Source organism: Streptomyces sp. NPDC058092, from assembly GCF_042884935.1.
Taxonomy (GTDB): Bacteria; Actinomycetota; Actinomycetes; order Streptomycetales; family Streptomycetaceae; genus Streptomyces.
On record NZ_JBHVSY010000004.1, the window covers coordinates 346,029 to 401,332 of the forward strand.

General features: G+C 71.2%; 53 protein-coding genes and 4 pseudogenes (1 of these 57 only partly in view). 34 read left to right on the top strand and 23 right to left on the bottom strand.

Annotated elements, in window-relative coordinates:
* Positions 1–17: 17 nt before the first annotated feature.
* The gene (locus ACFVV1_RS09770; protein WP_024488613.1) at positions 18–680 is read right to left on the bottom strand and encodes a response regulator transcription factor; all 663 of its coding nucleotides are present in this window, start codon (positions 678–680) and stop codon (positions 18–20) included.
* Between the two features lie 256 nt (positions 681–936).
* Positions 937–1,596 (bottom strand): DUF3000 domain-containing protein, encoded by a 660-nt coding sequence (locus ACFVV1_RS09775; RefSeq protein ID WP_389987126.1) that lies wholly within the window; start codon positions 1,594–1,596, stop codon positions 937–939.
* Between the two features lie 91 nt (positions 1,597–1,687).
* Between ACFVV1_RS09775 and hemE the strand changes: the two genes are divergently transcribed.
* On the top strand, positions 1,688–2,761 hold the full coding sequence (hemE, locus tag ACFVV1_RS09780; protein ID WP_389987129.1) for a uroporphyrinogen decarboxylase: 1,074 nt from the start codon (positions 1,688–1,690) through the stop codon (positions 2,759–2,761).
* Between the two features lie 26 nt (positions 2,762–2,787).
* Here hemE and ACFVV1_RS09785 read toward each other — a convergent pair whose 3' ends face one another.
* Positions 2,788–4,176: an FAD-dependent oxidoreductase gene (locus ACFVV1_RS09785; protein WP_389987132.1), complete on the bottom strand. Its 1,389-nt coding sequence runs from the start codon at positions 4,174–4,176 to the stop codon at positions 2,788–2,790.
* Between the two features lie 37 nt (positions 4,177–4,213).
* Complete coding sequence (locus tag ACFVV1_RS09790) at positions 4,214–5,215, bottom strand: DUF4349 domain-containing protein (protein WP_389987135.1); 1,002 nt, start codon at positions 5,213–5,215, stop codon at positions 4,214–4,216.
* A 127-nt stretch (positions 5,216–5,342) separates the two neighbouring features.
* Between ACFVV1_RS09790 and hemG the strand changes: the two genes are divergently transcribed.
* Entirely contained in the window at positions 5,343–6,830 is a 1,488-nt protein-coding gene (hemG, locus tag ACFVV1_RS09795; protein WP_389987137.1) for a protoporphyrinogen oxidase, read from the top strand.
* A 4-nt stretch (positions 6,831–6,834) separates the two neighbouring features.
* Positions 6,835–7,563 carry a hydrogen peroxide-dependent heme synthase gene (gene hemQ / locus ACFVV1_RS09800; RefSeq protein ID WP_389987140.1) on the top strand — a complete coding sequence of 243 codons (729 nt, stop codon included), beginning with the start codon at positions 6,835–6,837 and terminating at the stop codon, positions 7,561–7,563.
* A 177-nt stretch (positions 7,564–7,740) separates the two neighbouring features.
* Here hemQ and ACFVV1_RS09805 read toward each other — a convergent pair whose 3' ends face one another.
* The 4 genes from ACFVV1_RS09805 to ACFVV1_RS09820 form a co-directional block, all read right to left on the bottom strand.
* Entirely contained in the window at positions 7,741–8,544 is an 804-nt protein-coding gene (locus tag ACFVV1_RS09805) for a TIGR04222 domain-containing membrane protein (protein WP_389987143.1), read from the bottom strand.
* Positions 8,545–8,642: 98 nt separating this feature from the next.
* Complete coding sequence (locus ACFVV1_RS09810) at positions 8,643–9,704, bottom strand: TIGR04222 domain-containing membrane protein (protein ID WP_389987146.1); 1,062 nt, start codon at positions 9,702–9,704, stop codon at positions 8,643–8,645.
* A gap of 16 nt (positions 9,705–9,720) precedes the next feature.
* Entirely contained in the window at positions 9,721–11,070 is a 1,350-nt protein-coding gene (locus tag ACFVV1_RS09815) for a DUF692 domain-containing protein (protein WP_389987149.1), read from the bottom strand.
* Positions 11,071–11,229: 159 nt separating this feature from the next.
* Complete coding sequence (locus ACFVV1_RS09820; protein ID WP_389987152.1) at positions 11,230–11,988, bottom strand: peptidyl-tRNA hydrolase; 759 nt, start codon at positions 11,986–11,988, stop codon at positions 11,230–11,232.
* 72 nt (positions 11,989–12,060) lie between these two features.
* Between ACFVV1_RS09820 and ACFVV1_RS09825 the strand changes: the two genes are divergently transcribed.
* From ACFVV1_RS09825 to ACFVV1_RS09840, 4 genes and pseudogenes are all read left to right on the top strand, one after another.
* Positions 12,061–12,738: an AIM24 family protein gene (locus ACFVV1_RS09825; protein WP_389987155.1), complete on the top strand. Its 678-nt coding sequence runs from the start codon at positions 12,061–12,063 to the stop codon at positions 12,736–12,738.
* Entirely contained in the window at positions 12,735–13,706 is a 972-nt protein-coding gene (locus ACFVV1_RS09830) for an ATP-binding cassette domain-containing protein (protein WP_389987335.1), read from the top strand. Before ACFVV1_RS09825 ends, ACFVV1_RS09830 begins: the two co-directional genes overlap by 4 nt.
* Positions 13,703–14,371, top strand: coding sequence for an ABC transporter (locus ACFVV1_RS09835; protein WP_389987158.1), 669 nt, complete (start codon positions 13,703–13,705; stop codon positions 14,369–14,371). Before ACFVV1_RS09830 ends, ACFVV1_RS09835 begins: the two co-directional genes overlap by 4 nt.
* Positions 14,372–14,397: 26 nt before the next feature.
* Positions 14,398–14,598, top strand: a pseudogene (locus tag ACFVV1_RS09840) (hypothetical protein); the annotation flags it as partial.
* 52 nt (positions 14,599–14,650) lie between these two features.
* On the opposite strand, the gene ACFVV1_RS09845 reads toward ACFVV1_RS09840, so the two are convergent.
* The 4 genes from ACFVV1_RS09845 to zapE form a co-directional block, all read right to left on the bottom strand.
* Positions 14,651–15,478 (bottom strand): polysaccharide deacetylase family protein, encoded by an 828-nt coding sequence (locus ACFVV1_RS09845; protein WP_389987161.1) that lies wholly within the window; start codon positions 15,476–15,478, stop codon positions 14,651–14,653.
* Positions 15,479–15,677: 199 nt separating this feature from the next.
* Complete coding sequence (locus ACFVV1_RS09850) at positions 15,678–17,057, bottom strand: alkaline phosphatase PhoX (protein ID WP_389987164.1); 1,380 nt, start codon at positions 17,055–17,057, stop codon at positions 15,678–15,680.
* 136 nt (positions 17,058–17,193) lie between these two features.
* On the bottom strand, positions 17,194–17,619 hold the full coding sequence (locus ACFVV1_RS09855; RefSeq protein WP_389987167.1) for an OsmC family protein: 426 nt from the start codon (positions 17,617–17,619) through the stop codon (positions 17,194–17,196).
* A gap of 102 nt (positions 17,620–17,721) precedes the next feature.
* Complete coding sequence (gene zapE / locus ACFVV1_RS09860) at positions 17,722–18,861, bottom strand: cell division protein ZapE (protein ID WP_389987170.1); 1,140 nt, start codon at positions 18,859–18,861, stop codon at positions 17,722–17,724.
* Between the two features lie 37 nt (positions 18,862–18,898).
* Here zapE and ACFVV1_RS09865 point away from each other — a divergent pair, with 37 nt between their 5' ends.
* From ACFVV1_RS09865 to msrB, 4 genes are all read left to right on the top strand, one after another.
* On the top strand, positions 18,899–19,663 hold the full coding sequence (locus ACFVV1_RS09865) for a pyrimidine reductase family protein (protein ID WP_389987173.1): 765 nt from the start codon (positions 18,899–18,901) through the stop codon (positions 19,661–19,663).
* Between the two features lie 149 nt (positions 19,664–19,812).
* On the top strand, positions 19,813–20,265 hold the full coding sequence (locus tag ACFVV1_RS09870; RefSeq protein ID WP_389987176.1) for an indole-3-glycerol phosphate synthase: 453 nt from the start codon (positions 19,813–19,815) through the stop codon (positions 20,263–20,265).
* A gap of 40 nt (positions 20,266–20,305) precedes the next feature.
* A complete protein-coding gene (gene murC, locus ACFVV1_RS09875; protein WP_389987179.1) occupies positions 20,306–21,700 on the top strand; it encodes a UDP-N-acetylmuramate--L-alanine ligase in 1,395 nt (464 codons plus the stop codon).
* A 9-nt stretch (positions 21,701–21,709) separates the two neighbouring features.
* Positions 21,710–22,117 (top strand): peptide-methionine (R)-S-oxide reductase MsrB, encoded by a 408-nt coding sequence (gene msrB, locus ACFVV1_RS09880; protein WP_389987182.1) that lies wholly within the window; start codon positions 21,710–21,712, stop codon positions 22,115–22,117.
* A gap of 34 nt (positions 22,118–22,151) precedes the next feature.
* Here msrB and ACFVV1_RS09885 read toward each other — a convergent pair whose 3' ends face one another.
* On the bottom strand, positions 22,152–22,622 hold the full coding sequence (locus ACFVV1_RS09885) for a hypothetical protein (protein ID WP_389987185.1): 471 nt from the start codon (positions 22,620–22,622) through the stop codon (positions 22,152–22,154).
* A gap of 93 nt (positions 22,623–22,715) precedes the next feature.
* Positions 22,716–23,042, bottom strand: a pseudogene (locus ACFVV1_RS09890) (MMPL family transporter); the annotation flags it as partial.
* A gap of 304 nt (positions 23,043–23,346) precedes the next feature.
* Between ACFVV1_RS09890 and ACFVV1_RS09895 the strand changes: the two are divergent.
* The 4 genes from ACFVV1_RS09895 (at position 23,347) to ACFVV1_RS09910 (ending at position 26,723) form a co-directional block, all read left to right on the top strand.
* Complete coding sequence (locus ACFVV1_RS09895; RefSeq protein WP_389987188.1) at positions 23,347–23,877, top strand: toxin-antitoxin system HicB family antitoxin; 531 nt, start codon at positions 23,347–23,349, stop codon at positions 23,875–23,877.
* Between the two features lie 111 nt (positions 23,878–23,988).
* A complete protein-coding gene (locus ACFVV1_RS09900; RefSeq protein WP_389987191.1) occupies positions 23,989–24,879 on the top strand; it encodes a DUF4097 domain-containing protein in 891 nt (296 codons plus the stop codon).
* Positions 24,880–24,921: 42 nt separating this feature from the next.
* A complete protein-coding gene (locus ACFVV1_RS09905) occupies positions 24,922–25,935 on the top strand; it encodes an ATP-binding cassette domain-containing protein (RefSeq protein ID WP_389987194.1) in 1,014 nt (337 codons plus the stop codon).
* The gene (locus ACFVV1_RS09910; RefSeq protein ID WP_389987197.1) at positions 25,932–26,723 is read left to right on the top strand and encodes an ABC transporter permease; all 792 of its coding nucleotides are present in this window, start codon (positions 25,932–25,934) and stop codon (positions 26,721–26,723) included. The genes ACFVV1_RS09905 and ACFVV1_RS09910 overlap by 4 nt, the downstream gene beginning before the upstream one ends.
* A 217-nt stretch (positions 26,724–26,940) precedes the next feature.
* On the opposite strand, the gene ACFVV1_RS09915 is transcribed toward ACFVV1_RS09910, so the two are convergent.
* Positions 26,941–29,400, bottom strand: coding sequence for a GTPase-associated protein 1-related protein (locus ACFVV1_RS09915; protein WP_389987200.1), 2,460 nt, complete (start codon positions 29,398–29,400; stop codon positions 26,941–26,943).
* A 376-nt stretch (positions 29,401–29,776) separates the two neighbouring features.
* Between ACFVV1_RS09915 and ACFVV1_RS09920 the strand changes: the two genes are divergently transcribed.
* Complete coding sequence (locus ACFVV1_RS09920; RefSeq protein WP_389987203.1) at positions 29,777–30,661, top strand: peptidase S1; 885 nt, start codon at positions 29,777–29,779, stop codon at positions 30,659–30,661.
* 88 nt (positions 30,662–30,749) lie between these two features.
* On the opposite strand, the gene ACFVV1_RS09925 is transcribed toward ACFVV1_RS09920, so the two are convergent.
* Together ACFVV1_RS09925 and ACFVV1_RS09930 are read right to left on the bottom strand one after the other, a co-directional pair.
* The gene (locus tag ACFVV1_RS09925) at positions 30,750–30,995 is read right to left on the bottom strand and encodes a DUF397 domain-containing protein (RefSeq protein ID WP_389987206.1); all 246 of its coding nucleotides are present in this window, start codon (positions 30,993–30,995) and stop codon (positions 30,750–30,752) included.
* Positions 30,992–31,846: a Scr1 family TA system antitoxin-like transcriptional regulator gene (locus ACFVV1_RS09930; protein ID WP_389987209.1), complete on the bottom strand. Its 855-nt coding sequence runs from the start codon at positions 31,844–31,846 to the stop codon at positions 30,992–30,994. Before ACFVV1_RS09930 ends, ACFVV1_RS09925 begins: the two co-directional genes overlap by 4 nt.
* 159 nt (positions 31,847–32,005) lie before the next feature.
* On the opposite strand from ACFVV1_RS09930, the gene ACFVV1_RS09935 reads away from it, so the two are divergent.
* Together ACFVV1_RS09935 and ACFVV1_RS09940 are read left to right on the top strand one after the other, a co-directional pair.
* Positions 32,006–32,470 carry an ATP-binding protein gene (locus ACFVV1_RS09935; protein WP_389987212.1) on the top strand — a complete coding sequence of 155 codons (465 nt, stop codon included), beginning with the start codon at positions 32,006–32,008 and terminating at the stop codon, positions 32,468–32,470.
* Positions 32,471–32,844: 374 nt separating this feature from the next.
* The gene (locus tag ACFVV1_RS09940; protein ID WP_024757633.1) at positions 32,845–33,222 is read left to right on the top strand and encodes a nuclear transport factor 2 family protein; all 378 of its coding nucleotides are present in this window, start codon (positions 32,845–32,847) and stop codon (positions 33,220–33,222) included.
* Positions 33,223–33,375: 153 nt separating this feature from the next.
* Here ACFVV1_RS09940 and ACFVV1_RS09945 read toward each other — a convergent pair.
* Positions 33,376–34,484 (bottom strand): annotated as a pseudogene (locus tag ACFVV1_RS09945) (IS630 family transposase).
* Between the two features lie 143 nt (positions 34,485–34,627).
* Between ACFVV1_RS09945 and ACFVV1_RS09950 the strand changes: the two are divergent.
* The gene (locus ACFVV1_RS09950; protein ID WP_389987215.1) at positions 34,628–35,371 is read left to right on the top strand and encodes an SDR family NAD(P)-dependent oxidoreductase; all 744 of its coding nucleotides are present in this window, start codon (positions 34,628–34,630) and stop codon (positions 35,369–35,371) included.
* Positions 35,372–35,584: 213 nt separating this feature from the next.
* Here the strand turns inward: ACFVV1_RS09950 and ACFVV1_RS09955 are convergent, their stop codons facing one another.
* Positions 35,585–36,571, bottom strand: a complete 987-nt coding sequence (locus ACFVV1_RS09955; protein WP_389987218.1) for an LLM class flavin-dependent oxidoreductase — start codon at positions 36,569–36,571, stop codon at positions 35,585–35,587.
* Positions 36,572–37,041: 470 nt separating this feature from the next.
* Between ACFVV1_RS09955 and ACFVV1_RS09960 the strand changes: the two genes are divergently transcribed.
* Positions 37,042–37,488: a Tn3 family transposase gene (locus ACFVV1_RS09960; protein WP_389987221.1), complete on the top strand. Its 447-nt coding sequence runs from the start codon at positions 37,042–37,044 to the stop codon at positions 37,486–37,488.
* A gap of 15 nt (positions 37,489–37,503) precedes the next feature.
* Here ACFVV1_RS09960 and ACFVV1_RS09965 read toward each other — a convergent pair whose 3' ends face one another.
* On the bottom strand, positions 37,504–38,760 hold the full coding sequence (locus ACFVV1_RS09965) for an MFS transporter (RefSeq protein ID WP_389987224.1): 1,257 nt from the start codon (positions 38,758–38,760) through the stop codon (positions 37,504–37,506).
* Positions 38,757–39,371 (bottom strand): transcriptional regulator, encoded by a 615-nt coding sequence (locus ACFVV1_RS09970; RefSeq protein ID WP_189544990.1) that lies wholly within the window; start codon positions 39,369–39,371, stop codon positions 38,757–38,759. The genes ACFVV1_RS09965 and ACFVV1_RS09970 overlap by 4 nt, the downstream gene beginning before the upstream one ends.
* Positions 39,372–39,592: 221 nt before the next feature.
* Here ACFVV1_RS09970 and ACFVV1_RS09975 point away from each other — a divergent pair, with 221 nt between their 5' ends.
* The 12 genes and pseudogenes from ACFVV1_RS09975 (at position 39,593) to ACFVV1_RS10030 (ending at position 50,087) form a co-directional block, all read left to right on the top strand.
* On the top strand, positions 39,593–39,724 hold the full coding sequence (locus ACFVV1_RS09975) for a hypothetical protein (protein ID WP_389987227.1): 132 nt from the start codon (positions 39,593–39,595) through the stop codon (positions 39,722–39,724).
* Positions 39,725–40,302: 578 nt separating this feature from the next.
* Complete coding sequence (locus ACFVV1_RS09980) at positions 40,303–41,127, top strand: LLM class F420-dependent oxidoreductase (protein ID WP_389987230.1); 825 nt, start codon at positions 40,303–40,305, stop codon at positions 41,125–41,127.
* Positions 41,128–41,209: 82 nt separating this feature from the next.
* Positions 41,210–41,638, top strand: coding sequence for a TIGR03668 family PPOX class F420-dependent oxidoreductase (locus ACFVV1_RS09985; RefSeq protein ID WP_389987233.1), 429 nt, complete (start codon positions 41,210–41,212; stop codon positions 41,636–41,638).
* 159 nt (positions 41,639–41,797) lie between these two features.
* Positions 41,798–42,069, top strand: a pseudogene (locus tag ACFVV1_RS09990) (alcohol dehydrogenase); the annotation flags it as partial.
* 175 nt (positions 42,070–42,244) lie between these two features.
* Entirely contained in the window at positions 42,245–43,171 is a 927-nt protein-coding gene (locus ACFVV1_RS09995) for an ABC transporter ATP-binding protein (RefSeq protein ID WP_389987236.1), read from the top strand.
* The gene (locus ACFVV1_RS10000) at positions 43,168–43,977 is read left to right on the top strand and encodes an ABC transporter permease (RefSeq protein WP_389987239.1); all 810 of its coding nucleotides are present in this window, start codon (positions 43,168–43,170) and stop codon (positions 43,975–43,977) included. Before ACFVV1_RS09995 ends, ACFVV1_RS10000 begins: the two co-directional genes overlap by 4 nt.
* Positions 43,978–43,995: 18 nt before the next feature.
* Positions 43,996–45,309 (top strand): sensor histidine kinase, encoded by a 1,314-nt coding sequence (locus ACFVV1_RS10005; protein WP_389987242.1) that lies wholly within the window; start codon positions 43,996–43,998, stop codon positions 45,307–45,309.
* Positions 45,306–45,971, top strand: coding sequence for a response regulator (locus tag ACFVV1_RS10010; protein ID WP_389987245.1), 666 nt, complete (start codon positions 45,306–45,308; stop codon positions 45,969–45,971). Before ACFVV1_RS10005 ends, ACFVV1_RS10010 begins: the two co-directional genes overlap by 4 nt.
* Positions 45,972–46,164: 193 nt before the next feature.
* On the top strand, positions 46,165–46,611 hold the full coding sequence (locus ACFVV1_RS10015; RefSeq protein WP_389987248.1) for a hypothetical protein: 447 nt from the start codon (positions 46,165–46,167) through the stop codon (positions 46,609–46,611).
* Between the two features lie 210 nt (positions 46,612–46,821).
* On the top strand, positions 46,822–47,850 hold the full coding sequence (gene tdh, locus ACFVV1_RS10020; protein ID WP_389987251.1) for an L-threonine 3-dehydrogenase: 1,029 nt from the start codon (positions 46,822–46,824) through the stop codon (positions 47,848–47,850).
* A gap of 51 nt (positions 47,851–47,901) precedes the next feature.
* Complete coding sequence (locus ACFVV1_RS10025) at positions 47,902–49,095, top strand: glycine C-acetyltransferase (RefSeq protein WP_389987253.1); 1,194 nt, start codon at positions 47,902–47,904, stop codon at positions 49,093–49,095.
* 59 nt (positions 49,096–49,154) lie between these two features.
* Positions 49,155–50,087: a LysR family transcriptional regulator gene (locus ACFVV1_RS10030; protein WP_389987256.1), complete on the top strand. Its 933-nt coding sequence runs from the start codon at positions 49,155–49,157 to the stop codon at positions 50,085–50,087.
* Positions 50,088–50,420: 333 nt separating this feature from the next.
* Here the strand turns inward: ACFVV1_RS10030 and ACFVV1_RS10035 are convergent, their stop codons facing one another.
* A complete protein-coding gene (locus ACFVV1_RS10035) occupies positions 50,421–53,135 on the bottom strand; it encodes an ABC transporter permease (protein WP_389987259.1) in 2,715 nt (904 codons plus the stop codon).
* A complete protein-coding gene (locus ACFVV1_RS10040; protein WP_389987262.1) occupies positions 53,132–53,851 on the bottom strand; it encodes an ABC transporter ATP-binding protein in 720 nt (239 codons plus the stop codon). Before ACFVV1_RS10040 ends, ACFVV1_RS10035 begins: the two co-directional genes overlap by 4 nt.
* Before the next feature lie 164 nt (positions 53,852–54,015).
* Between ACFVV1_RS10040 and ACFVV1_RS10045 the strand changes: the two genes are divergently transcribed.
* Positions 54,016–55,245, top strand: a complete 1,230-nt coding sequence (locus tag ACFVV1_RS10045) for a sensor domain-containing protein (protein WP_389987265.1) — start codon at positions 54,016–54,018, stop codon at positions 55,243–55,245.
* A protein-coding gene (locus tag ACFVV1_RS10050) for a LuxR C-terminal-related transcriptional regulator (protein WP_389987268.1) crosses the window boundary here: on the top strand, positions 55,233–55,304 show its 5' portion. 588 nt of this gene lie beyond the right edge of the window; only the first 72 of its 660 coding nucleotides appear in the window; its start codon is at positions 55,233–55,235; its stop codon lies beyond the right edge, outside the window. Before ACFVV1_RS10045 ends, ACFVV1_RS10050 begins: the two co-directional genes overlap by 13 nt.

A 55,304-nucleotide genomic window follows, 5' to 3' on the forward strand; every position in this document is an offset into this window, starting at 1 on the left:
TGCCGGTGGTACGGGGGTCAGTGAATGATGCCCGTTCGCAGGGCGACGGCGACCATTCCCGCGCGGTCTCCGGTGCCGAGCTTGCGGGCGATTCGGGCGAGATGGCTCTTGACGGTCAGGGCGGACAGGCCCATCGAGACGCCGATGGCCTTGTTGGACTGGCCTTCGGCAACCAGCCGGAGGACCTCGACCTCGCGGCCGGACAGTTCGCGGTAGCCGCCCGGGTGGCTCGGGGTGCCGGGGGGCCGGCGGTGCATACGGGCGGCATTGGCGCCGATGGGAGCGACGCCGGGACGGGTGGGGTGGCCGATATTGGTTCGGGTGCCGGTGACGACGTAACCCTTCACGCCGCCCGCGAGGGCGTTGCGTACGGCGCCGATGTCATCGGCGGCGGAAAGGGCGAGGCCGTTCGGCCAGCCGGCGGCTCGGGTCTCGGACAACAGGGTCAGCCCGGAACCGTCGGGCAGGTGGACGTCGGCTACGCAGATGTCGCGTGGATTGCCGACGCGGGGACGGGCCTCCGCGATGGACGACGCCTCGATGACGTCACGTACTCCGAGTGCCCACAGATGGCGGGTGACGGTGGAACGGACGCGCGGGTCGGCCACGACGACCATGGCCGTCGGCTTGTTCGGGCGGTAGGCGACCAGGCTTGCGGGCTGCTCTAGGAGAACGGACACCAGGCCTCCTGGGAAGTGGCGGGACGGGCCGGCTCGGGGATGAAGCCGGGGCGAACCGTGCTTGAAGGGTCATTGACCTCTTCGGCAGCAGACCCGTCCTCCTTTAGAGGAAGATCACGATTTAGTGAGTAACAATTCGGGCAAATCGGACACGCGATCGATTGTACGAAAAAAATGCCGGTGATACTGCGACGTTTGTGACGCAGTGTTACCGGCATGGGGAAGGCTTCGTGCGGGAGGAGGCGTGCGAGGGGTTTCAGGGGGCCTGGGGGCCGCGCCGCTGGGGGAGCGTCACCACCGCCGCGTCGGCGGGGTCCGACGGCGGCAGACCGGCGATCTGGCACAGCAGATCGCCCCACGCCATCAGATGCGCCGCCGTGTCCGGTACCCCGCCACGGCCCTCGCGCGGCGTCCATGACGCCCGGATCTCGATCTGCGTCGCCGGGCGACGCGTGGCCAGCGCACCGAAGTAGTGCGAGCCCGCCCGCGTCACCGTGCCGCCCGCCTCCCCGTACGACAGACCGCGCGCCTCCAGCGCACCGGTCAGCCACGACCAGCACACCTCCGGCAACAGCGGATCGGAAGCCATCTCCGGCTCCAGCTCGGCCCGTACCAGCGTCACCAGGCGGAAGGTCCCCTGCCAGGCCTCGTGCCCGGCCGGATCATGGAGCAGCACCAGACGGCCGTCGGCGAGGTCCTCCTCGCCCTCGACGACCGCCGCTTCCAGGGCGTACGCGTACGGAGCGAGCCGCTTGGGCGGCCGCGTCGACTCCACCTCCAGTTCGGGGCGCAGCCGCGCCGAGTGCAACGCGTCCACCGCCGACCGGAACGCGGGCGGGACGGAACCACCCTCCGCGCTGTCCTTGCTGTCAGCGCCATCGGATTGATCGGAGAACTGTCCCTGAGCCGGAGCCATGCGGGGAAGAGTAGGCGGAACCGGAGCCTCGCGCAGGGAGGGACACCCGGGCGGGCCCGGCTGCTTGCGGCTTCGTGCGAAGATTCTGTGTGTGAGTGCCAACGACCGCCCCATGGGCCAGCAGATGAAGACCTCCGCCACCCATGAGTCGGCGTTCCTGAAAGCATGCCGCCGCGAGCCCGTGCCGCACACGCCGGTCTGGTTCATGCGCCAGGCGGGGCGTTCGCTGCCGGAGTACCTGAAGGTCCGCGAAGGCATCCCGATGCTCGACTCCTGCATGATGCCGGAGCTGGTCGCCGAGATCACGATGCAGCCCGTACGGCGCCACAAGGTGGACGCCGCGATCTACTTCAGCGACATCGTCGTCCCGCTCAAGGCCATCGGGATCGACCTCGACATCAAGCCCGGCGTCGGCCCCGTCATCGCCGACCCGATCCGCACCCGCGCCGATCTGGCCCGGCTGCGCGACCTCACGCCCGAGGACGTCCACTACGTCACCGAGGCCATCGGTCTGCTCACCGCCGAACTGGGCGCCACCCCTCTCATCGGCTTCGCGGGCGCGCCCTTCACCCTCGCGAGCTACCTCGTGGAGGGCGGCCCGTCCCGCAACCACGAGCACACCAAGGCCCTGATGTACGGCGACCCGCAGCTCTGGGCCGACCTGCTCGACCGGCTCGCCGAGATCACCGGTGCCTTCCTCAAGGTCCAGATCGAGGCCGGCGCCTCGGCCGTCCAGCTCTTCGACTCCTGGGTGGGCGCGCTGGCCCCCGCCGACTACCGGCGTTCGGTGTTGCCCGCCTCGGCGAAGGTCTTCGAGGCCGTCGCCCCGTACGGGGTCCCGCGCATCCACTTCGGTGTCGGCACGGGCGAACTCCTCGGGCTGATGGGCGAGGCGGGCGCGGATGTCGTCGGCGTCGACTGGCGGGTTCCGCTGGACGAGGCCGCGCGGCGGGTCGGCCCCGGCAAGGCGCTCCAGGGCAACCTCGACCCCGCGGTGCTGTTCGCGCCGACGACGGTGGTGCAGGAGAAGGCCCAGGAGGTGCTGGACGCGGCCGCCGGCCTGGAGGGCCACGTCTTCAACCTGGGCCACGGCGTGATGCCGTCGATGGACCCGGACGCCCTGACACGGCTCGTGGAGTACGTGCACGAGCAGACCGAGCGCTGAGCCGAGGGGACCAGGGCACCGCGCACTCAGGCGGTGCCCGCCCGCCGCAGTGCCGTCACCGTCTTGCGGGCCGCCACCAGGACCGGGTCCCAGACCGGTGAGAACGGCGGCGCGTAGCCGAGGTCCAGGGCGGTCATCTGGTCCACGGTCATCCCGGCCGTGAGCGCGACAGCCGCGATGTCCACGCGCTTGGCCGCCCCCTCCCGGCCCACGATCTGCACACCGAGCAGCCGCCCCGTGCGGTATTCCGCGAGCATCTTCACCGTCATGGACTGCGCCCCCGGGTAGTAGCCCGCCCGGCCCGTCGACTCGATCGTCGCCGTGACGAACCGCAGGCCCACCGCGCGGGCGTCCTTCTCGCGCAGCCCGGTGCGGGCGATCTCCAGATCGCACACCTTGCTCACCGCCGTGCCGACCACCCCCGGGAACGTCCCGTAGCCGCCCGCCACGTTGGCCCCGATGACCTGGCCGTGCTTGTTGGCATGGGTGCCCAGCGCGATGTGACGGGTGCGGCCCGCCACCAGGTCGAGGACCTCGACGCAGTCGCCGCCCGCCCAGATGGTGTCGTGCCCGACGACCCGCATCGACAGATCGGTGAGCAGCCCGCCGTGCGGGCCCAGCGGAAGACCGACGGCCCGCGCCAGCGTCGTCTCCGGTTCCACGCCGATGCCGAGCACCACCACGTCCGCCGGGTAGGAGGTGTCGCCCGTGGCGACCGCGCGGACCCGGCCGTCCGGGCCGGTGCGGATCGCGGTGACCTCGGCCCGGTTGACCGTGGTGATGCCCAGGCCGTCCATCGCGTCGTGGACCAGCCGCCCCATGTCGGGGTCGAGCGTCGCCATCGGCTGCTCGCCGCGGTTGAGCACGGTCACCTCGAAACCGTGCTTCAGCATCGCCTCCGCCATCTCGACGCCGATGTAGCCCGCCCCGACGACGACTGCCCGCCTGCGCCCCGGCGCCACCCGGTCCAGCGACTCCAGCAGGGCCTGCCCGTCGTCCAGCGTCTGCACCCCGTGCACCCCGGGCGCATCCATGCCGGGCAGCGCCGGACGCACCGGCCGGGCGCCCGTCGCGATCACCAGCTTGTCGAAGCCCGTCCAGTACGTCTCACCGGTCTCCCGGTCCAGGGCCCGCACCCGCTGCCCGGCGACATCGATCTCCGTGACCTCGGTGCGCATCCGCAGTTCGATGTCGCGGGCCCGGTGCTCCTTCGGAGTGCGGGCGATGAGGTCGTCCCGCTCCGCGACGTCGCCGCCGACCCAGTAGGGGATGCCGCAGGCGGAGTACGAGGCGAAATGGCCCCGCTCGAAGGCGACGATGCTCAGCTCGTCGGGGCCCTTGAGTCTGCGGGCCTGGGACGCGGCGGACATGCCCGCCGCGTCACCACCGATGACCACCAGTCGCTCCGCCGTCATGCCTGGTCCCTTCGACACCGAGTCCGAAGGGACCACGCTACGACGCCGGGGGAGTGGACGAGGACCCCGACGGCTCCAGCGACGGCGACGGCGACGGCGACCGCGGCGGCGTACGGCGTCCGCGCAGCCGGCCCCGCAGCAGCCGCCCCAGCAGCAGGAGCACGGCGACCGCGGCCAGGAACGGGGCCGCCGCGCCCACCGCCATCGCGAGCCACCGCAGCACCGTGACGAACGCGTGCCAGCCGCCGCCCAGCGCGTCCAGGAATCCGGGGCCGTCGTCACCGCCCTCCTTCGCCGTCGCCTCCGGCTCGGAGAGGTCGAGGGTGATCGTGGCCAGCGTGGTGCGGTCCTTCAGCGACGCCTGCTGGGCGAGCAGTGACTCCAACGACGCCTGCCGGCTGCTCAGTTCGCCTTCCAGCGTGACTACGTCGGTGAGCCTCTCGGCCCGGTCCATGAGCTTGCGCACCCGCGCCACACTCGCCCGCTGGGTGGCGATCCGGCTCTCCACGTCGACCACCTGGTCGGTGACGTCCTTCGCGGACGACGTGCGCGACAGCAGCTTCCCGGCGCCCGCGAGCTTCCGCAGTACCGCGCCGTACTCGGCCTGTGGAACGCGCAGCACGATGTGTGACATTTCACGTGTGTCGTCGACCCGCTCGGTCTCCTCGCCGGCCACCAGGCCACCCGCGCTCTCCGCGGCCGAGCGCGCGGCCGCCGCGGCCCTCGGCACGCTCTTCACCTCCACGGAGAGCGTGGCGGTACGGATGACATGGCTGCCGGCGGGCAGGGTGCCGGACTTCTTCCGCTCCGCCGGCGAGCCGCCCGCCTCCTGCGGACCCTGCGCCGCCTTGTCGTCCCCGGAGTCCGCGGCGCTCCGCTCGTCCGCCGAGACCGCCCTGTCGCTCTTCGCGCTCGAATCGCTGGCCCCGCCGGAGGCGCTGCAGCCGCTCAGCGCGAGGAGGCCGGCCAGGACTCCGGCGGCCAGGGCCGTGCGTGAACGACGGACGGATGTACGGCCGAGTTGCCGGTCGGTCTGCATAACTACTCTCCCGGGGCGGGTGGTTGATGGTGCCGGTTCGACGTACGGGGGAGGGGTGCGGGTTGCCCGATACCGGTTTCGAAGCGGTCACGTTCGGGACTCGGATGAGGTTTGAGAGAGTGGGGGCATGCAGCGTTCAATCAACCGCGCAGACACAGGCCCGGGTCATGTCGTCGTCATCGGCGGTGGCATCGCCGGTCTCGCCGCCGCCCACCGGCTCCTCGGGGCCGGGCTGCGGGTGACCCTCCTGGAGGCCACCGACCGGCTCGGCGGCAAGCTCATGACCGGTGAGATCGCGGGCACCCGGGTCGACCTGGGCGCCGAGTCGATGCTCGCCCGGCGCCCGGAAGCGGTCGCCCTGGCACGCGCCGTCGGGCTCGGCGACCGCCTCCAGCCGCCCGCTACCGCCACCGCGTCGGTCTGGACGCGCGACGCCCTGCGCCCCATGCCCAAGGGCCATGTGATGGGCGTGCCGGGCGACCCGGCGGCGCTCAGCGGAGTGCTCTCCCCGGAGGGCCTCGCCCGCATCGCACAGGAGCGCGACCTCACCCCGACCGCCGTCGGCGACGATGTCGCGGTCGGCGCGTACGTCGCCGACCGGCTGGGCCGCGAGGTCGTCGACCGGCTCGTGGAACCGCTGCTCGGCGGCGTGTACGCGGGCGACGCCTACCGGATCTCGATGCGCGCCGCCGTACCGCAGCTCTTCGAGGTGGTGCGCGAGGGCGGCTCGCTGCTCGACGGCGTCCGGCGCATCCAGGAGCGGGCCGCGGCCCGGCAGCAGACCGGACCGGTCTTCCAGGGCATCGACGGCGGCATCGGCACCCTCCCGTACGCGGTCGCCGACGCCGTGCGTGCGGCGGGCGGGGAGATCCTGACCGCCACCCCCGTGCTGGGCCTGACCCGGACCACCGACGGCTGGGACGTCCGCACGGACGCCCGGGTGATCTCCGCCGACGGCGTCGTGCTGGCCGCCCCCGCCTGGTCCGCGGCCACCCTGCTCGCCGCCGAGTCCCCGGCTGCCTCCGCGGAGCTCGCCGGTGTCGAGTACGCGTCGATGGCCCTCGTCACCATGGCGTTCCGCCGCTCCGACGTGGCCGCGACCGGCGCACTCGACGGGCGCTCCGGCTTCCTCGTACCGCCGGTGGACGGCCGCACCATCAAGGCCTCCACCTTCTCCACCCACAAGTGGAACTGGGTCGCCGACTCCGCCCCCGACCTGTTCGTCCTGCGTACCTCCGTCGGGCGGTACGGCGAGGAGGACCACCTGCACCGCGAGGACACCGAGCTGGTCGACGTATCGCTGCGCGACCTCGCGGCGGCGACCGGGCTGGCCGCCAGGCCCGTGGACACCGAGGTCACCCGATGGATCGGCGGACTGCCCCAGTACCCCGTGGGACACCTTGCCCGGGTCGCCCGGATCCGCGACGAGGTCGCCAAGCTGCCCGGCCTGCGGGTCTGCGGAGCGGTCTACGACGGCGTCGGCATCCCGGCGTGCGTCGCGAGCGCCCACCGGGCCGCGGACGAGATCGCCCGCGACCTCACGGGCACGTCCGGGGAAGAGATCATCGCCACGTCGACCCTGGTTCAGGGCACACGGAGCGAGGCGGGACAATAGCCGTATGAGTGCGCCTGAGACTGTGAAATCAAGCAAGGGCCCCAACGCGGGTAAGAAGGCCAAGGACCTCAACGAGGTCGTCCGCTACACGCTGTGGTCCGTCTTCAAGCTGCGCGATGTCCTGCCCGCGGACCGTGCCGGTTACGCCGACGAGGTCCAGGAGCTGTTCGACCAGCTCGCGGCGAAGGACATCTCCGTTCGCGGCACCTACGACCTGTCCGGCCTGCGTGCCGACGCCGACATCATGATCTGGTGGCACGCCGAGACCGCGGACGAGCTGCAGGAGGCGTACAACCTCTTCCGGCGCACCAAGCTGGGCCTGGCACTGGAGCCCGTCTGGTCGAACATGGCACTGCACCGCCCCGCCGAGTTCAACAAGTCGCACATCCCGGCGTTCCTGGCCGACGAGACGCCGCGCAACTACATCAGCGTCTACCCCTTCGTGCGCTCCTACGACTGGTACCTGCTGCCGGACGAGGACCGCCGCCGCATGCTCGCGGACCACGGCAAGATGGCCCGCGGCTACCCCGACGTCCGGGCCAACACCGTCGCCTCCTTCTCGCTCGGCGACTACGAGTGGATCCTCGCCTTCGAGGCCGACGAGCTGCACCGCATCGTCGACCTGATGCGCCACCTGCGGGCCTCCGAGGCGCGGATGCACGTCCGCGAGGAGGTCCCGTTCTACACGGGGCGCAGGAAGTCGCTCGCGGACCTGGTGGCCGGGCTCGCGTAGCGAGCGGGCTCCGACCACCCCAACCCGGAAGATCAGACGGCGGGCAACCGGCGCGTTCTCGCGCTGCCCGTCGTTCCAGCGACACCGGGTTCGGCTCCCGGTGCGGCGCGCCTTCCGCGCGCCGCACCGGCGTTTTTTCGGTACGCATTTCCCCAGGACAGGCGGACGGGGAGTTCTCTACCGGCCCGCGCCGCCAGGCCTGCCCTTGAGCGCGGCCCGCAGCGCGGGGTCGGTCACGGCGCGCACCCCCCGTACGGCGATCGCCGCCAGGACGTCGTGGTCCGCGTCCGCCGCCGGGACCTCGTGTGCGGCAAGCAGCCGCTGCCCGGCCGGTGAGGCCCAGGCGCCGCTGTGCGGATGGACCTCCATCCGGGCTATGGCCAGACAGCCCAGGGTCAGCGCGAGCGGCAGCCCGAACCAGACCAGCAGGGACACCACCGGGCCCCCGAGGCCGCGCTCCTGACCGGGTATCAGCAGCGTCGTGGCACCCGTCGCGACCACCAGCAGAGCCGCGCCGCGCACCGTGCGGACCGCGGCGGCGACCCCGTCCCCGGCGCCGCCGGGGACGGCGAGGCCCGCGGCGACGAGCCGGTCGGCGAGGGCACGCACCGGGTCGGCGGTGGCCGCGGCCGCCCGTACCGGCGGAATCGGGGACTGGCCCTCCGGACCGATGGCACGTATCACCGTGCGCTCCATCTCGTCCCGGCCCTCCGGGTCCACGACCGTCGCCCACCCGGTGTGCGCGAGCAGCAGGCGCCGCCGCAGATGCATGGCGACCAGCGCCAGATCGACCACCCGGTGCGGGCCGCCGGACAGGAACGCGGTCTCGTGCAGGGTCAGTTCATGACCGTCCGCCACCCTCCGTACGGCATCCGAGGACGCCTCGGGCAGCAGCCCCGCGCGGGCCGCGACGAGACAGAGCCGGACGCACGAGACGGCCGCCGCACCCCATGCGACCAGCAGCAACAGAACCCAGAGCATGACGGATTCCTACGCGAGGCGGGCCGGGGAGCGCCATGGCCCGTTCACCATATGGACGGTTCGGCGGCCCGGGCCCGGGGGCGGGCCGCCGCCGTCGCTCAGGAACTGCTGCTGCCGCAACTGGACCCGCCCCCGCAACTGGACCCGCTGCTGCTGGAGCAACTGGAGCCACTCGACCCGCCGCAGCCGGACCCCGAGCCGCAACTGGACCCCGAGCCGCAGCTCGACCCCGCACTGCATCCGCCGCCGCCCCCTCCGCCGCCGCTGCTGCTGCCGCCGTGGGAACTTCCGCAACTGCCGCTGCCGGGGCCCGTACCGGCACACCACACCGCCGGTGCGAGGAGCAGGGCGGCGGAATCCGGGGACGATCCCGGGGACGAGCCGGAGACCCGGCTCGATGTGCGCCCGGCCGGACGCATCCGGGCCGCCGCGATCAACTGCGCCCGCAGCACGGGATCGGGGAGGGCCCGCAGTCCGTGCGTCGCCACCAGATGGGCCGGCCGCGGGTCGTACGCATGGGCGGCGCGGTACGCCTCGGCTGCCCGCCGCCCCGCCCTGGTGACGCGCCCCCGGGCCACGCCGCCGCAGATGAAGCCGGTCAGGAAGCCGACCACCAGGGCCGGGAAGACCTGGAGAGCGAACGGTACCGAGGAGAACAGGTCGGACGAGTCGTCGGCCGTGACCTGAATCACCGTCACCACGGCGGAGACCGGAACGGCCAGCAGGCAGCCCAGGCCCTGAGCGATGCTCCAGCGCCGCCACACACGGCTCGTGGCCGGCGAGGACAGCAGGCCGCGGGCCGCGAGCCCGTCGCCGATCTCCTGCACCGCGGGATGCCGCATCACCGCCTCGCGCAGGGTGTGCAGTGCGCCGGTGGGGGCCATGGCGTGTTCCTGGAGCACCGCGCGTTCCACCGGGTCACGGGCGCCCGAGTGCTGGACGGCGACGATGCCGGGACCGCCGATGACGAGCCGCCCGTCCGTCTGCATCGCGGTGAGCGCGGTGTCCACCACCCTGCCCGGACCGCCCTTCAGGAAGGCGGTCTCGAAGAAATCGTGGACGGAGCCCGCGGTGCTGCGGCGGGAGCGCGCGAGCCCCACGATCAGGAGGACCGAAGAGACCACCACGCCGAGATCCACCAGCACCGCGAGGGTGTTCATGCCGTGCATCGTCCGGTCACCTTCCGATCAGGGCCGCGCGGGCCGCTCGTACCAGGCGGGTGGAGCGGCGCGGCGGCCGGGCGGCCGCCCGGTCCTGCCACCAGTGGGTCAGCCGGCTCCGTGCCGCGTCGTCGGCGGGTCGGCCGGCGATCAGCAGCCCCTCGGCGAAGTCCAGCGCGTCGCGCCGGTAACCGCCGGACATGGGATGGTTCCTGGCGTACGCGAGGAAGGCGTCCCGGTAGCCGGCGCCAAGGATCTCCGGCAGCTCCGGCGCCACCTTGGCGACGACCCCGGCCCGTTTGGCCGCCAGGGCACGGCTCTGGATCCCGAGCCGACGGTGGTCGAAGCCGTGCGGCGTGGGGGCGCCCGCGACGAGGGCGGAGAGCAGCGCCGTCTGGGCGACGGCGACCCGGTCCCGCACGGAGCCCGGGGAGGAGGGGTTCGAGGCGGGCCGGGGGCGCGGGACGGGCTTCGCGCCGGACGCGGACGAGCCGGCGCCCGGGACGGACTGTGCGGCGTGCCCCCGCGCGCCCGAGCCCAGGGCGGCCGCCCGGTCCAGCGTGGCGCGGATCGTGGTCAGTTCGCCCGCCAGTTCCTCGGCCGGCGGGAAGTCGTCGTCCCGTTCCAGGAGGACGCCGGGCGGGTCGACCCGGGAGCGGAGCTCGGCGAGGACGTCGAGCACGGGCTCGGTGACCGGGTGGGCGTGGGTGTCGTGCCAGACACCGTCCTTCTCGACGCCGCCCGCCACATGCACGTACGCGATGGCCTCCACCGGCAGCTCGTCGAGCGCGGTGGCCGGATCCTCGCCGCGGTTGACGTGGTTGGTGTGCAGATTGGCGACATCGATCAGCAGCCGGACACCCGTGCGTGCGACCAGTTCCGCGAGGAACTGCCCCTCGGTCAGCTCCTCGCCGGGCCAGGAGATCAGCGCCGCGATGTTCTCCAGCGCCAGCGGCACCGGCAGCGAGTCCTGCGCGATCCGTACGTTCTCGCACAGCACGTCCAGCGCGTCCCACGTGCGGGGCACGGGCAGCAGATGGCCCGCCTCCAGCCCCGGCGAAGCGGTGCGCGACCCCCCGGCCCGTACGAACGCGATGTGCTCGGTGACCAGCGGGGCGGCGAGCAGTTCGGCGCGGGCCGCGAGATCCGCGAGCCGGCCCGCGTCGGGGCGCTCGGCCCCACCGAGACCGAGGGAGACGCCGTGCGGGACGACGGTGACACCGCGCTCCCTGAGCCGCACCAGCGAATCGGGCAGATGGCCGGCGCAGATGTTCTCCGCGACCGCCTCCACCCAGTCGATCCCCGGCAGCGCCTCGACGGCGTCCGCGATCTCCGGCCGCCAGCCGATACCGATCCCCAGCTTCATGCCGCCCCCTCCTCCGCTCCGGTCCGTTCGGTGCAGGGCTCATGGCCCCGGCGAGCGGTGGTCAACCCGAAGACGGGGACGTTCAGAGGTTGATTTGAGGTTCCCGGTACGGGGAATTCGGAGCGCCGCCGTCGCCGTCGGCCGGCCCCCGCTCATCGTTCAGCCGCGCAGCGCGGGATGGTCGGCGACCACCGTGCAGGACCCCGGTGCGATCTCGGTGAACCCGGCGTCACGCACCACCGGAAGCCCGCTCACCGTGAGTTCCCGCCAGCGGCCCGCCTCCGGAGTGGCGACGGAGAGCGGGAAACCCGCCTCGCGCCACGCCTTGCGCTCCGTGTCCGAGAGCTCCCACCAGGCGAGCTGCGCACCGTGCCCGGCCTGCGCCATCGCCTTGCCCGCCGACATGTCCAGCTCCGGGTTCAGCCACAGCACCGGGCCTTCGATGCCGGGCGCGGCCGGCGGCTCGGGGTCGTCCAGGTCCGTCCCCGAGACCTGGAGCTTCGCCAGCTCCTTCGGCCAGCCGTCCAGCGGCACCGGCGGGAAGACCCGCACCTCGGCGCTCTCGCCCGTGACCGTGATGCCGGGCAGCGCGCACGCCTTGCGCCACTCCGCGCCGCGCGCCCGCCGCACCACCTTGCGGATCCGGGCGTCCTGCCAGTCCCGCATCGCCCTCGCCCACTCGCCCTCGCCCGCCGAGCGCTCGTCGGAGAGCATCACGAGCACCGCGCGGGCGGCGGTCCGCAGCGCGTCGGTACGGGCCGGGGGAGCCGCCTTCTCGATGTGCACGACCAGCGGCAGCACGTACTGCGGCGCCTCGTCGCGGCTCGTGCGCCCGGACCTGAACGGGCTGTTCGCCGCGGGTGCGGAGGACGTCGCCGGATGTCCGGACGGGGATACGGGGGTGTCGTTTTCGCTCACCCGTCCCAGTCTGCCAGCCGCCCGGGAAACCCTTCTTGGCGGAATGAATCGCTCCGGGTGAGGATGCACCGCATGAAGAGCGATCTCTTTTCCAGCGAGAACATGGCGCAGCAGGCGACAGCCCCCGGGATGACCCTGCAGAACGCCAAGTCCATCAAATACGCCGTCAACGGCGAGATGCACGCCCGGCAGGGATCGATGATCGCCTTCCGTGGTGATCTGCAGTTCGAGCGCAAGGGCCAGGGCCTCGGCGGCCTGCTCAAGCGCGCCGTCACCGGCGAGGGGCTGGCGCTGATGGCGGTCCGCGGCCAGGGCGAGGCATGGTTCGCGCACGAGGCCGCCAACTGCTTCATCGTGGACATGGAGCAGGGCGACGTCCTCACCATCAACGGCCGCAACGTGCTCTGTTTCGACCCCACGCTCTCCTATGAGATCAAGACCGTGAAGGGCGCCGGGATGACCGGCGGCGGGCTCTTCAACAGCGTCTTCACCGGGTACGGCAAGCTCGGCCTGATGTGTGAGGGCCACCCCATTGTGATACCCGTCACGCCCCATCAGCCGGTGTGCGTCGACACGGACGCGGTGGTCGGCTGGAGCGCCAACCTGAACACATCGCTGCACCGCTCGCAGAGCTTCGGCTCGATGATCCGCGGCGGCTCCGGAGAGGCCGTCCAGCTGCGGCTGGACGGGGAAGGATTCGTGATCGTACGGCCCAGCGAGCTCAAGCCCGAGAAGGCGTCGGCCAACTGAACCTGCGCGGGGTGGGCCGCCGGTACGGCCTCGGCGGACCCTGGGTCCTGCGCGGGGTCGACCTCGACCTGCCCCCGCACGCCCTGATCCGGATCGAGGGCGCCAACGGCACGGGCAAGTCGACGCTGTTGAGGCTGCTCGCCGGGATCGACACCCCGACGGAGGGCCGGATCACCGGCCGCAGGCCCCGTACGGCCTACGTTCCCGAGCGCTTCCCGGCCGCGCTGCCGTTCACCGCGGCCGGGTATCTCGTCCACCTCGGCCGGATCCACGGCCTGCGGACCTCCGAGGCGGCGGACCGGGCGCAGTCGTGGCTCGCCCGCTTCGGGGCCGCCGAACACGCCCGTACGCCGCTTGCGGAACTCTCCAAGGGCACCAGCCAGAAGGTCGCTGTCGCCCAGGCGCTCCTCGCCGAACCGGAACTGCTGGTCCTGGACGAGGCATGGACCGGCCTGGACACCGCGGCCCGCGACGAGCTGGACCGGGCCGTGGCCGAGCGGGTCGCGGCGGGCTCCACCGTCGTCTTCGTCGACCACGACCCGCGCCGGCTCGCCGGAGCGGTCGACGCCGCGTTCCGAGTGGAAGGGCACGGCCTGTTCGCCGCCCCCGTGGCGCGGGCCGCCGGGACGGGGCCGCGGGTACGGATCGAGGCGGCGGGCCCACCGGGCGCCGCCCTCCCCACCGGACTGCCGGGCACGCCCGAGCGCACGCCCGCGGCCGACGGGAGCGTGCGCCTCACCGTCGCGGCCGCGCACTCCGACGCACTGCTGCGCGCCCTCCTCGCCGCGCGCCCGCCCTGGCACATCCGGCACCTGACGACCACTCCGGGCGCGACGGCCCCGGGCACGACGGCCCCGGGCGCGACGGCCCCGGGCGCGACCGCCCCAGGCACGGGTGCCGTTCCCGGGGCCGCCCCCACAGCCGTTGCGCCGGCCCCCCGTACCCGCTCGACTCCCGAGGTGCCATGACCGCCCTCCTCCGCTATCAGGCCGCCCTGCTGATCCGCTCCCAGCGCTGGCTCGCCCCGGTACTGCTGTACGCGGCCTTCCTCGGCATCGGCGTGCAGTCGGGGCAGCCCGTCCTCGACTCGCTCGGATACGCCGCCGCCGGGCTCCTGCCCGTCGCCGCCTGGCTCGTACGGCTCTGCGTCGACCAGGAGCCGCCCGCCGCCCGCACCGTCGCCGCCGCGGTGGCGGGATCGCCGCGCGTCCACCTCGCGTCGCTGCTCGTCGCGCTCGGGTGCGCCGGGCTCCTGGGTGCGGTCGCCACCCCGATCGTGCTGCTGATCAGCACGCCGGCCAGCACCGACAACACCGTCCGGGTGCACCTGCTGCCCGCCGGGCTCGCCGGACTCCTCGCCGCCGCCTGCTGCGTGCTGGTGGGGGCTGCAGCCGGCGCACTGTGCACCCGGCCGCTGCTGCACCGGCGTGGCTGGTCCGTCGCGACCACCGTGCTCGCCGCTCTCCTGGCCCTGGTGACCACCGGCTCACCGGCCAACCACGCCGTGACGGGTCTGGTCACCGGCTCGCAGACCGGCACGGTGCACCTGCCGGTCCTGTCGCTCCTCGCAGCCGCCGTCCTTGCCTCGGCGGTGGCCGCGCTCGCCTGCGGACTCACCTCGCTGCGCGGCTGAGCAGGCTCGTACGCATGGCTGAGCCGATGGACGAGCGCCCGGACGAGACGTACTGCGGGACGCCCGCCACGGCCCCCGCACCCACGGGCGCGGAGACCGCCGCCGGACCTCCGTACGCCGACTGCGTGCTGTGCCGGAAGCCGACCGGGTACCCGGAGTCGGTCAGGGGCATCACGCTCTGCCCGGTCTGCGAATGGCAGGAGGCCCGGCGCACCGCGTGCTCGGGCCAGGGCCTGTCCGGCGCGGATCAGGGCCGGGGGCGCGTGGACCAGGGAGACCCTAGGACGGTCGGGTGCGCATGAGATCGGAGACCTTCACGAAGCGGTACCCGCGGCTGCGCAGCTCCGGGACCGCCTTGCGTACCGCCTCGTCCGTGACGGGCGCCGCGCTGCGGGTGCAGTGCATGACGACCACCGAGCCCGGCTTCACCCCGGCCAGCACCTGCCGCGCCACCGCGTCCGCATCCGTGGCGAACGCGTCGCCGCTGACCACGTCCCACTGCACCGCCGTCACCCGCTCGGGCGCGAGCGCGCGCAGCGTCGCATCGTCGTAGCAGCCGCCGGGAAAGCGGAAGTACGGCACCACATGGCGCACACCAGCTTTCCGGAACGCGGCGAAGGCACGCTCCACTTCGGCGCGCATCTCGCCCTTCGCCACGGTCGGCAGTCCGTAGCACGGGGATGTGAAGGCGTAGTGGCTGTACGAGTGGTTGGCGATCTCGAAGAGCGGGTCGGCGCCCATGGACCGGGCCTGTGCCGGGTACTCCTCGGCCCACCGCCCCGTCATGAACACCGTCGCCGGGACCTTCAACCGGCGCAGCAGCGCGATCAGTTCGGGATTGTCGAAGTGCTCGCCCGCCGCCGCGCGCGGTCCCTCGTCGGCCGTCATGTCGGCGTCGAAGGTGAGGGCGACGACCTTGTCGGTGGTGTTCTTCGGACCCCGCTCGAACACGGGCGTCCGCCCGGCCTGCCCAGGAGGCATGACGGGCGGCTTCGGCGAGGCGGGAGCCGCCTTCACGGACGGCGGGGGCGAAGCCGGTGCTGGTGAGTGCTCGGTCGCGTGGGCGCCGGCGTCCGGCTTGCCGTGCCCTGTCGCAGCGTTGTGCATGCCACAACCGGTCAGAACAGTGCCCAGTACGGCACTCAGCGCCGCAGTTATCGTAAGTCTTCGTGCAGAGGTGGTCACTTGCGGAACGTAGTCGATCGCCCACGTCGTGAGGGGCGGCGGCGCTCCGGCCGGAGGCAGATAAACATACCGCTACCCCCGACCGGCCCAGCGCCCTCAGTGCATCGAGTCCGTCAGTGCCTCAGCGCCACGGACCCGTCACCGCGAACGTCGTCCCCGGCGTATAGCAGTTGACGAACATCGTCCCGCCGTCCGGAGCGAACGTGACCCCGGCGAACTCGCCCCACGAGGGCTCCTCGGGCGTCCCGATGTTCTGCCGGCCCCGCGCCATCGCGTACACCTCGCCGCCCCGCGTCAGGCCGAACACATGCTGCGCGCCGTCGCCGTCCTCGCACACCATCAGCCCCCCGTCGGAGGCCAGGCAGATGTTGTCGGGTGACTCGCCGGGCAGCTGGACGTCCGTACCGGGGCCGAAGACGATCACCAGCGTGAGGCGGCGCCGCTTCGGCTCGTACCGCCACACCTGGCCGTAGTGGTCGGCCGCCGAACCCTGCGAGCTGTGCGCGAAGCTGGAGACGAAGTAGACCGACGACCCGCCCCAGTAGCAGCCCTCCAGCTTCTGCGCATGGGTGATGCCCTTCGGGCCGAAGTCCTGGAACCGGATCGGGGTCCCGGTGGCCAGCGGATCCGGTACGGGGACCCACTCGATGCCCTCGAAGCTCGCACCGGTCTCCTGGACCATGGACAGGTCGGGGACACCCGGCACCCGCATGGCCTCCAGATGACCGCCGGCCCGAAGCGAGCCCGTCCCGCCGAGCGGCTTGTTCGGCAGGAAGCGGTAGAAGAGACCGAACGGCTTGTCGAAGGCGTCCTCCGTCTCGTACACGATCCCGTTCTTCGGATCGATCGCGATCGCCTCGTGCTGGAAGCGGCCCATCGCGGTGAGCGGCACGGCTCCGGTGCGGTGCGGATCGGCGCCGTCCACTTCGAAGATGAAGCCGTGGTCCTTGGTGTAGCCGTTGGTACCGGCCTTGTCCTCGGTCTCCTCGCAGGTCAGCCAGGTGTTCCAAGGAGTGCGGCCACCCGCGCAGTTCACCGCCGTACCGGCGATGGCGACGCGTTCGCCGAGGACGTTGTTGCGGCCGTCCAGCTCCAGAGCCGTACAGCCGCCCTTGCCCATGGGGTCGTAGGTGAGGCCCTCGACGACCGGCACCGGAATCCTGCCGGTGACGCGGTTCTCGTGGTTGCGGACGAGCCGGACGTGGCCGTGTCGGCCCGCGAAGGCGGCCATGCCGTCATGGTTGCTGGGGACCTGGCCCTCGCCGGAGCGGAGCGGGTCGCCCTCCCGGGACAGGACCCGGTAGCGGAAGCCCTTCGGGAGGTCGAGCAGACCGTCGGGATCGGGCACGAGCGGGCCGTAGCCGCTGTGTCCCCGAGCGGCGGCGGTACCCGCGAAGAGTTCGGAGAACGCCCCGGCGAAGGCGATCGAGGCAACGGCCGCGCCGCTGCCGGCCAGGACCTGTCGTCGTGTTGCGCGTTGTCGTGACAGTGCTGATGACATGAGGCAACTCCCTGCTGGCGGACAGGAGATGTGACCCGCATGTGTGTACCACGCGCATCGCCGCGCGGGAACCATGCGGGTCACTGAGCCTCATGAGCGTCACGGGCCCGCAGGGGCCCGTGAGGGCCCTGTGGAGTCAGGCCAGGGACGCGGTGAGCGTGATGGTCGTGCCCGTGAGCGCCTGGCTGACCGGGCAGTTCGCCTTGGCGTCCTCGGCGGCCTTGAGGAAGCCCGCCTCGTCGAGACCCGGGACCTCGCCCTGGACGGTGAGGTGAATACCGGTGATGCCGGTACCGGGCTGGAAGGTCACGTCGGCCTGGGTGTTCAGCCGGGTCGGCGGGGTACCGGCGGTGGCCAGGCCGTTGGACAGCGCCATCGAGAAGCAGCTGGAGTGGGCCGCCGCGATGAGCTCCTCGGGACTGGTCTTGCCGTTCGCCTTCTCCGAGCGCGACGGCCAGGAGACCTCGTAGTCGCCGATGCCGGAGGAGTCGAAGGTGACGACGCCCTTGCCCTCGATCAGGTTGCCTTCCCAGACCGTGTGCGCCTGACGCGTGGTAGCCATGGTGGATCCCTTCAAACGGTGTGCGCGGTTGATACGGGAGAAACGAGGCGCCCAGGGGCACCTCGGGTGGTACGCCCCCGAAGGGTGGTACGCCCCCCGAACCTACTGCGCCACCAGGCCCTTTGCGTCGCGCGCCAGCGCCGTCAGCCGGGAGATCGCCCGGAAGTACTTCTTCCGGTACCCGCCGTTCAGCATCTCGTCGCTGAACAGCCTGTCGAACGGCACCCCGGAGGCGAGCACCGGCACCTCCCGGTCGTACAGCCGGTCGGCGAGGACGACGAGCCGCAGCGCGGTCGACTGGTCCGGCACCGGCTGGACGTCGGTGAGGCAGACCGCCCGCAGGCCGTCCGTCAGCGCGCCGTAGCGGCTCGGATGGACCCGGGCGAGGTGGTCGAGGAGCGAGGGGAAGTCGTCCAGGCTCGCGCCCTCGGTGGCGTACGCGGCCTTGGTGACCTGCTCGTCGGAGTACGGCGCGGGGGCCTCGGGCAGCCCGCGATGGCGGTAGTCCTCGCCGTCGATCCGCAGCGGACGGAAGTGCGCGGACAGCCCCTGGATCTCCCGCAGGAAGTCGGCGGCGGCGAACCGGCCCTCGCCCAGCTTGCCGGGCAGCGTGTTCGAGGTGGCGGCGAGCGCGACCCCCGCCTCGACCAGCCTGCTGAGCAGCGACGACACCAGGACCGTGTCGCCCGGGTCGTCCAGCTCGAACTCGTCGATGCACAGGAGCCGGTGCCCGCTCAGCGTCCGCACGGTCTGCTGGAAGCCCAGCGCACCCACAAGGTTTGTCAGCTCGACGAAGGTGCCGAACGCCTTCAGCGAGGGCGCGGCGGGCGTGGCGTGCCAGAGGGAGGCCAGCAGGTGCGTCTTGCCGACGCCGTAGCCGCCGTCGAGGTAGACCCCGAGAGGCCCCGCGGGCGTCACCGGCTTCCTGCTGAACCGCCCACCCGTCGCCCGCCACCACCCCTCCAAGGATGCGCTTCGCGCGCTTCTGTTCTTGCCCGAGCCGCTGGCGTGCGCCCCGCCCAGCCCGGCCGTGAAGCCGCTCAGGACCTTGACCGCCTCGACCTGGCTCGGCTGGTTGGGGTCCGGGACGTACGTATCGAAGCGTACGGAGTCGAAGCGCGGCGGCGGCACCATTTCTGCGACCAGGCGGTCGGCAGGGACGTGCGGCTCGAGGGCACACAGGGACAGCGGGGCCGTTTCGGCTATGGGGCTCTGCCCAGGCACGGCGGTGGAGGACGACACAACCATCAACCTTAAGCGCCGTGCCAGACTGCAGAACATGCGACGCCTCTTCCCTGTGACCGACCTGACACCGGCTGACGACGAGGGGGAGTGGAGCCTGGACGATCTGGCCGACGCCTACGCGTACCCCGAGCAGGACGGCCCCTGGCTGCGCGCCAACATGGTTTCGACGCTCGACGGCGCCGCCCAGCACGACGGCCGCTCGCAGCCGATCTCCTGCGCGAGCGACATGCGGATCTTCGGCACCCTGCGCGGGCTGGCCGACGCGGTCGTGGTGGGGGCTCAGACGGTACGGCTGGAGGGCTACCGGCCCGCCAGGGCGCGCGAGGCCTTCGCCGCCCGCCGGGCCGCGGCCGGGCAGGGGCCCGCGCCGGCGATCGCCGTGGTGAGCGGCAGTCTGGACCTGGACTTCTCGTTGCCGCTCTTCGTCTCGCCGCTCGTCCCGACCCTCGTGCTGACCGGCGCCGGAGCACCTCCCGACCGGATCGTGGCGGCGCGGCAGGCGGGCGCCGAGGTCGTGATCGCGGGGGAGGGCTCCCGGGTGGACCCCGCCAGGACCGTACGGGAGCTGGCAGACCGCGGGTTCAAGCGGCTGCTGACCGAGGGCGGGCCCAGGATGCTGGGCCAGTTCGTGGCGGCCGGGGTGCTGGACGAGCTCTGTCTGACCCTCTCGCCGATGCTGACCGCCGGCGACGCGCAGCGGATCGCCGGGGGGCCCTCGGTGGCCGTGCCGGAACGATTCGCCCTGGCATCGCTGCTGGAAGAGGCCGGGTTCCTCTTCACCCGATACCGTCGGATCTGACAATCGGCGGAACTTACCGTTCCGGTTAGCTTCCGGTGGGCACAATTACTCTCGCAGACCCCGTGCGAGCACGGGGAAGGATGGTTTCAGCAGAGGCCGGTGACGGTCACTGAAGCAGAAGGGCGCCTGTGGTGTTCACCAGTGTTTTGATGATCGAGAAGGCCCTCACTTCCGAGGACGTCGAGTTCGTCACCACCCTGCACGGGGAGGAGCAGACCTCCTTCGTCGTGCTCATGCAGCCGCGCGGTGATCAGGCCGATGTGCTGTTGCGGGCCATCGACGACCTGGCGATGGGCGAACTGAAGGAAGCAGCCCGCGAGGCCGAGGAGCCGGAGGGCAAGGATGCCCGGCAATCCGCCGAACTGGCGCTCGAAGTGTCGCTCGAAGCGCTGCGGCAGGCAGGCTCCGAAGCGGTCGGGCAGGTGATCGAGGAGCACCCGCTGGACAAGCTGAAGACCGTGGTCGACGACGCGAAGGCGGACGAGGTCATCGTGCTGACCGCGCCGCACTACGTGGAGGAGTTCTTCCACCGGGACTGGGCGTCCAGGGCCCGGCACAAGGTCGGCGTCCCGGTGCTCAAGCTCTTCGCGCACAGCGAATAGGCTGTGCGGGACTCGTTTCAACTTTTGGGGAGACACACGCATGGCACCCGGTATTCCTGCCGCCATGGAACGGCCGCACTTCATCGGCATCGGCGGCGCCGGAATGTCGGGCATCGCGAAGATCCTCACCCAGCGCGGCGCGAAGGTCGCGGGCAGTGACGCCAAGGAGTCGGGTACGGCCGAGGCGCTGCGGGCGCTGGGGGCGACCGTCCACATCGGACACGCCGCCGCGCATCTGGCGGACGACGCCTCGTGCGTGGTCGTCTCCAGCGCCATCCGCCCCGACAACCCGGAGCTGGCGCGCGCCGCCGAGCTGTCGATCCCCGTCGTCCACCGCTCCGACGCGCTGGCCTCCCTGATGGAGGGCGCGCGCGCGATCGCGGTGGCCGGTACGCATGGCAAGACGACCACCACGTCGATGCTGGCCGTCGCCCTGTCCGAACTGAACCTCGACCCCTCGTACGCCATCGGCGGCGACCTCGCGGGCCCCGGCACCAATGCCGCGCACGGCGAGGGTGCGATCTTCGTCGCCGAGGCGGACGAAAGCGACCGCAGCTTCCAGAAGTACGACCCCGAGGTCGCGATCGTCCTCAACGTCGAGCTGGACCACCACGCGAACTACGCCTCGATGGACGAGATCTACGAATCCTTCGAGACGTTCGCCGGCAAGATCGTCCCCGGCGGCACCCTGGTGATCGCCGCCGACCAGGCCGGCGCCGTCGAGCTGACCGAGCGGGTGCGCGCGCTCTCGTCGGTGAAGGTCGTCACCTACGGCGAGTCCGAGACCGCCGACGTACGCGTCCACAAGGTCACCCCGCGCGGCCTGACCAGCGAGGTCACGGTCATCCTGAACGGGAAATACCTCACCTTCACCGTCTCCGTGCCCGGCCGCCACTACGCCCACAACGCGGTCGCCGCCCTCGCCGCCGGTGTCGCCCTCGGCATCCCGGCCCACAACCTCGCCTCGGCACTCGGCAAGTACACCGGGGTCAAGCGCCGCCTCCAGCTCAAGGGCGAGGCGGCGGGCGTGCAGGTCATCGACTCGTACGCGCACCACCCCACCGAGATGACCGCGGACCTCGAAGCGATGCGCGGCGCCGCGTCCGACGCCCGCCTCCTGGTCGTCTTCCAGCCCCACCTCTTCTCCCGCACCCAGGAGCTCGGCACCGAGATGGGCCAGGCCCTCGCACTGGCCGACGCCTCCGTGGTCCTGGACATCTACCCGGCCCGCGAGGACCCGATCCCCGGCATCACCAGTGCCCTGATCATCGACGCCGCCAGAGCCGCGGGCGCCGACGTCACCGCCGTCCAGGACAAGGCGGCGGTCCCGGGGACCATCGCGGGAATGGCGAAGCCGGGCGACCTCGTTCTCACCATGGGCGCGGGCGACGTCACGGACCTCGGCCCGCAGATCCTGGACCACCTGTCGAGCTGAGGGAGCGACGTGTCGTACGACATCGAGAAGCCGGACGAGCAGTGGCGGGCGGAGCTGACGCCCGCCGAGTACGCGGTCCTGCGCCAGGCCGGCACCGAACCCGCCTTCGTCGGCCAGTACACCGACACCAAGAGCACGGGCGTCTACTCCTGCCGCGCCTGCGACGCGGAGCTGTTCCGCTCCGACACCAAATTCGAGTCGCACTGCGGCTGGCCGTCCTTCTACGACCCGAAGGACACGGACGCGGTCGAACTGATCCAGGACCGCAGCCACGGCATGGTCCGCACCGAGGTCCGCTGCGCCCGCTGCGGATCGCACCTCGGCCATGTCTTCGAGGGCGAGGGTTACCCGACCCCGACGGACCAGCGGTACTGCATCAACTCGATCTCGCTGCGGCTGACGCCCGACGAGGGCTGACGGCCACGACCTGAGCGAGGGCTGACGTCGTGCGTCAGCCCTCGTCCCCGTCCTCGGGGTTCTCCGGCCGCAGCAGTGGGTGGGCGACCCCCGGGAAGACCCGGGCCCGTACGACCGGCTCCGCGGACCCGCCCCGGACGACCGTCTCGGCGACACCCCACGGCCGGCCGGGCAGGACCACGGTCAGGATGTACCAGGACGCGCAGCCCGAGCAGTCGTAGCGGTCCGCCCAGGTCTCCACGTCCGTGACGCTCCCGGGGTAGCGCGCTACGTGCCGGTGCGGCGCGTGACAGCGCTCGCATCGCTCGCCCGGCTCGCACGTACCACCGCAGGGGCAGGGAACGTCGAACGATTCGGCGGGACGCCAGCGCTGAGTGAGGACGGCCTCACGCGTGGCGCCCATGTCCTTCATCGCCTTCAGATTGCGGGCGGCGACGTTGTACGACTCGCCGGTCGCGGCCATCCGGTCCCGGATGACGTCCTTGCGTCCACGGTTCGTCGTCATCTGTTCCTCCTGGGGGTGTCACGCAGCCCGCCGGGAGCACACGAGATCGACATGTCACATCGATATGTCACACGGTACCGGTCACTCCGAGGGGTCCGCGACGGCGTTGGCCGCGAGACCGAAGCCGATCACCTTGATGAAGTCGTTGTCCTCCACGATGAAGCCGGAGAACACGCTGATCATGATGGCGGCGGCCGCGGCGGCCGCCGCGGCCGCCGCGACCACCCGGCCGCCGTAGCGGAAGCCGGTGACGACGGCCTCGGCGGGCCGTGCCCCGTGGACGTACGCCTCCCGCATGCGGGTCACCAGGAACACCTCGTAGTCCATGGCGAGGCCGAAGACCACGCCGATCACGAAGATCGGCATCGTGCTCGTGCTCGTGATCGGACTCGGCCGGTCGACGCCAAAGACATCGGCGAGAGCCACGGCTGGAACTCCTGTCGGTGGTCAGGGAGGGTCGAAAACGCACAGGGCCGAGCGGGGTGCGGCAGCAGGACGCGGAGCGTCCTCAGCGATGGCACCAGACCGACGGTCCGATGGCGACAGACCCGTCCTTGAGTGGTGCCACCATGGCATCGCCACAGTGCCACCGCGAGTCACTCCCTCTTCCGATATGGCGCCACGGCGCACCGGTTTAATGAAGAATTCCCAGGTCAGAGGCATGGGTGTCAAGAAGGGGTCAATCTGGCTCGCCATGGCGCCATCGATGTGCCATGATGGCGTCATGGACCTCACGCCCTACGTCGACAACCTCCGGCAAGAGCTGGCCGTCGCCGCGGACGCCGGCGGCGACGACGCCCGCGCCCTCGCCGAGCGGCTCACCGCCCCTCTGGAATCCGCCGCCCGCCTGACCCTCCTCAACGCACTGTCCGCAGCCATGGGCGAGGTCACGCGGGAGCTGGCGCCGGGCTCGGTCGACGTGCGACTGCGCGGACTCGACCCGGAGTTCGTCGTGACGATGCCGCCCGCCCCCGAGCCGTTCCGGGAGGCGCGGGAGCCGGTCGAGCCCCCCGCCGCGGCCGCGCCGCCACCGCCGCCCGCGGACGCCGATGACGGCGCCATGGCGCGGATCAACTTCCGCCTCCCCGCCCACCTCAAGGCCCGCGCCGAGAACGCCGCGGCGGCGGAGGGCCTGTCGGTCAACGCCTGGCTGGTGCGGGCCGTGTCCACAGCCCTCGACGGCGGGGAGCGCGCAAACCCGCCGGGCCGCGGCAAGGACTCGGGCAGCCGGGGCTTCACCGGCTGGGTCCGCTAGGGCCGCCGGCCCACCCCACTTTCACCGGCGGGATCGCCGATCCCGCCGACGTCACTCATCACCCGCCTCACCGGCGGGATCACCCACCCGAGCCAAGAGGACGGAACAGCCATGCCTGCTTTCGAGACCCCCGAACCGATCTCCGCCACCCTCGAGCTGGATGCCGGCACCGCCCGCATCACCGCGGGCAAGCGCACCGACACGGTCGTGGAGGTGCTGCCGAGCAACGGATCGGACGACAACGACGTACGCGCCGTGCAGCAGACCCAGGTCACCTGTTCGGGCGGCCGCCTCACGGTCAAGACACCCAAGAAGCGGTCCCTGTTCGGCAAGCCGGGCTCCATCGAGGTGAGCATCGAACTGCCCGCCGGATCCGATGTCCGGGGCACCTCGGCCATGGGCAGCTTCTCCTGCGAAGGCCGCTTCGGGGAAGTCACGCTCAAGACCTCGCTCGGCGACCTCCAGGTGGACGAGGTGGCCGGCGCCGATCTCAAGACAGACCACGGCGACATCCGCCTGGTCCGCTCGGCCGGGGACATCGAAGTCATCGGCTCGGGCCGGATCGAGGTCGGCACGGTCGCCGGCACGGCGACCGTCAAGAACGGCAACGGAGCGACCAGGATCGGCGAGGTCACCGGCGGTCTGAAGACCAACGCGGCCAACGGCGACATCTCCGTCGGCATCGCGCACAGCAGCGTCGGCGCCAAGTGCGCCAACGGCCGGATCGAGGTCGGCGTCGCCCACGCCGGGGTCGACGCGATGTCCTCCAACGGCGGCATCCGCGTCGGCGACGTCACCCGCGGCCGTATCGACCTGCGTACCTCCGTCGGCGACCTCGAAGTGGGCATCCACGAGGGCACCGCCGCCTGGCTCGACCTGAACCCCAAGTACGGCACCGTACGCAACTCGCTCGGCTCCGCCGCCGGCCCCGCGGACTCCGACGAGACCGTCGAGGTGTACGCCCGGACCTCGGCCGGCGACATCATCATCCGCCGCGCCTGACCCCGCGTACTCCCAACTCCTCACCCCCGAAAGGAAAGCGGCATGACTGCCACCCGGACATCCGCGCCGATCGCCGCGAACGCCACGGCGCCGGCGATCACCGCCACCGGACTGCGCAAGTCCTACGGCGACAAGCTCGTGCTCGACGGCATCGACCTGAACATCGCCGAAGGCACCATCTTCGCTCTGCTCGGGCCCAACGGCGCCGGCAAGACCACCGCCGTCAAGATCCTCTCCACCCTGATCACCGCCGACCCCGACTCCGGCCCGATCCACGTCGGCGGCCACGACCTGGCCGCCGACCCGCAAAGCGTGCGCGCCGCGATCGGCGTCACCGGGCAGTTCTCCGCCGTCGACGGCCTGATCACCGGCGAGGAGAACATGCTCCTCATGGCGGACCTGCACCACCTCGACCGGCGCGAGGGCCGCCGTACCGCCGCCGAGCTGCTGGAGCGCTTCGACCTGGTGGACGCCGCGAAGAAGCCCGCCTCCACCTACTCCGGCGGCATGAAGCGCCGCCTCGACCTCGCCATGACGCTGGTCGGCAACCCGCGGATCATCTTCCTCGACGAGCCGACCACCGGCCTCGACCCGCGCAGCCGCCACAACATGTGGGGGATCATCCGCGAGCTGGTCTCCAGCGGCGTCACCGTCTTCCTCACCACCCAGTACCTGGATGAGGCCGACGAGCTCGCCGACCGCATCGCGGTGCTGAGCGACGGCAGGATCGCCGCCGAAGGGACCGCGGAGGAGCTGAAGCGGCTCATCCCGGGCGGGCACGTGCGGCTGCGGTTCGCCGACCCGACCGCGTACCAGTCCGCCGCCGTCGCCCTGCGCGAGGTCACCAGGGACGACGAGGCGCTGTCGCTGCAGATCCCCAGCGACGGCAGCCAGCGCGAGCTGCGCGCCATCCTCGACTGGCTGGACTCGGCCGGCATCGAGGCGGACGAGCTGACCGTGCACACCCCCGACCTCGACGACGTCTTCTTCGCCCTGACCGGCGGTTCCGCGAACAAGCCCAGCCTGCCCAACCAGCCCAAGGAGGTTGTCCGATGAGCTCCCTCTCCCTCGCCGTACGCGACTCGAACACGATGCTGCGCCGCAACCTGCTGCACGCGCGGCGCTACCCGTCCCTCACCCTGAACCTGCTGCTGACGCCGATCGTCCTGCTGCTGCTCTTCGTCTACGTCTTCGGCGACGTGATGAGCTCGGGCATCGGCGGCGGTGGCGCCGATCGCTCCGAGTACATCGCCTACATCGTGCCGGGCATCCTGCTGATGACCATCGGTGGCACCGTGGTCGGGACCGCGGTGTCCGTCTCCAACGACATGACCGAGGGCATCATCGCCCGCTTCCGCACGATGGCGATCCACCGCGAATCCGTGCTCATCGGGCACGTCGTCGGCAGCGTGCTGCAGTCGCTCATGAGCGTGGCCCTCGTGGGCGCCGTCGCCGTGGCCATCGGCTTCCGGTCCACGGATGCCACGGCCCTGGAGTGGCTGGCGGCGTTCGGGCTGCTCGCGCTGGTTGCCATGGCGCTCACCTGGATCGCGGTCGGGATGGGCATGGGCAGCCCGAACGCCGAGGCGGCCAGCAACAACGCGTTGCCGCTGATCGTCCTGCCGCTCATCTCGAGCGCCTTCGTCCCGGTCGAGTCGATGCCGGGCTGGTTCCAGCCGATCGCCGAGTACCAGCCGTTCACCCCGGCCATCGAGACCCTGCGCGGCCTGCTGCTCGGCAGTGAGATCGGCCACAACGGGTGGCTCGCCGTCGCCTGGTGCCTGGCTCTCGCCGTACTCGGCTACTTCTGGTCCAAGGCGCAGTTCAACCGCGACCCGAAGTAACCGACGCGACCCGAAGTAACCGACATGGCAGCACGGGCTGGCTCCCGCAGCTCGTCCCGCCCCGGGGCGGCGTACTCCGACACCGCGTCGGCCTACGCCGCCCCGTCGGCGTCGACGGCCGCTGCCCCTGGTTCAGCCCCGGCGACGTGCGGCGGGGTCGCGTTCGGCGACGTGCCGGGCGACCGCGTCGACGCCGGGGCGGGCGTACCGGCCCCGGTCAGGGCCGCCGGACGCGTCGCGCCAGCCGTTTGCCGAGTCTGCCGAGAGTGCCGCCGGGGCGGTTCCACGCCCGGAACGCCTCGGCGCGCTGCCTGCTGCCGGCGCGCTCGACGGCCTCCTCCACCGCGGTGGTCGCGGCGGAGGACAAGGCGCCCACCGCCGGACGCAGCACGTCCTCCAGCAAGGAGGCGGTGGTCTGCGTCCACGCGCGGCCCGCGTGCGGGTGGACGGTCCAGACGGTGAAACAGTCGGCCGCATAAGCCGGTTCGGCCCGCAGCCGGGCGAGGACGGTGTCATGGCGGGCGGCCTTGCCGTAGGCCGCGATGAGGTCCGCGTCGTCGCTGTGGACGAATGCGTACAGCTCCGCCTCGGGCCGGTCCGGGGCGAGCAGTTGCCGGGCCAGGGCGCCGAACGCCTGGTCGCGTACGCCCGGCTCCACCGGTTCCGCCCCGGCGTACAGCTTCCGGGCCCGTGCCGCCCAGCCGGGCTCCGCCGTCCCCGACCGCAGCTCCCGCGCGAACTCCAGGAGCAGCAGGGCGCCGCGCGCCCGCGCGTCGATCTCCTGCGGGAAGCCGCGCAGCAGGTCATGGGCGAGTTCGGGAGCCTCCTCGTCGTCCGCGCGGGCGCCGAGCGCCGCCGCGACGAGAGCGGACCACGTACCGGCCGTACGGTGCGCGTCGGAGGTGGTCCCGCCCAGCAGCAGCCGGGCCTCGCCCGCGGTGGGCGGATCCTCGCCCCACACCAGACCCACCCCGGTCCGCAGGACCAGCGGTTCGGTGAAAGGTGACATGCCACCGGCGCGGAGCACCGTGTGCAGCACCTTCACCCGGTCGCCGCCGCCCGCCCTGGCGTCCGGCGCCGCCGCGCACATCCGCAGATGCGGCAGCGCCTGCGCTCCGGTGAACGGCAGGGCGAACCCGGTCAGCAGCCGCTCCGTCCCCGCCGGATCGTGCGGGGCGATCCGGTCCAGCTCGCCCAGCAACGCCGTACGGACATCGAACTGTTCGTCCAGGAGGTCGAGCAGCACCGGCGCGCAGCCGGCCGCCCCTTCGTCCAGCAGCGACCGGGCCATCCGGCGTACGACGTCGGGAAGCAGGGCCGCGCAGTCCACATCGAGCAGCCGCGCGATCCGCAGCAGTTGCACCGTGCGCGCCACACCCCGGCCGGGTGCGGCCGACGACGCGGACGCGGTGGCCGCACCGGTGGCGAGTTCGGTACGCAGGTCGTCGCCCAGGGCCGCGACGAGCGCGGCGGCGGCCCGCTCCCCGGCCGGCCCGGCGAAGGCCGAGCGCGCGGGCGGTTCGAGTGCGACATCACCACCGTGCACCGCCTCCGTCACCAGCAGAGCCGCGAGCGACGTGGTCGTGGCGGCCGGGGACCGACCGTCGAGAGCCGTCAACAGTCGTGACACACAGGCGAGTTCATTGGTCGTACGGTCGATGCCGGGAGCGGTCAGCGCATCGGTCAGCCGCCGTGTCCGCTCCTCGTCCAGCGCGTACGGCCGCTCGGCGGCCCAGGCGGCTGCTGCGGCCCGCCCGTCGGGGCCGAGCTCGACGCCCGTGCACAGGGCCGTCACGGCGAGCGGCCCGGCGGCGAAGGGCTCGCCGGGCAGCTCCGCCGCCATCCGGAACAGTTCCGGAGACCGGTTCCGCCAGATCCGGGCGCAGGTCTCGGCCCAGGCGTCGGTTATCGGCCCCTCCGGACGCGGACCGGTGCAGTCGTGCACCCGCAGCCCGCTGTCGGGGCCGGCCGTTCCGGGCGTGTCGTCCGGCAGCACCCCGACGACCTGGTGCGGGGACTGCGCCGGACGGCGGGTGTACGTCGTGAAGGTCAGCCGTTGCGCGGTCTCCGGCGGAAGCACAGCCGCGGCCAGGGCGATCCATCGGGCCACATCGGCGCTCTGCCGTTCCACGAGCACCACGCGCGCCGAGGACGGTTCCTCGCTCACCCTGCGCAGATCGGCGAAGACCGCCGCCAGCCAGGGGCTCCGGGAGACCGCGAAGTCGTTGAGCGCCTCCGGCCCGAAGGCGGCGGAGGCGGGCAGGTGGGCCATGCGGCCGGGCACCCCGCTGTCCGGTGGAGTGGACGCCCAGTTCGGCGACCGCCAGGCCGTGACCGGCAGCGCGTCGCCCGGCAGCCGGGTACCGGCCGGAAGATGCACCGCGTGCGCGTGGAAACGGCCCGCGCCGGGGCCGCCGAGCGCCACCGTACGACTCAGCAGATGACTGCCGTCGGACAGTGCGCTGAAGCTGAACGCCTCGGGAAACGACCGGAGTTCATCAGCGGTCGGGTGGTACGGGGCGGCAGCCGGCGGCTCGTAACCGAGGAGTTGCTCGGCCTCGGCCAGCACCGGCGTGGGTATGCCCGCGCTGACCGCCGTGAACCGCGCACCGCCCCCGTCGCCGTCCCCGTCGTCCCCCGCAGAGGCAGAGGTGTAATGCAACTGCGCGAGGCTCATGCGTAGGCCCTCTTCGTCCGTGCCGCGAACGTCCCCGTACCGTCAGCACGCTCGCTCCGACGGCCGCCCGTCGAGGGCAGGCCGTCCGGGCGCAGCGACGACCCCGGCGGGGAGCGGTCCGCAATCGCGGGAGCGACGCTATCAAGGCGCACCGCCCCGCACCCACCTTGCCGGAAGGTCACGCGGGCGACCCCGACGGAGGCGTTCAGCCCAACGGGACGGCGCGCGGCAAAAGCCCGTTCAGTGCCCCTTCATCACTCCAATGGCCTACGCACCCCCGGTCCGTCCGGTCGTTGATCGTCTTCGGATTGACCAATCCCCCGGGGGTGCCGCATTTACGGCCCCAAGGGTCGTTCTGCGTACAGGAGTTACACGGATGAATCTCAAGACTCTCTCCGCGGTCGCCGCCGTCCTGGCCCTGGCCGGCCTCACCGGTGCGGCCACGGCCAACGCGGTCCCCGCCACGGTCTCCGGCGACGGTGGCAACCGCATCGGCACTCTGCGCGCCAACGGTGACGCGTACGTGAAGGAGGGCGGTCTCAGCGCCACGTGGGTCAAGGAGTCCGGCGACGTCAAGCAGGTCGCCCTGTCCGGCAACCGGATCGGCGTCCTCACCGGTGACGGCGTCGCGTGGGTGAAGGAGGGCGGCCTGAGCGCGACCTGGGTCCGGGAGGCCGACGACGTCAAGCAGATCGCCCTGTCCGGCGACCGCATCGGCGTCCTGAAGGACAACGGTGACGCGTACGTCAAGGAGGGTGGCCTCAGCGCGACGTGGGTCAAGGAGCACGACAAGGTCAAGGAACTCGAACTGGCGGGCAACCGCATCGGCGTCGTGACGGGCAACGGTGACGCGTACGTCAAGGAGGGCGGCCTCAGCGCCACCTGGGTCAAGGAGCACGACAACGTCATCGGCATCGATCTGGCGGGCAACCGCATCGGCGTCCTCACGGGTGACGGCGTCGCCTGGGTGAAGGAGGGTGGCCTCAGCGCCACCTGGGTCCGGGAGCACGACGACGTCATCCAGCTCGAACTGTCGGGCAACCGCATCGGCGTCCTCACGGACCACGGCGACGCGTACGTCAAGGAGGGTGGCCTCAGTGCGATGTGGGTCCACGAGTACGAGCACGCCATCCAGATCGCCCTGTCCGGCAAGCGCATCGGCGTCCTCAAGGGCGACGGCGACGCACGGGTCAAGGAGGGCGGCCTGAGCGCGACGTGGGTCCTGGAGGCCAACAACGTCACCGAGCTGGCGCTGTCCTGACGTCTGACATGTGACGCGTGATACCCGCCGTGCCGGGCACCGGAGTTGATCCGGTGCCCGGCACGGTGTCGTGTCCGTCCGCGTCCGGTCAGCCGCTCACGGCATAGGTGACGAAGCCGGTCCAGGCGGCGGGGGAGAGCGCGAGCTGCGGGCCCTGCTCGACCTTGGAGTCCCGGACGTGGACGGTGGTGGGGCAGGTGGCGACCTCTACGCAGGAGTCGCCATCGCCTCCGCTGTAGGTGGACTTGTGCCAGGAAAGGGCGACTTCTACGCAGGAGTCGCCTGAGGGGCTGCTGTAGCTGCTCTTGAACCAGGCCAGGTCTGTGGTGCTCATACCGCTCCTCGCATCCGCTGCAACAGGCCCACGGAGTATTCGAGGGGGTGAGCCTGTGAACGCATCCTGGCATACCGCATCTGGAGCGTGCTGACGACCTTTGGGTCGGACATGAAGTGACCATGCTCCTGCCCTTCGCCGTAGCCGAACCACTTGTTTTCCGGTGTTTCCAGCAGTTGCATGGGGCCGTGCAGTCCCGCATGGCGTTCGCGTACCTGCGGCATCACCTGGATCTCGATGTTTCGCAGCTGAGACAGGTCCAGTACATGGTCGATGAGCTCCAAGGTGATGGCTCGCCCACCTGTGTGTCGCAGGAAGAGATGTTCTTCGAGGATGAAGCTGTAGTTGGTGTTCGGCCGATCCCGAAGCAGGCATTGCCGCTCCATTCGTGCTGCGAGCTGGGCCTCGATCTGCTCGTCGCACAATGGGGGAAGCTGGTCCGCGAACGATGCTCGCGCGTATGCCTCCGTCTGCAACAGGCCCGGGATCAAGCGACATTCGTACGTGTAGAGGCTGACCGCCTCCGTTTCCATCTGCGCCCACTGCCGGAACCAACTCGCCAGTCCCGGCCGCCGCGACAGATGTTTGGCTGCGGCCTTGATGACCCCGAACGCGTCCAGGACGTCTTCCGCACGGTCGACGAACGCAGGCGGCGGAAACCGTCGACCCTGCTCGATCGAGGCGACCGTCGGCACCGAGTACCGGACCTTCGGCGCGAACTGCTCCTGTGTCAGCAGTGCTCGCTTGCGGAAGACCTTGACGACCTCCCCGAACGCCTTCAGGCTGTCCGAGGGCTCCGGCTCCCCGTTCGCGCCCGTCGCTCCACCCGTTCCGCCGACGCCGTCCGTCATGTCCGGCCACCTCCCGTGCTCTGTGCCTGCCCCCGGTCCACAACTCGCCCATGGTCACGGACCGTTACGCGTACTGTCCACCCTCCGCACCCGTACGCGGACTCAGCGTACGAGTTGCTGAGCTGGTCCGATGGGTGTTCCGGCCATCACGGTGGGCGCATGGAAGCACTCGCCACCCCCCAACCGCCGTTTACCGTACGTGTGTTCGTGCAACGCTTCAGCTCGACGCCGCGAGGAGCGAGGCTCGCCCGTCATCTGGCATTGCACGTGCTGCACGACTGGGGCATCCCGTACGGCAGTGACGCATCGGAGGCGGCGGCGTTGATCGTCGCCGAGCTGGCCGCGAACGCGGCAACGCACGGCCGGGTGCCGGGCCGTGACTTCGAGTTGCGGCTGACCCACGCGCCGGGCGATACGGACGCGCTCGGCGTCCTGCGGATCGAGGTCGGCGATACGCGCGGCGACCGACGCCCACCGGGGCCGGGGGAACTTGTACCGCCGCCGCCCGGTTCCGGCAGCGGGAACGGGCTGATCATCGTCGAGGCGCTGGCCGACCGGTGGGCGGTGCTGGACCGTGTGCCGCTGGGCAAGACCGTCCGCGCCGAGCTGGACCTGCTGTACTGACCGGTGCGCGCGGACCGTCCGTCGCAGCCGGATCATTCGGGCAGCTTGTTCAGTCCGGGACGGCGGCGTCGACCAGTGCGGCGGCTACCGTGCGGGCCGCTGTCTCGGCGCCGGGGTCCCGGTCCAGCCAGGCGCTGATTCCGGCGCCGTCGTGGAGGATCACCAGTTGCTGGGCGAGGGACTTCGCGTCCTTGGCGCCTGCCTGCTGGGCGAGGTCGAAGAAGAGCTTGTGCAGCCAGGTGCGGTAGTCCTGTGTGGCCTGTTCGACACATCCAGACAGGTTTGTCTAGTGCTGTGACCGGGATGGTTCACCGTGGTCGGGAGACGGCTCACGGGACGAGCGCGGTCCGCGACGCGAGTGGTATTACTGGTGCATGCAGGAAGAGACCGCGCGGTCCGCGATCGACACGTTCATCTCCGCGTTCAACGCCTCGGACGACAGCTATGTGACTGCGCTGCTCTCCCAGGCCCTAACCTCGGACGTGGTCTTCTGGGGACCGTTGGGCCGCAGTGAGGGGATCGAGGCGGTCGAGCGGTTCGTGCTGGACATCCGGCGCCACCCCGCGGGGACCGGCACGATGGTGCGCTGTTCGGCGGTGGACATGCCGGACGAGTGGGCCCGGTACCAGTGGGTCTTCACGACGCCGGATGGAGGCCCCCGCCTGGCGGGAACGGACGTCGTCCATCTGCGGCGGAGCCTCATCGACCAGGTCATCGTCTTCGCGGGGGAGATCGAGCCGTCCGCCTCCTGAGTCATTCTCCTCTGGCGCCGTCCTTCTCCTGAACCGGCCCCGTTCGGGGCTCCGGGTCTGCCCAGCCGAGATCATCTTCACAACGCTTCGATCGTCCGCGCTAGGCCACGAGCGGACCGATGATGCGCTGTGGCTGTGTAAGTTCGCGGTTGGTCAGGCTGCGGTGTTGAGGGGGCGTCCGCCCCAACGGATGCCCTTCTCGCTTCGGATGCGGGCGCGTTCCTTGCATTCGGCGGCCAGGACGTCGCGGTGGCGGGCGTTGGCGTTGCGCCAGCGTAGATAGGCGTGCAGGGCTCGTGTCTGCACGGTGTGGTTGGGGTGGTTGGAGTTGGCGATGGTGAACTGCCTCAGCGGTCCGAAGTGGGCCTCGATGGGGTTGGCCCAAGAAGCGTAGGTCGGGGTGAAGCACAGCTCGACCTTGTGCTTTGTAGCCCAGCGGCGGATGTCGGTGCCTTTGTGGGCGGACAGGTTGTCCAGGATCACGTAGATGGGGGCGCCGTCGGGCCGGGCGGCGCGGATCGACTTGAGCGCGGCCAGCGTGTTCGCGGCACCTTTCTTGCGGCGGTTGACGCCCCACAACATGTCGTCGCCGACCGAGTAGCAGCCGTGGAAGTGCCGGACTCCATGGGTGCGGTGGTAGGTGGCCGGCACCCGGTCGGAGTGTTTCCGTTCGGCCCAGCCCGAGCCTGCGGTGGGCCGGATCCCGAGTGGGCCGAACTCGTCGAACGCGAAGACCCGGTCGGGGAAACGGTCCAGGACGTGCTCGATCCGGTCCAGCTTCGCCTCGCGGTCGGGGTCGGTGGATTCCTTCCAGGAAAGGTGACTCCACGGCGGGCGAGCAGGCCGCGTAACGCCTCGCGGCCGATACGGATCACTCGGCCGTGGACTGTGCGCAGGTAGGCGACGAGTTTGCGTAGCGACCAGCGAGTGAAAGGCTGGCCGAGCTTGGTGGGGCGGGTGGTGGCCGTCTGGACGACGAAGTCCTCGTCGTCATCGCTGAGCAGGCGGGGACGGCCTCCCGCCCACCGAGGGGCCAGGCAGGCCAGGCCGATCTCGTTGAACCGGTGGATCACATCGCGCACGGTGTCCTCGTCGGCCGCCACCAGCTGGGCGATCACCGGCACCCGATTCCCGCCGGCCGAGGCCAGCAGCATCATCGCGCGCCGATAGCGCACCGAGTTGGTGCTGCCCCGACGCACGATCTGCTGCAGCCGCTGCCCCTCCTGGTCGGTCAGTCTGCGCACACGGACAGGCTCGGCCACCGCGCCTCCAGCGGTCGGATCGGACGTCACCGCACATCCAACCGCCACGACGACCAACCCGGCGAACCTATGCGGTCACAGCACTAGATTGGAGGTGTTAGCCAGAGACGCCGGTCTGGATGACAATTCGGAAGGTGCATCCCATGTCTGTGGAGCGCGCGAACCCCGACCTGCACCCCATTACTGCCCTGGTCACCGGGGCCACGTCCGGCATCGGCCGGGCGGTCGCCAAGCGGCTCGCCGCCGACGGAATGTCCGTCGTCGTGGTCGGCCGCAACGCCCAGCGCGGCGCCGGGACCGTCAATGAGATCATCGCGGCCGGCGGACACGCGCGGTTTGTCGAGGCGGACCTTGAGGACCCGGCCGGCATCGACCGGCTCGCCTCGGAGGTCGGCGAGATCGACGTCCTGGTCAACAACGCCGGGCAAGCCGTCTGGGCACCGACCGAGGAGATGAAGGTCTCCGACTACGACGCGATGTTCGCCAGCAACGTCCGAGCGCCGTTCTTTCTCGTGGCGGCTTTTGCCCCGGCGATGGCGGCGAAGGGATCGGGCAGCGTGATCAACATCGGCAGCATGGCCGGCAGCCTCGGCCTGGCCGGCGGCGCCGCGTACGGCGCGACCAAGGCCGCGCTGGCGTCACTGACGCGAGGCTGGACGGCCGAGTACAGCGGCCGCGGCGTCCGCTTCAACACCGTCGCCCCCGGCCCCGTCTACACCCGGCCCGAGGCCCGCGACCTGTTCGACGCACTCGCCGAGACCACCGCGATGAAGCGGGCGGCCGAGCCCGCCGAGATCGCGGAAGTCGTCGCATTCCTCGCGTCGCCGATGGCCGGCTACGTCACGGGCGCGACCGTCGCCGTCGACGGTGGCCGCACAGCCATCTGAACCCGCCTGCTCCGAGAGGGGAACGCTCATGAGAGACGCCGTGTACGGCCTGGGCGTCGACGGCGCCGACGCCAAGAAACTCGCCTACTTCTGGGCCGAGGCACTCGGGAAGGACGTCGCCTCAGGTGGGAGTCCCGAATTCGCCACACTCGACCCGTACCGGGCACCCCGCAAGGAGGGCCGCCGCGCACGAGGTGTGCGACACGTCGGTCCCTATACGTCGCGGGCGATGGCGATGAATCGTTCGAGTTCGCCGGGGATGTCGGGGCCGGTGGGCTGGTAGGCGATTTCGGTGATGCCGTCTCGGGCGTAGGCGCTGAGCCTGTCGCGGATGCGGTCGGAGGTTCCAGTGACGGTGGTGGAGGTGATGGCCTGCCAGCTTCCTGCGTTCCAGGCAGCGGTATCGGCCGCGTTGAAGTCGGTGAGGTGCTGGTCGTGTACGGCCAAGTGGCGTTGGGCGCGGGGATGGGCGGTGATGGCGTCGAGCCAGGCTTGTCCGCCGGGCAGGCTGGTGGGGTCGCCGCCGAATTCGTGGGCGGCGTGGTAGGCCAGAGCGTTGCCGGGTCCGGCGGCGGCGCGGACGCGCAGAGAGTCAAGTGGTTCGTCCTCGCCCAGGACGGTGCCGTGGATGCCCAGCGCGGCCCAGGTGAATTCGTGGGCGTGGGCGGTTTCGCCGTTGACGCTGAAGAGGCCGTCAGCGATCTCGCGGGTGACAGCGAGACCCTTGGGGCCGAGCGCGGAGACCAGCACCGGAATGTCGATGGGGCGCTGCGGTGCGTTCGTGCCGGGATGCATCATGCGCATGGGTGCGCCGTCCCACTCCACGATCTCACCGCGCAGCAGATCGCGTACCGTCCGGACGTAGGCGCTGAGGTAGGACCAGGTGGCCGGGGGTACGCCGAGGGCGCGCGTGCCGTTGAAGCCGGTGCCGAAGGCGAGGGTCACCCGGCCGGGTGCGAGGGCGGCGAGGGTGGCGGCGCCGGAGGCGTTGACCATCGGATGGCGCAGTGTCGGGACGAGGACACCGGGGGCGAGGCCGATGCGGTGGGTGCGTTCGGCGGCCAGTGCCAGCATCGCCCACACGTCGGGGCTCTGGGCGGGTGTGTCGTGGAGCCAGGCGCGGTGGTAGCCCAACTGCTCAGCTACGGCGATGTGTTCGGGTGAGTGCAGGGACGTGGCGAACTGGCAGGAGATGTCCATCGGTCAGGCTCCTTGGGCAGAAAGGAAAATCCCACCTCGCAGGCTCAAGCCTTCGGGGCTCCGAGCCGGGCGGGTGATCAATCGGCAGGTGTGGCGTCAGCGGGTGGTTTCCACGGTGGTCACGACGGGGCCCGCGAACCGAACGGCACTGTCGGATGCGCCGTTGCGGTATCAGATCTGCGCTCTGCCGCCATCAACGAAAGGTTCGATTCCCGTGCAGCTTGCCCATGGTCACTACTCCCGATAGTGGTGGATACGGATGGTCGGACGGCCCGGGTTCATCCCGGATGACGCAATCATCATTCGGAATGATCAGGTCGAGCTGATACACGCACGCCCAATGGCGAATTAACCAGCCAAGCGGCGGTCCGAGCGGTGCGGTCTGCCGCACCTGGTGACCGAGAAGGGGTGCCGGTAAGAACGCTGTCACCAGCCGCAAAGGGCGGTGATCTCGCGCGGGCGTCACTCGTGTGGGTGAGTCCGAGGCCGTACGGCTGCGGCGGGTGAAGCTCTCTCTGCGGTTGCGAGACCTCCAGCGGGAGATCGAGGAGGGCCTGAACGTCATGGAGTCCTCCAACGGCGCCAACTCCGTGATCGCGTACGGCAAGGGCGGAGAGATCGCGTCCAACCGGCGCGACGAGCAGGAGATGTTCGTCCTGTGCCTGCGCATCCTGCAATCCGCCCTGGTCTACGTGAACACCCTGATGCTCCAGGACATCATGGGTGAACCGGAGTGGGCCGACCTCCTCACGCCCGCCGACAGGCGCGGCCTGACCCCGCTGTTCTGGTCCCACGTACGCCCCTACGGCGAGGTCAACCTCGACATGGATGCCCGCCTCAACCTCACCGCGGTCGCGATGCCCGGCCCCCGTACGGCGGCCGATGAGGCACCGGCCGACGAACGTATGGACGCGTGAGCCGGTCCAGTCCTGTCACGGGCCAGCCGGCGATGCGGGCCTGGGCGGGTGGAGTTCGGCGCGTCGTATCAGGGGGACAGAGAGGCCGAGCGCTGCGGCAAGCAGGCTGATCGCACCGCATCCGATGAAGAACACCTCCGCTCCCCACAGGGCCACCGTGATGCCGACGGCAGGGAAAAGCACGGGCGCAAGGCCCAGCGTGCACAGAGTCGTGACCGAGGTGACCCGTCCGAGGTAGCGGGGGTCTGTCTCCGTCTGGACGAACGCGCCGGTCACGGTAGTCGTGAACCCGCTGGTCAGTCCGATCGAGAAGCCGAACATGACGGCGATGGGCAGTGAGGGCGCGTGCCCCAAGGCGACCGCTCCCACAGCGGTGACGAGCAGCGCGCCACACATCGCCAGCCCGGCGCGCGGTATCCGGGTCGAGACGGTGAGCAGCAAGGCCGAAGCTGCGGCGCCGACGCTGAATGCGCTCGCGATCCACCCCATGCCCGAGGCGCCCCAGCCGCGTTCGTCGGCCAGGAGGACCAGGCCGGTGGCGACCGGGCCGCTGAAGCACATCTCGCTCAGCCCGATCATCGTGACAAGCGGGGCGAGCATCCGGTGGCGGCGGACGTATCGCAAACCGTCACGCAGTTCATGCCAGGCGGAGCCGCGCTGAGATACCTCCGTTAAAGAAGTAGTCCGCAGGGTGAGCAGAGTGACGAGCGAGAGAGCGAAGAGAGCGCCTGCGGCTGTGAACGCACCGGCCGTACCGCCGATCACCAGCACGGCTCCTGCCAGGAGGGGGCCGACGGCATTGCTCAGCCGGATCGACAACCCGCGCATCCCCTGGACCCGGGCGAGCTGCTCAGGTGCCGTAATACGTGGCGGGAGCGCGCCCACCGCCGGCATGAATACCGCGTCCACCACGCCGAAGATCAACGCGACCGCGGCCAGCAGCCACACGCTCGGGGACGCCAGCATGACTGCCGCGGCGGCGGCAAGGATCACCGCGCAGCGAACCGCGTCGCTGACGACAGCAACCCGGCGCGGCCCGAACCGGTCGGCCACCACACCACCGCCGAGCATGAGCACCGCACGGGGAAGAGCTCCGGCAGAGACCACCAGGCCCACCTGCGACGGCCCGCCAGCGCGTGCGGCCGCCCAGGACAGGGCGAGGAAGTACACAACGTCGCCAGTGACCGAGGCCGTGTACGCGGTAAGCCAGCGCAGAACGTTGACGTCCCGGTAGGCGGGCCGCGCGGACGCAGCTATGCCGTGCGCGTTCACGCCTCACCGGCCAACGGCAGCGCCGTGCCAGGCACCGGAAACGCCTGCACTTGCAGCGCTACCGGAGAGGACCCTTCAGGCGCCTCACTCTCTTCATGCCGATATCGCGAGATCACCTCAAAGATCTCGGCCCGCATCCGGTCCACGTCGCCCGGGGTCAAGTACAGAAGGAAGTCGCCGTAGGTAGTGACGTCGAGCCACTCCTGAGAGAGCAGCGGCACCTCGTGCGCAGCCCTGCGCAGACGATCCGCAGCGGCAAGGGCGACCGCATGTGTGTACGCGCGTCCGGCCTCGCGCTGCTCCGCAGGCGCGGCCGCGGGATCGTGGATCGACTGGCGATGGGCAGATTTCCACCACCGCTCGCGCCCGGTGCCACGGTCCGGCTCCTCCACGATGAGCCCGCCCGAGGCAAGGCGGCGCAGGTGATAGCTCGCCGCGCCAGGGTTGATGCCGAGCTCGTCGGAGATCCGGGTGGCAGTGGACGGACCACGCTCTCGCAGCAGGGTGAGGACGTTCAAGCGCAACGGGTGAGCGAGCACGCGCAAGTCAGCGGTGTCGAGCTCGATGTCTCGTCCTGAGGACTCAGGGGATGCAGCAGAGGAAGCGACCATGCGCAGAGCGTAGACCTACAACAGTTGTTTCAAAAGAGTTGTTGTGAAGCATTCCAAGTTCCGACGTAGCCCCTCGCGTTCAGAAATCGACCGATTGATGAGCAAGATCGGTAAGCGAGAACTCGTGGCCGGATCGGCCCCGGATCATGCCCATAAAACGGTGTCAGAAAGTCGACGTGCTCAAGAACTTGAGCAGCACCCTTTTCTGTACGATCTGGCGTGTGCAGCCACCCCAGGACGACGACACCTCCGATCTCCTCGCACCCGTTCCCGAACTGAAGGGCGGCCGTCTCGCGCTCGCCGAGTCGACCAGCACGGCAGAACTGCCCCGACCCTCCAGGTCAGAGGACTGATCACCGCCGTTTGCGGCTGGTGACACGGTTCTTACCGGCACCCCGAGTCTTACCGGCACCCCGAGAAAGTGGAACTGACCGGCGCGAACAGCAGCGAGGGCGCGTCGGCGCATGCCCAGGTCGTGAGCATCGCCGGGGGCTTGGCTGCCGGAGTGGACAGCAATCGATGACCTGGACGTTCTGCGCCACGGCGCGAGGCCGGTCTTGTCCGGCGGGATACGTGCACCGTCCACGCTGGGCACATTCCTCCGCTCCTTCACCCATAACCACGCGCTTCAACTGAACTCCGTGCAACGGAAGTACCTGTCAGAACCGACCGCGCACCCCCCACTGCTGTCCGGCGGGGGCGAGGTTGCCTTCATCGACGCCGACTCCACCCGCGAACGGGTCCACGGCCGGGCCGAGCAGGGGGCGCGAAGTGGTCGCCGGTGCCCTGGCCCTTGGTTGCGACCGCGGGCCGGGAATCCTGCTCCGTGATGGTTCTCCCGGGTGGTCATGGGGGCGGGATCACCCGGGGCGGGTAGTCAGGGATCTGTGCCACCCGTGCCATCCCGTACCCGACCCTTTGAGGAGCTGTCGTGAAATTCGGGATCTCGACCTTCATCACCGACCAGGGCATCGGCCCGACCTCGCTCGGGACCGCCCTTGAGGAACGCACGTTCGACTCGTTGTTCATCGCCGAGCACAGCCATGTCCCGGCGAGCCGCGAGACGCCCTACCCGGGGGGTGGTGAGCTGCCGGAGATCTACTACCGCACCCTCGACCCCTTCGTGGCCCTGACCGCGATCGGTGTGGTGACCGAGCGGCTGCTGCTGGGGACCGGCATCGCGCTGATCCCGCAGCGCGACCCGATCATCACGGCGAAGGAGGTGGCGTCGCTCGACCTGGTCTCCGGTGGCCGCGTGATTCTCGGCGTCGGTGTCGGCTGGAACCGTGAGGAGATGAGGGACCACGGCACCGACCCCTCCACCCGGGGCCGGCTCACCGACGAGCGGCTGCGGGCCATGCGGGAGCTGTGGACCGAGGAGAAGGCCGAGTTCCACGGCGAGTTCGTGAACTTCGATCCGGCCTACGCCTGGCCCAAGCCCGTGCAGCGCCCCCATCCGCCGATCTACGTCGGCGGCGGCGAGGGCGCCTTCCGACGGGTGGCGCAGCTCGGAGACGCGTGGCTGGCCAACAGCGTGTCGCCGCAGGAGCTCGGTCCGCAGATCGAGCGGCTGCGCGCCCTCGCCGACCGCGAGGTGCCGGTGACGGTGTACGCGGCTACCGACGATCCCGAGCAGATCGAGGGCTACATCGGTCTGGGGGTCGAGAGGCTGCTGTTCTACGTACCGACGATGCCTGAACGGGAGACGCTGGAGTATCTGGACCGACTGGCCGAAGTCGCTGCCCGGTACCGCTGAGGCGCCGGATACCGCTGCGCCTCGGGAATGTGGGGCCGATCCGAAAAGTCCGTAACCGCCGTGACTGCTGGAATGGGGTGCGATGCCTGCTCTGATGGGTGCTGAGGCACGGGAGCGGTTCGCCGCGGCGCGCGTCGCCCACCTTGCGACGGCCGACACGGAGGGCCGCCCGCACCTGGTTCCGGTGGTGTTCGCTCTGGACGGCGACGCGGTGATGCTGGCCGTGGACCACAAACCGAAGCGGACGACGCGGCTGAAGCGTCTGGCCAACATCGCCGCCAACCCGTCGGTCTGCCTGCTCACCGACCACTACGAGGAGGACTGGGGCTGCCTGTGGTGGGTCCGGGCCGATGGCGAAGCCCGAGTGCTCCCGTCGCCGGACCGGTCCCCCGAGGCAGCTCGCTGCATCGGCCTGCTCACGGCGAAATACCAGCAGTACGCCGACCTGCCGCCCGGCGGACCGGTGGTCAAAGTTTCGGTTCTGCGCTGGAGCGGCTGGCGCGCGTCGTGAGCCGCGTGTCTTCAAGGCCCCGGACACGGGCGAGCGGTGAGCTCCCGCCTGGGACGGACGCTTCCCGCCCCGCAGGGCGCGCCGCCGACGGCCGCCCGCTGACCCGGGCGCAGCGCCCCCCGGCCACGCACCGTGTCGCCCTCCCCGAGCACCGACTGACGGATTGTCTACGTCGGGCTCGCAGGTGAGGCCGGCACGTCGACACCCGCACGCTCGCCCTCAAGGATGTGACAGCCGTCGGGATCCTGTCGGCGTCCGCGGGCCTCGCCGCGACCGTGCGCGCCTACGCGGACCGCGTGATCGACCCGCGCCCCCTGGCCGCCGCGACGGTCGGCCTGGACCACGTCGGCTCGATGCCGGCCGGAAAGCGTCCGCCCGGGGGCGGACCCGGTCCCGAGATCCAGGTGGACCCGCAGCTGCCCGCCGAGTGACGGCACTGTGGATAGTGCGCCCCGCGTTCCACGCCTCGGTCGCGAGCCGCACCCCACTGGTACTTCCGTACCGGTGCGGCCCAACAGACGGAACCTGCGACCCATGCTCCACCGCTGTGACCGTGCGTAGCGTGAAAGCGCCAGGTGAACACAGCGACAACGAGAGTTCGAGGTCATGATCGAGGCGAAGCAGCTCACCAAGCGCTACGGAGACAAGACGGTCGTGGACCGTCTCAGCTTCTCCCTCAAGCCGGGGACCGTCACCGGATTCCTCGGTCCCAACGGCGCCGGCAAGTCCACCACGATGCGCATGATCGTTGGTCTGGACACGCCGACCTCGGGATCGGTGACGGTCAACGGAAAGCGGTACGCGCAGCTCCCCGCCCCGTTGCACGAGATCGGCGCCCTCATCGATGCAAAGGCGGTGCACCCGGGGCGTACGGCCCGCAATCACCTGCGGATCCTCGCCGCCACGCACGGCATCTCCGCGAAGCGGGTCGACGAGGTGCTGCACCTCGTCGGTCTTCAGGCAGTCGCGGACAAGCGGGCGGGGAAGTTCTCGCTGGGGATGGGGCAGCGGCTCGGTATCGCGGCCGCCCTGCTCGGCAACCCCGCGGTGGTGATGCTCGACGAGCCGGTCAACGGCCTCGACCCCGAGGGGGTGCTGTGGGTGCGGCAGCTGCTGCAGCGTCTCGCCCGGGAAGGGCGCACCGTCCTGGTCTCCTCCCACCTCATGAGCGAGATGGCCGTGACCGCCGAGCGGCTGGTCGTCATCGGCAAGGGACGGCTGCTCGCCGACAGCAGCATGGACGAGTTCGTGCGTAGCGCGGGCGGCAAGGGAGTCGAGGTCGTCACAGACGACGCCGACCGCCTGTACGACCTGCTGGCCGTCCCTGGCGTGACAGTGACCGCCGGGCCCGGCGCGGGCCGGCTGTTCATCGAGGGTCTCGACTCCCGGAACATCGGGCGCGTCGCGGCCGCCCACGACATCGCGCTGGTGGAACTCACGCCTCGGGGGAGCTCGCTCGAAGAGGCGTTCATGGAGCTCACCCGCGACAGCGCCGAGTACGTCACCGCCGACATGGAAGAGGTCACGCTGTGAGCGCCGTCACCGCTGCGGGCACCACCGCACCCCGTGCGAAGGTCGCGTTCCCCCGCGTCCTCCACTCCGAGTGGATCAAGCTCTGGAGTGTGCGCTCCACCTGGTTCACCATGGGCCTTGCCGTGTTCCTGATGGTCGTCATCGGCACTGTCGCCTGCTTCGTCTTCGACCCGGCGGGCAAGACACCCGCCGAGGCCGGCACGGACGGAGTCTCGCTGGCGACGAACGGTGCCATGCTCGCCCAGCTGTGCTTCGGTGTCCTCGGCGTCATCTTCAGCGCGGGTGAGTACGGCAACGGCATGATCCGTTCGACCATGTCGGCCGTGCCCCGCCGCACCCCCGTCCTGTGGGCGAAGGCCCTGGTGTTCGCTGCCGCGTCACTCGTTGTCGCGGGCGTCACCGTCCTGCTGACGTTCCTCGCCGGCGCCACCGCCCTGGACGGAACCGCGTTCGGTCTGTCGCTGTCCGACGAAGGCGTCCTGCGCACACTGGCCGGGACGGTGGCGTACCTCGCCCTCGTGGGCGTGGTCGGGGTGGCGCTCGGTTTCCTGCTGCGGTCCGTGGCGGGCGGGGTCGCGGTGATCGCGGGCGTGCTGTTCGTGATCGACAGTCTCACCTTCATCCTGCCGGCGAGCGTCGCCGACACCGTGATCCCCTACCTGCCCGGCCACGCGGGACGGGCGATGATGGCCTTGCACAGTGGCGGCGACCTGTTGAGTCCCGGAGTCGGTGCGAGCGTCCTGACCACGTGGGCGGTCGTCGCACTGGCCGCGGGGGCGATACGCCTCACCCGCAGCGACGTGTGACCTGAACGAGAGAGAGCCATGAGGAGCGGACGCCCCCAGACCCGCGCAGACCGCCCCGACGGCTCCCCGCGCGGACACGGCGGGCGCTCCGCCCTTCTGGGTTTCCTGCGCACCGGCGCCGCCCGGGTCCGTGCGTTCGACAGGCGCGCGCCAGGCGTGTGGGACCTGGTGGTCGTGGCCGCGTTTCTCCTCACCGGCCTGCCCGACGCGCTGGCCGGCCCTTATCAGCCGCAGTTTCTGCACATCCATTCCGCCGAGCTGTCCGAGGCGACGGTCCTGGCGATGCAGATTCCGCTCATCGTCCCGCTGTGGTGGCGGCGTCGCGCTCCGCTCGTCGTGACGGCCGTCATCGTCTCGGTCTCGTTCGGCCAGTGGATGCAGGGTGTGTGGCTCAGCGGCGGCATCGTCATCGTGCCGGCGCTGTTCAACGTCGGGCTGCACACGCGCCCCCGCAACAGCTTCTGGGCCTGGGCCGCGACGACGGCCGCACTGGTGACCGCGGGGTTCCGCTTCCACACCGGTGTCGCGGGCGTCGCCTCCCTCGTCGGTATGGTCACCGCGGCAGTCCTGTCCGGCCTCGCGCTGCGGGGCAGTCTGCTGCACATCACGACGCTCGAGGCCCGGGCGGAGCAACTGGAACTGGAACGGCGCCAAAGCGCCGAGCGAGCCGTCGCCGCGGAACGCGCGCGCATGGCCAGGGAACTGCACGACATCGTCGGACACAGTCTGGCGGTCATCGTCAGCCTCGCCGACGGCGCGGCGCATCTCGCCGCGTCCCACCCCACCGAGACGGCACGGGCCTCACGGATGATCGCCGAAAGCAGCCGCCAGGCGCTGACCGAGCTGCGCCGTCTCGTCGGCGTCATGCGCGGACCGGACGACGACAGCCCGGAACTGGCTCCTCAGCCCGGCTTCCGGGACATGCCCGCCCTCGCCGACCGGGTCCGCGCGACGGGCAGCCCCGTACGCCTCGACCTACCCGAGAACACGGACACGATCAGCCCCGGACTCCAGCTTGCCGCCTACCGCATCGTCCAGGAAGCCGTGACCAACGCGCTCAAGTACGCGGCGCCCGGCGCGCCCCTCGCCATCTGCGTGCGCCGGGACGCCGACCGCGTCGATGTCACCGTCTCCGACACCGGACCTCGACGCCGCCCCGACGACACACCCCCCGCGCCCGGCGGGGGCCACGGGCTGATCGGTATGAAGGAGCGCGTGGCCCTCTTCGACGGCGACATCGCCGCCGGCCCCGACCCCCACGGCGGGTGGACCCTGCGCGCCACCCTGCACGACTCACCCGGAACGCCCGAAGACGAGAGCGAGCCCTCGTGACCACGGTCCTGATCGTCGACGACCAGCCGCTCCAGCGCATGGGCTACACCATGCTCCTGGCCAACCGCCCCGACGTCACCGTCGTCGGTGAGGCCGAGGGCGGCCTCCAGGCCGTCCGGATGACCGCCGATCTGCGGCCCGACGTGGTGCTCATGGACGTACGCATGCCGGGCATCGACGGCATCGAGGCCACCCACCGGATCGTGGCCTCGGGTGCACGCAGCCGCGTCATCGTGCTGACGACGTTCGACCTCGACGAGTACGCGTACGACGCGCTGCGCGCCGGAGCCAGCGGCTTCCTCCTCAAGGACGCGCGCCCTGACGAACTGCTCTCCGCCATCCACTCCGTGGCCGCCGGCGACGCCGTCATCTCTCCCCGGATGACGCGCCGACTCCTCAACACCCACCTCCTGCAGAGACCCGCCGACGCTCGACGCACCCCGCAGCCGCTGCCGTACGAACTCAGTGCCCGTGAGCGCGACGTCTTCATCGCGATCGCGCACGGCATGTCCAACAGCGAGATCGCCGAGCACCTCCACCTGACCGAATCAACCGTGAAGAAGCACGTCAGCAACCTCTTGGCCAAGATCGGCGCCCGCGATCGCGTGCAGGCCGTCATCGCCGCGTACGACCTCGGGCTGGTCACACCGCGCGACCCGTGACCCGTTCCGGCCTGGCTTGCGCCGTCGGGGGCCGGAACCGGGACCGGCGTGCGTCAGTCGCTCTCGCTGCACGCGGGCCCGTTCTCACACACTGACGTTGGACTCCCTCACCTCATGCGTGCAGCCACTTCCTTGGAATCGATCCCCGGCACGAGCACCATGTCACCCCGGCGCCTCCGTCACCACCTTCCCGATGCCGTCCGAGCGACAGCTCGGCGCGCTCATTCACCGGGTCTTCGTCAGCAACGACTGGGCGAAGCTGCTGAAGCAGCCGGCCTCGGCAGCTGCCGCGAAGGCGGCCGACAGCGGTGCGCAGCGCCCGCAGGTACCCGCGCATCTGCGGGAGGCCGCCGCGCAGTGGGAGGCCTGGAGCACGATCCAGGCGAAGACCACCGGCGGCTCCCACCCCTTCGAGGACCAGGTGAACCCGGCCCAGCTGAACCGGATCACCTGGTACGCGTCCACCGGATGGACCAAGCCGTACCCGGGCGACAGCCGCGTCCTGGCACCCGATGAGGTGCCGGGCCGGGACCGCCGCAGGAGCTCGGCGACTGATCACGGGCACGTCCGCGGGGGCCGGCCACCTGTTCTGCCTGTTCGGGAGGCGGTCGGCCTCCGGGCCGTGCGGTGCGGGGCATGAAGCGGAGCTGCGGGCGCGCTTAAGAAATCCTCGATGGACCTGTGGCGCGGGGTGCGGCAGATTTCTCCGTGACGGCAGAGGATGGAGCGCGGCAGCCGATCGACGCGCGCTGCCATGCCGTCCCTCTCATTCTTCCCCGGGCCGCAGGCTTCCCCCCATGCTGCCCCCGGCCCGGGGACTCAACGCCGTACAGCGCAGGGAGCCGCAGCCGTGAAGGCACTCGTGAAGCAGAAGGCCGAGCCGGGACTCTGGCTGATGGACGTGCCCGAGCCGGAGATCGGCCCCTCGGACGTACTGATCAAGGTGCTCCGCACCGGCATCTGCGGCACCGATCTGCACATCCGGAACTACGACGGCTGGGCCCAGCAGGCCGTACGCACCCCGCTCGTCCTCGGACACGAGTTCGTCGGCGAGGTCGCGGAGACCGGCGCCGATGTCGTCGACATCACCGTCGGTGACCTGGTCAGCGGCGAGGGCCACCTGGTCTGCGGGAAGTGCCGCAACTGTCTGGCCGGGCGCCGTCACCTGTGCCGCTCCACGGTCGGGCTCGGTGTCGGCCGGGACGGGGCCTTCGCCGAGTACGTCGCCCTGCCCGCGTCCAACGTGTGGGTCCACCGGGCCCCCGTCGACCTCGACGTCGCCGCGATCTTCGACCCGTTCGGCAACGCCGTGCACACCGCGCTGTCGTTCCCGCTGGTCGGCGAGGACGTACTGATCACCGGCGCCGGACCGATCGGCATCATGGCGGCGGCGGTCGCCCGGCACGCCGGGGCCCGTAACGTCGTCATCACCGACGTCAGCGAGGCCCGGCTGGAACTGGCCCGGAAGGTCGGCGTCAGCCTCGCTCTCAACGTCAGCGAGGAGACCATCTTCGACGGGCAGAAGCGCCTCGGACTGCGCGAGGGCTTCGACATCGGCCTGGAGATGTCCGGGCGGCCCGAGGCGATGCGCCACATGATCGAGAACATGACGAACGGCGGCCGGATCGCCATGCTCGGGCTCCCGTCCGAGGAGTTCCCCGTCGACTGGTCCCGCATCGTCACCTCGATGATCACCATCAAGGGCATCTACGGCCGCGAGATGTACGAGACCTGGTACGCCATGTCCGTACTGCTGGAGGGCGGCCTCGATCTCGCCCCCGTGATCACCGGCCGGTACGGCTACCGCGACTTCGAGGCGGCCTTCGACGACGCGGCGAGCGGCCGCGGCGGCAAGGTCATCCTCGACTGGACCTCCTGACCCGACGCCTCCGTAGACGACGCCACCGTAGACAGCTGGGAGACACCCTTCATGTTCGACTCCGTACGCGACGACGTGCGTACCACCCTCGACGAGATCCGGGCCGCCGGACTGCACAAGCCCGAGCGCGTGATCGGCACCCCGCAGTCCGCGACCGTCGCCGTCACCGCGGGCGGCCGCCCCGGCGAGGTGCTCAACTTCTGCGCCAACAACTACCTGGGCCTCGCCGACCACCCCGAGGTGATCGCCGCCGCCCACCAGGCGCTCGACCGCTGGGGCTACGGCATGGCCTCGGTCCGCTTCATCTGCGGCACCCAGGAGGTCCACAAGGAGCTGGAGCAGCGGCTCTCCACGTTCCTCGGCCAGGAGGACACGATCCTCTACTCCTCCTGCTTCGACGCCAACGGCGGCGTCTTCGAAACCGTCCTCGGCCCGGAGGACGCGGTCATCTCCGACGCCCTCAACCACGCCTCCATCATCGACGGCATCCGCCTCTCCAAGGCCAAGCGCTTCCGCTACGCCAACCGCGACATGGCCGACCTGGAGACACAGCTCAAGGAGGCGTCCGGGGCCCGGCGCCGACTCGTCGTCACCGACGGCGTCTTCTCGATGGACGGATACGTCGCCCCGCTGCGCGAGATCTGCGACCTGGCCGAGCGCTACGACGCCATGGTCATGGTCGACGACTCGCACGCCGTCGGCTTCGTCGGCCCCGGCGGCCGCGGCACGCCCGAGCTGCACGACGTGATGGACCGCGTCGACATCATCACGGGCACCCTCGGCAAGGCGCTCGGCGGCGCGTCCGGCGGCTACGTCGCGGCCCGCGCCGAGATCGTCGCGCTGCTGCGCCAGCGCTCCCGCCCGTACCTCTTCTCCAACACCCTCGCCCCGGTCATCGCGGCGGCCTCGCTCAAGGTCCTGGACCTGCTGGAGGCGGCCGGCGACCTGCGCGAGCGGCTCAACGCCAACACCACGCTCTTCCGTACCCGGATGACCGAGGAAGGCTTCGACATCCTGCCCGGCGACCACGCCATCGCCCCCGTCATGATCGGGGACGCGGCGAAGGCAGGCCGGATGGCGGAGCTGCTCCTGGAGCGTGGTGTGTACGTGATCGGGTTCTCGTACCCGGTCGTCCCGCAGGGCGCGGCCCGTATCCGCGTCCAGCTCTCCGCCGCGCACTCCACGGCGGATGTGAACCGGGCCGTGGACGCGTTCGTGGACGCGCGGGCCGTGCTGGGGGAGTAACGCCCGGCTCCGCCACCCGGGCGCCGGGGTCACCTCCATGACCTGGGACAATGGGGCACATGATCGATGCACGGCGGCTGCGCATTCTCCGTGCGGTGGCGGACCACCGTACGGTGACTGCCGCGGCCGCCGCGCTGTATCTCACGCCCTCCGCGGTCTCCCAGCAGCTCGCCGCGCTGGAGCAGGAGACCGGACACCGGCTGGTCGAACGCAACGCGCGCGGCGCCCGGCTCACCGTCGCCGGGGAGATCCTGCTCACCCACGCCAATGCCGTCCTGGCCCAGCTGGAACGGGCCGAGGCGGAGCTCGCCGCGTACAGCGCGGGGGACGCCGGTACGGTCACGGTCGCCGCGTTCGCCACCGGCATCGGCCTGGTCCTCGCTCCCGCGATCGCCGAACTGACCCTCACCGCGCCCGGCATCCGGGTCCGCGTCCAGGACGCCGAGGGTGACGCGAGTGTGCCGATGGTGCTGGACCGGCAGGTCGATGTCGCGGTCGCCGTGGAGTACCGGGGCGCGCCGGACGAGGACGACCGGCGGCTGACCCGGGTGCCGCTGTACTCGGAGCCGTTCGACGCGGTGCTGCCGGTCGGCCATCGGCTGGCCGGCCAGGAACAGGTGGCGATCGCCGACCTGGAGAAGGACCCGTGGATCGGCCCGTACCCCGGCAACCCGTGCCATGACGTGGTGGTCCTGGCCTGCGAGTTCGCCGGGTTCCAGCCGAGGCTGGAGCACTCCTCGGACGACTTCCGCGCGGTGGTCGCGCTGGCCGGCGCGGGCGCCGGGGTGGCGCTGGTGCCGAGGTCCGCGCTGCGCGGAATGGACCTCACGGGGGTGGTGGTCCGGCCGGTGGAGGGCAGCGCGCCGACCCGCCGGGTCTTCGCCGCGGTGCGGCACGGGGCGGAGGGACATCCGCTGATCGCGCCGGTGCTCGACGCGCTGGCCGCGGCGGCGGCACGGGAGACGGCGCTGCCGCTGCCGGCTTCGCCGTGACGCGGGCCCGGGGGGCGGGCGACGCGAGGCGGGAAGACAGCGGCTAAGACCGACCGGCAATTGGAGGGTGGAAGAAGGAGCGGGGTTCGGTGCGTGCAGCTGCAAGGCGGAGGAATGAGGCATGGCGGATGGGGCCTCCCCTGCTCGAGCGAAGCCGAGAGCTCGGGGAACATGGTGATTGACGACAACGCGGGAGGGGGTCCCCCTGGCCCTTGAGGCCTTGGGGGAGTGCGTGCCCGGCCCCGCGACGCCGCCCCCAATTGCCGGTCGGTCCAAGTAGCACACGCCCCGCTGCCGGTCAGGTCTGCTGGGCCTGACCGGCGCCGTACACGCTCACCGTCGATGCTTGAGAACGAACCGGCCGCCGGACGCACCCGGCCACAGCGACCCCGCACCCGCCGCCACCGTCACGGCCAGCGCCAGCACCCCGTACTGGGCCGGCGGCAGATACGGCACCGAACCGGTTACCGACACCGCGAACGCCACCAGGGGGACCGCCGCGACCAGGGTGCCGACCGTCAGGCCTGTCACCGCCACCAGGCCCGTCTCCAGGACCAGCATCCGCCTCACCTGGCGACGGCCCGCGCCGACCATCCGCAGGAGGCGGAACTCGGGGCGGCGGCCCACCGTGATCAAGGACAGCGTGCTGACCACCGCGAGCAGGGCGAAGCCGCCGATCACCCCGACACCGATGATGATCATGGCGTTGTCCTCGTCCGACACCGATGGGGCGATCCGTACGTCGTCCGCCGTCGCGGTACGGACCTGCGCACCCGTGTACGGGGCGAGGGCGCGCCGGACCGCAGCGGTCGCAGCCGGTCCGCCGTTTGCCGAGCGGATCAGGACCTGCTGGTCGCGCGGTGCCGTGACATGTCCGGCCAGGGACTCGCGCGGCAGCATGAACTCGCCAAGTCCCAGGGCCCGTTCGTAGAGCGCGACCACGCGGAGCCGTACCTCCGTACCGTCGCCGAGGCGGAGCTTCACCGTGTCACCGGTGCCGATGTCGAGGTCGGCGGCCCGGTCCTTGCCGACCGCGACCGTGTCCCTGCCGGTGAGGTCCGCCAGATCACCGGCGGTGACATGCGGATCGAGCGTGCCGGAGAGCTGGTCCGCCGTCACACCCAGCACCGGAAACCGGTCCAGCTTCGGGTCGCCCATCTCGCGATGCGCGAGGACGACGCTGGAGCGCAGCACGCCGGTCGCCGCCGTCACCCCGGGAGCCTCGCGCACCGCCCGCGCCGCACCGGCCGGCAGCCCGGCGGCCGGGCCCGTCGCCACCAGGTCCGCCCGGAGCGCGGCAGCGGCCTGCCGGTCGGCGGCCCGCTCCATCGTCGAACCGGCCGCCAGCTGTACGCAGACGAACGCGACGACCAGCACGATCGGGGTGATCGCCGCACCGAGCCGCCGATGGTGCGCGGCGGCGGACCTGGCGGCCAGGAAGCCGGAGACCCCGCCCGCACGCCGTACCGGCGTACCGAGCACCCGCATCGCCACCCGGGCGATCCACGGACCGAGCAGCGCCACCGCGATGATCAGCGAGGTCGCCGCACCCGAGGCGGCCACCGCGGCGGCCTGTCCGCCCTGCGCCGTTGCCGCGCCCGCCGAACCGGCACCCGCCACGGCCAGCACCACTCCGGCGACCGTACGCACCCGGCCCGGCTCGCTCGGCTCGGGCGCACGGGCCGCGCCCAGTGCCGCGGCGGGCCGCAGCCGGGTGATGGACCTGGCGGCGAGCATCGACACCGGACGCGCCGCGAGCGCGACGAGCACCGCGGCCGTGGCTCCCGCGGCGAACGGCAGCCACACCGGCACGGGCAGCGGCAGCGGATCCGTGGTCAGCAGCGACCGCATCAGCAGCCCCAGCGGTACGCCACCGATTCCGCCCAGCACCGCCGCGACGCCGGTCACCCGGCTCACCTCACGTCCGACGGCCGACCTGAGCTGCCGGGGCGTCGCCCCGACCGCGCGCAGCAACGCCAGTTCGCCGGAGCGCTGGTGGACCGCCTGGGAGAGAGTGGTCGCGATCACCAGGAGCGCCACCATGAGGACGGTTCCGGCGATGGAGGCGAGCAGGGGCAGCAGATCGCCGCGGGCGCCGAGCGCGCCCACGTACTCGGCCTGCCCACGCTCCGAGCCGGTGAGGACCCGGATCCCGCGGTCGCCGTGCGCACGGTCGGGCAGCGCCGCTTCCAGTGACGCCCGCAGCGGGCCGGCCAAGACGCCCTTCTCGGCGACGATGCCGATGGCGTCGACCGTGCCGGGGTGCCCGGCCAGGGCGGTCAGCCGCTGCTCGGTGAAGAAGACGGCGGGGGCGGCGCCCCGGTGCACGGTGTCGGCGACGCCGCTCACGGTGTACGGGCGGGGAGCCCCGTCAAACTGCAATGTCACATGGCTGCCGGGCTTGCTCCCGGCAGCGGCCGCCAGCGCGCGGTCGATGACCACCTCGGTGGACGTCCTCGGCGCGTGTCCGTCCGTCAGCCGGTACGGAGTGAGCACGGCGGACTCCCAGGACCGGCCGACAGCCGAAGCCGCGCCTGCCCCGCCTGCCGCGCTTGCCCCGCCTGCCCCGCCTGCCCCGCCGGGTCCGGCGGGCCCGGCGGGCCCGGTGCCGGTGCTCCGGCCGCTCATGATCACCGGCACCGAGTCGTCCGCGACCGCCTTCGCGACCCCGTCGGCGGCGGCCGCCTGCTGCATCGCCGAGCGGTCGAGACGGACCCGTTCCGGCAGATACGTCGTCGCGGTCTGCGGCTCGCTGCCCCACGGCTTCGCCGTGTACGTCACCTTCTGATCGGCCGCCACCACCGCGTCGGCCCCCGCATAGCGCTCCACCGGCGGCTGCGCCGGCAGCAGCGAACCCAGGACGAAGGCGAACGCGCCGATCAGCGCGGCCGCGGCCGTCGTCGCCGCGAACACCGCCGCCCACGCCCGGCGATGGGTCTTCAGTGAACGCCGGGCGAGGAACGCCGACGCCCGCCGCACCCCGGACCGCACATCCGCGTGAGGCCTTCGCGTGTCCGTACTCGTGCCCATGCCCGTACTCGTGCTCATCGCAGCCGGCCGCCGTCCATCGTCAGCACGGCGTCCGCCCAGCTCGCCGCCACCGGATCATGGGTGACCATGACGACCGTACGGCCGTCGATCCGTACCGCGTCCCGCAACAGACCGAGCACCAGCGACGCCGACTCCGGGTCCAGGGACGCCGTCGGCTCGTCCGCGAAGATCACATCGGGCTCGGTCACCAGTGCCCGTGCCACCGCGACCCGTTGCTGCTGGCCGCCGGAGAGCGTCGCGGGGCCCTGCCCGCCGCGGCCCGCCAGGCCGACCCGGGCCAGCAGATCCCGGCCGCGGGCCAGCACCCGTTCGTCCGCCGGATCGGCGCCCGCCAGCACCAGCGGCAGCACGACGTTCTCCTCGATGTTCAGCGAAGGCACCAGATTCAGGGCGTGCGACTGGAAGACGAAACCGATGCGGTCCCGGCGCAGCCGGGTCAGCGCGGCCTCGGTCAGCGCGCCGAGATCCGTGCCCCCGACCCGTACCGTCCCCGATGTCGGACGGTCCAGGCCCGCCGCGCACTGCAGGAACGTGCTCTTCCCCGATCCCGAGGGGCCCACCACCGCGGTGAAGCTCCCGGCCGGGACCGCACAGCTCACCGCGTCGAGCGCGACCGTCTCCCGGTCGCCGCGGCGCCCGTAGCGCCGGCTCACCGACTCCAGACTCAGCGCGGTCGCCCGCACCGCTGTGATCGTGTCCACCGTCGACTCCACCGTTCCTTCTCTGCCTCATACTTTCCGACCTGCACAAACGCTATGAAGAAGGGGGTGTCCGGGCGAGGGTGCGCGCTCCCGGACAGGGGGTTCAGCCAGCTCCACCACGGTCAGGGGGAGGCCCCCACTCCGGTGGCGGGTGAACCCCCGTAACGTGCTGTGTCATGAGCAGCACTCCCGCCCCGCTGACGGTCGCCATCCGGCGTTCGTGGGATGCGTCGTGCTATCTGTTCATCGGCATTCCGATCGCGCTGCTCGCATATGTGGGCACGTTCCTTGTGGTGGCGGCCCTGATGTTCGCCGTCGTGATCATCGGGCTGCCCGCCCTGCCCGAGGCCGCCAAAGTGCTGCGCCGGTTCGCGGAGTTCGAGCGCCGCCGGGCAGCCGCGCGGCTCGGCGTGCCGTTCACGCCGACGCCGTATCCACCGCTGGACGGCGGTGAACTCTCCGAGCGGGTCCGACGCGTACTCACCGACCCGACGGTCTGGCGCGACGCGCTCTGGCTGCCGATCCAGGCGCTCATGGGCAACGTCCTCGGCTACCTCACGATGGTGCTGTGGCCGGTCGGGCTCCTCGTCGACGGGGCCGCGCTGCCCGTCGTGCACCTGCTGGACCGGCGGGCCGCCGACGAGTACGGGACACCGCTGCCCGCGCGCCAGGGATGGATGCTGCGCTGGCATTCCGTACTCGCGGATCTGTCTGCGAGCTGGACCCGGTCCCTGCTCACCTCCTCGCCGTCCACCGCGCTCGCCGACCGGATCGCCCAGCTGACCGAGAGCCGGGCCGGGGCGGTCGAGGCGCACGGCGCCGAACTGCGCCGCATCGAACGGGATCTGCACGACGGCGCCCAGGCCAGGATCGTCGCCCTGTCGATGCGCATCGGCCTCGCCAAACAGCTCCTCGACCGCGACCCGGCCGCCGCGCGCATCCGCCTCGACGAGGCACAGGACGGCGCGGAGGCGGCCCTCGCGGAACTGCGGCACGTGGTGCGCGGCATCCATCCACCCGTACTGACGGACCGTGGACTGGCCGGTGCGGTACGGGCGCTGGCCGCCGACGTCAGCGTGCCCGTCACCGCGGAGCTCGACGGTGTCGAGGACGGGCGACGGCTGCCGGCCGCGATCGAGGCCGCCGCCTACTTCGTCATCGCCGAGGCCCTCACCAACATCAGCAAACACAGCGGTGCGACAGCCGCGACCGTACGGATCGACCGGACCCCCGGCACCCTGCGGGTGGCCATCGGCGACGATGGTCACGGCGGCGCGGACGAACGCGCCGGTAGCGGGCTGGTCGGAATCAGGCGACGGATCGCCGCCCTCGACGGCACCACTCGCATCAACAGCCCCACCGGGGGGCCGACGCACATCGAAGTGGAGCTGCCGTGCGGATCGTGATCGCCGAGGACAACGCGCTGCTGAGGGAGGGGCTGATCCTGCTGCTCACCAGCTCGGGC

What these genes read in the sequence shown, in the direction of transcription:
- ACFVV1_RS09775 (WP_389987126.1), bottom strand. Translation starts at nt 1,596, where the DNA reads ATGGCTCCGGCTCAGGGACAGTTCTCCGATCAATCCGATGGCGCTGAC.
- ACFVV1_RS09785 (WP_389987132.1), bottom strand. Translation starts at nt 4,176, where the DNA reads ATGACGGCGGAGCGACTGGTGGTCATCGGTGGTGACGCGGCGGGCATG.
- ACFVV1_RS09790 (WP_389987135.1), bottom strand. Translation starts at nt 5,215, where the DNA reads ATGCAGACCGACCGGCAACTCGGCCGTACATCCGTCCGTCGTTCACGC.
- hemG (WP_389987137.1), top strand. Translation starts at nt 5,343, where the DNA reads ATGCAGCGTTCAATCAACCGCGCAGACACAGGCCCGGGTCATGTCGTC.
- hemQ (WP_389987140.1), top strand. Translation starts at nt 6,835, where the DNA reads ATGAGTGCGCCTGAGACTGTGAAATCAAGCAAGGGCCCCAACGCGGGT.
- ACFVV1_RS09805 (WP_389987143.1), bottom strand. Translation starts at nt 8,544, where the DNA reads ATGCTCTGGGTTCTGTTGCTGCTGGTCGCATGGGGTGCGGCGGCCGTC.
- ACFVV1_RS09810 (WP_389987146.1), bottom strand. Translation starts at nt 9,704, where the DNA reads ATGAACACCCTCGCGGTGCTGGTGGATCTCGGCGTGGTGGTCTCTTCG.
- ACFVV1_RS09815 (WP_389987149.1), bottom strand. Translation starts at nt 11,070, where the DNA reads ATGAAGCTGGGGATCGGTATCGGCTGGCGGCCGGAGATCGCGGACGCC.
- ACFVV1_RS09825 (WP_389987155.1), top strand. Translation starts at nt 12,061, where the DNA reads ATGAAGAGCGATCTCTTTTCCAGCGAGAACATGGCGCAGCAGGCGACA.
- ACFVV1_RS09835 (WP_389987158.1), top strand. Translation starts at nt 13,703, where the DNA reads ATGACCGCCCTCCTCCGCTATCAGGCCGCCCTGCTGATCCGCTCCCAG.
- ACFVV1_RS09845 (WP_389987161.1), bottom strand. Translation starts at nt 15,478, where the DNA reads ATGCACAACGCTGCGACAGGGCACGGCAAGCCGGACGCCGGCGCCCAC.
- ACFVV1_RS09850 (WP_389987164.1), bottom strand. Translation starts at nt 17,057, where the DNA reads ATGTCATCAGCACTGTCACGACAACGCGCAACACGACGACAGGTCCTG.
- ACFVV1_RS09855 (WP_389987167.1), bottom strand. Translation starts at nt 17,619, where the DNA reads ATGGCTACCACGCGTCAGGCGCACACGGTCTGGGAAGGCAACCTGATC.
- ACFVV1_RS09865 (WP_389987173.1), top strand. Translation starts at nt 18,899, where the DNA reads ATGCGACGCCTCTTCCCTGTGACCGACCTGACACCGGCTGACGACGAG.
- ACFVV1_RS09870 (WP_389987176.1), top strand. Translation starts at nt 19,813, where the DNA reads ATGATCGAGAAGGCCCTCACTTCCGAGGACGTCGAGTTCGTCACCACC.
- murC (WP_389987179.1), top strand. Translation starts at nt 20,306, where the DNA reads ATGGCACCCGGTATTCCTGCCGCCATGGAACGGCCGCACTTCATCGGC.
- ACFVV1_RS09885 (WP_389987185.1), bottom strand. Translation starts at nt 22,622, where the DNA reads ATGACGACGAACCGTGGACGCAAGGACGTCATCCGGGACCGGATGGCC.
- ACFVV1_RS09895 (WP_389987188.1), top strand. Translation starts at nt 23,347, where the DNA reads ATGGACCTCACGCCCTACGTCGACAACCTCCGGCAAGAGCTGGCCGTC.
- ACFVV1_RS09900 (WP_389987191.1), top strand. Translation starts at nt 23,989, where the DNA reads ATGCCTGCTTTCGAGACCCCCGAACCGATCTCCGCCACCCTCGAGCTG.
- ACFVV1_RS09905 (WP_389987194.1), top strand. Translation starts at nt 24,922, where the DNA reads ATGACTGCCACCCGGACATCCGCGCCGATCGCCGCGAACGCCACGGCG.
- ACFVV1_RS09910 (WP_389987197.1), top strand. Translation starts at nt 25,932, where the DNA reads ATGAGCTCCCTCTCCCTCGCCGTACGCGACTCGAACACGATGCTGCGC.
- ACFVV1_RS09915 (WP_389987200.1), bottom strand. Translation starts at nt 29,400, where the DNA reads ATGAGCCTCGCGCAGTTGCATTACACCTCTGCCTCTGCGGGGGACGAC.
- ACFVV1_RS09920 (WP_389987203.1), top strand. Translation starts at nt 29,777, where the DNA reads ATGAATCTCAAGACTCTCTCCGCGGTCGCCGCCGTCCTGGCCCTGGCC.
- ACFVV1_RS09925 (WP_389987206.1), bottom strand. Translation starts at nt 30,995, where the DNA reads ATGAGCACCACAGACCTGGCCTGGTTCAAGAGCAGCTACAGCAGCCCC.
- ACFVV1_RS09930 (WP_389987209.1), bottom strand. Translation starts at nt 31,846, where the DNA reads ATGACGGACGGCGTCGGCGGAACGGGTGGAGCGACGGGCGCGAACGGG.
- ACFVV1_RS09935 (WP_389987212.1), top strand. Translation starts at nt 32,006, where the DNA reads ATGGAAGCACTCGCCACCCCCCAACCGCCGTTTACCGTACGTGTGTTC.
- ACFVV1_RS09940 (WP_024757633.1), top strand. Translation starts at nt 32,845, where the DNA reads ATGCAGGAAGAGACCGCGCGGTCCGCGATCGACACGTTCATCTCCGCG.
- ACFVV1_RS09950 (WP_389987215.1), top strand. Translation starts at nt 34,628, where the DNA reads ATGTCTGTGGAGCGCGCGAACCCCGACCTGCACCCCATTACTGCCCTG.
- ACFVV1_RS09955 (WP_389987218.1), bottom strand. Translation starts at nt 36,571, where the DNA reads ATGGACATCTCCTGCCAGTTCGCCACGTCCCTGCACTCACCCGAACAC.
- ACFVV1_RS09970 (WP_189544990.1), bottom strand. Translation starts at nt 39,371, where the DNA reads ATGGTCGCTTCCTCTGCTGCATCCCCTGAGTCCTCAGGACGAGACATC.
- ACFVV1_RS09985 (WP_389987233.1), top strand. Translation starts at nt 41,210, where the DNA reads ATGCCTGCTCTGATGGGTGCTGAGGCACGGGAGCGGTTCGCCGCGGCG.
- ACFVV1_RS09995 (WP_389987236.1), top strand. Translation starts at nt 42,245, where the DNA reads ATGATCGAGGCGAAGCAGCTCACCAAGCGCTACGGAGACAAGACGGTC.
- ACFVV1_RS10005 (WP_389987242.1), top strand. Translation starts at nt 43,996, where the DNA reads ATGAGGAGCGGACGCCCCCAGACCCGCGCAGACCGCCCCGACGGCTCC.
- ACFVV1_RS10015 (WP_389987248.1), top strand. Translation starts at nt 46,165, where the DNA reads ATGCCGTCCGAGCGACAGCTCGGCGCGCTCATTCACCGGGTCTTCGTC.
- ACFVV1_RS10025 (WP_389987253.1), top strand. Translation starts at nt 47,902, where the DNA reads ATGTTCGACTCCGTACGCGACGACGTGCGTACCACCCTCGACGAGATC.
- ACFVV1_RS10030 (WP_389987256.1), top strand. Translation starts at nt 49,155, where the DNA reads ATGATCGATGCACGGCGGCTGCGCATTCTCCGTGCGGTGGCGGACCAC.
- ACFVV1_RS10035 (WP_389987259.1), bottom strand. Translation starts at nt 53,135, where the DNA reads ATGAGCACGAGTACGGGCATGGGCACGAGTACGGACACGCGAAGGCCT.
- ACFVV1_RS10045 (WP_389987265.1), top strand. Translation starts at nt 54,016, where the DNA reads ATGAGCAGCACTCCCGCCCCGCTGACGGTCGCCATCCGGCGTTCGTGG.